General features: G+C 60.5%; 50 protein-coding genes and 1 pseudogene (1 of these 51 running past the window's edge). 32 read left to right on the forward strand and 19 right to left on the reverse strand.

What is annotated here, in order from left to right:
- Nucleotides 1-148: 148 nt before the first annotated feature.
- The 6 genes from recC to yfiB all read left to right on the forward strand — a co-directional run bounded on the left by recC (nt 149) and on the right by yfiB (nt 11852).
- Nucleotides 149-3601, forward strand: coding sequence for an exodeoxyribonuclease V subunit gamma (recC, locus tag QRN46_RS17130; protein ID WP_285356144.1), 3453 nt, complete (start codon nt 149-151; stop codon nt 3599-3601).
- Nucleotides 3598-7287, forward strand: a complete 3690-nt coding sequence (gene recB, locus QRN46_RS17135; protein ID WP_285356148.1) for an exodeoxyribonuclease V subunit beta — start codon at nt 3598-3600, stop codon at nt 7285-7287. The genes recC and recB overlap by 4 nt, the downstream gene beginning before the upstream one ends.
- Nucleotides 7284-9392, forward strand: a complete 2109-nt coding sequence (gene recD, locus QRN46_RS17140; protein WP_285356150.1) for an exodeoxyribonuclease V subunit alpha — start codon at nt 7284-7286, stop codon at nt 9390-9392. Before recB ends, recD begins: the two co-directional genes overlap by 4 nt.
- A 119-nt stretch (nt 9393-9511) precedes the next feature.
- Nucleotides 9512-10087: a regulatory sequestration protein YfiR gene (gene yfiR / locus QRN46_RS17145; RefSeq protein WP_285356153.1), complete on the forward strand. Its 576-nt coding sequence runs from the start codon at nt 9512-9514 to the stop codon at nt 10085-10087.
- Nucleotides 10084-11352: a diguanylate cyclase DgcN/YfiN gene (dgcN, locus tag QRN46_RS17150; protein WP_011332332.1), complete on the forward strand. Its 1269-nt coding sequence runs from the start codon at nt 10084-10086 to the stop codon at nt 11350-11352. Before yfiR ends, dgcN begins: the two co-directional genes overlap by 4 nt.
- Entirely contained in the window at nt 11352-11852 is a 501-nt protein-coding gene (gene yfiB / locus QRN46_RS17155) for an outer membrane lipoprotein YfiB (protein WP_011332333.1), read from the forward strand. Before dgcN ends, yfiB begins: the two co-directional genes overlap by 1 nt.
- On the opposite strand, the gene QRN46_RS17160 is transcribed toward yfiB, so the two are convergent.
- Entirely contained in the window at nt 11849-12796 is a 948-nt protein-coding gene (locus QRN46_RS17160) for a LysR family transcriptional regulator (RefSeq protein WP_201818891.1), read from the reverse strand. The genes yfiB and QRN46_RS17160 overlap by 4 nt on opposite strands.
- Before the next feature lie 149 nt (nt 12797-12945).
- Here QRN46_RS17160 and QRN46_RS17165 point away from each other — a divergent pair, with 149 nt between their 5' ends.
- Nucleotides 12946-14472 carry a CoA-acylating methylmalonate-semialdehyde dehydrogenase gene (locus QRN46_RS17165; protein ID WP_201818893.1) on the forward strand — a complete coding sequence of 509 codons (1527 nt, stop codon included), beginning with the start codon at nt 12946-12948 and terminating at the stop codon, nt 14470-14472.
- Nucleotides 14473-14481: 9 nt separating this feature from the next.
- Complete coding sequence (gene mmsB, locus QRN46_RS17170; protein WP_039772935.1) at nt 14482-15369, forward strand: 3-hydroxyisobutyrate dehydrogenase; 888 nt, start codon at nt 14482-14484, stop codon at nt 15367-15369.
- A gap of 94 nt (nt 15370-15463) precedes the next feature.
- Here the strand turns inward: mmsB and QRN46_RS17175 are convergent, their stop codons facing one another.
- Nucleotides 15464-15808: a cupin domain-containing protein gene (locus QRN46_RS17175; RefSeq protein WP_007953863.1), complete on the reverse strand. Its 345-nt coding sequence runs from the start codon at nt 15806-15808 to the stop codon at nt 15464-15466.
- A 708-nt stretch (nt 15809-16516) separates the two neighbouring features.
- Between QRN46_RS17175 and QRN46_RS17180 the strand changes: the two genes are divergently transcribed.
- From QRN46_RS17180 to rfbA, 5 genes are read left to right on the forward strand one after another with little or no spacing between them, the layout of a single operon-like run.
- Nucleotides 16517-17347, forward strand: a complete 831-nt coding sequence (locus tag QRN46_RS17180) for a DapH/DapD/GlmU-related protein (protein ID WP_285356160.1) — start codon at nt 16517-16519, stop codon at nt 17345-17347.
- Nucleotides 17344-18594: a glycosyltransferase family 28 protein gene (locus QRN46_RS17185; RefSeq protein WP_201818897.1), complete on the forward strand. Its 1251-nt coding sequence runs from the start codon at nt 17344-17346 to the stop codon at nt 18592-18594. The genes QRN46_RS17180 and QRN46_RS17185 overlap by 4 nt, the downstream gene beginning before the upstream one ends.
- Nucleotides 18595-18616: 22 nt before the next feature.
- Nucleotides 18617-20794, forward strand: coding sequence for a prenyltransferase/squalene oxidase repeat-containing protein (locus QRN46_RS17190; RefSeq protein WP_201818899.1), 2178 nt, complete (start codon nt 18617-18619; stop codon nt 20792-20794).
- Nucleotides 20795-20848: 54 nt separating this feature from the next.
- A complete protein-coding gene (gene rfbB / locus QRN46_RS17195) occupies nt 20849-21931 on the forward strand; it encodes a dTDP-glucose 4,6-dehydratase (RefSeq protein WP_201818901.1) in 1083 nt (360 codons plus the stop codon).
- A 42-nt stretch (nt 21932-21973) separates the two neighbouring features.
- Complete coding sequence (rfbA, locus tag QRN46_RS17200; RefSeq protein ID WP_011332341.1) at nt 21974-22897, forward strand: glucose-1-phosphate thymidylyltransferase RfbA; 924 nt, start codon at nt 21974-21976, stop codon at nt 22895-22897.
- Between the two features lie 36 nt (nt 22898-22933).
- Here the strand turns inward: rfbA and QRN46_RS17205 are convergent, their stop codons facing one another.
- Nucleotides 22934-24070, reverse strand: a complete 1137-nt coding sequence (locus QRN46_RS17205) for an LLM class flavin-dependent oxidoreductase (RefSeq protein ID WP_011332342.1) — start codon at nt 24068-24070, stop codon at nt 22934-22936.
- A gap of 125 nt (nt 24071-24195) precedes the next feature.
- Here QRN46_RS17205 and QRN46_RS17210 point away from each other — a divergent pair, with 125 nt between their 5' ends.
- The 7 genes from QRN46_RS17210 to QRN46_RS17240 all read left to right on the forward strand — a co-directional run bounded on the left by QRN46_RS17210 (nt 24196) and on the right by QRN46_RS17240 (nt 33388).
- On the forward strand, nt 24196-25101 hold the full coding sequence (locus QRN46_RS17210) for an NAD(P)-dependent oxidoreductase (protein ID WP_258399136.1): 906 nt from the start codon (nt 24196-24198) through the stop codon (nt 25099-25101).
- Between the two features lie 230 nt (nt 25102-25331).
- Complete coding sequence (locus QRN46_RS17215) at nt 25332-26489, forward strand: acyl-CoA dehydrogenase family protein (protein WP_285356169.1); 1158 nt, start codon at nt 25332-25334, stop codon at nt 26487-26489.
- Between the two features lie 135 nt (nt 26490-26624).
- Nucleotides 26625-27725 carry an efflux RND transporter periplasmic adaptor subunit gene (locus QRN46_RS17220; RefSeq protein WP_285356170.1) on the forward strand — a complete coding sequence of 367 codons (1101 nt, stop codon included), beginning with the start codon at nt 26625-26627 and terminating at the stop codon, nt 27723-27725.
- A complete protein-coding gene (locus QRN46_RS17225) occupies nt 27722-30799 on the forward strand; it encodes a MexW/MexI family multidrug efflux RND transporter permease subunit (protein WP_285356173.1) in 3078 nt (1025 codons plus the stop codon). Before QRN46_RS17220 ends, QRN46_RS17225 begins: the two co-directional genes overlap by 4 nt.
- A gap of 9 nt (nt 30800-30808) precedes the next feature.
- Nucleotides 30809-32260 carry an efflux transporter outer membrane subunit gene (locus QRN46_RS17230; RefSeq protein ID WP_221615004.1) on the forward strand — a complete coding sequence of 484 codons (1452 nt, stop codon included), beginning with the start codon at nt 30809-30811 and terminating at the stop codon, nt 32258-32260.
- 130 nt (nt 32261-32390) lie between these two features.
- Nucleotides 32391-32756, forward strand: coding sequence for an ArsR/SmtB family transcription factor (locus QRN46_RS17235; RefSeq protein ID WP_102687318.1), 366 nt, complete (start codon nt 32391-32393; stop codon nt 32754-32756).
- Between the two features lie 74 nt (nt 32757-32830).
- Entirely contained in the window at nt 32831-33388 is a 558-nt protein-coding gene (locus QRN46_RS17240; protein ID WP_285356179.1) for a chorismate--pyruvate lyase family protein, read from the forward strand.
- Between the two features lie 52 nt (nt 33389-33440).
- On the opposite strand, the gene QRN46_RS17245 is transcribed toward QRN46_RS17240, so the two are convergent.
- The 5 genes from QRN46_RS17245 to QRN46_RS17265 all read right to left on the reverse strand — a co-directional run bounded on the left by QRN46_RS17245 (nt 33441) and on the right by QRN46_RS17265 (nt 36363).
- The gene (locus QRN46_RS17245) at nt 33441-33716 is read right to left on the reverse strand and encodes a LysR family transcriptional regulator (protein ID WP_085713206.1); all 276 of its coding nucleotides are present in this window, start codon (nt 33714-33716) and stop codon (nt 33441-33443) included.
- Nucleotides 33717-33775: 59 nt separating this feature from the next.
- Nucleotides 33776-34285: a flavin reductase gene (locus tag QRN46_RS17250; RefSeq protein ID WP_201818910.1), complete on the reverse strand. Its 510-nt coding sequence runs from the start codon at nt 34283-34285 to the stop codon at nt 33776-33778.
- A gap of 146 nt (nt 34286-34431) precedes the next feature.
- Nucleotides 34432-34809: a MerR family transcriptional regulator gene (locus QRN46_RS17255; protein WP_201818912.1), complete on the reverse strand. Its 378-nt coding sequence runs from the start codon at nt 34807-34809 to the stop codon at nt 34432-34434.
- 51 nt (nt 34810-34860) lie between these two features.
- Entirely contained in the window at nt 34861-35436 is a 576-nt protein-coding gene (locus QRN46_RS17260; RefSeq protein ID WP_201818914.1) for an NAD(P)H-dependent oxidoreductase, read from the reverse strand.
- A 45-nt stretch (nt 35437-35481) separates the two neighbouring features.
- Nucleotides 35482-36363 carry a LysR substrate-binding domain-containing protein gene (locus tag QRN46_RS17265; protein ID WP_011332351.1) on the reverse strand — a complete coding sequence of 294 codons (882 nt, stop codon included), beginning with the start codon at nt 36361-36363 and terminating at the stop codon, nt 35482-35484.
- An 82-nt stretch (nt 36364-36445) separates the two neighbouring features.
- Here QRN46_RS17265 and QRN46_RS17270 point away from each other — a divergent pair, with 82 nt between their 5' ends.
- Nucleotides 36446-37210: a sulfite exporter TauE/SafE family protein gene (locus QRN46_RS17270; RefSeq protein ID WP_201818916.1), complete on the forward strand. Its 765-nt coding sequence runs from the start codon at nt 36446-36448 to the stop codon at nt 37208-37210.
- Here QRN46_RS17270 and QRN46_RS17275 read toward each other — a convergent pair.
- Nucleotides 37200-37514 (reverse strand): putative quinol monooxygenase, encoded by a 315-nt coding sequence (locus QRN46_RS17275; protein ID WP_201818918.1) that lies wholly within the window; start codon nt 37512-37514, stop codon nt 37200-37202. The two genes, QRN46_RS17270 and QRN46_RS17275, sit on opposite strands and share 11 nt — an antisense overlap.
- A gap of 201 nt (nt 37515-37715) precedes the next feature.
- On the opposite strand from QRN46_RS17275, the gene mdaB reads away from it, so the two are divergent.
- From mdaB to QRN46_RS17310, 7 genes are all read left to right on the forward strand, one after another.
- Nucleotides 37716-38306 (forward strand): NADPH:quinone oxidoreductase MdaB, encoded by a 591-nt coding sequence (gene mdaB, locus QRN46_RS17280; protein ID WP_201818919.1) that lies wholly within the window; start codon nt 37716-37718, stop codon nt 38304-38306.
- Nucleotides 38307-38366: 60 nt separating this feature from the next.
- Nucleotides 38367-39278, forward strand: a complete 912-nt coding sequence (locus QRN46_RS17285) for a LysR family transcriptional regulator (RefSeq protein ID WP_201818921.1) — start codon at nt 38367-38369, stop codon at nt 39276-39278.
- A 103-nt stretch (nt 39279-39381) separates the two neighbouring features.
- Entirely contained in the window at nt 39382-40275 is an 894-nt protein-coding gene (locus tag QRN46_RS17290; RefSeq protein WP_201818923.1) for an NAD-dependent epimerase/dehydratase family protein, read from the forward strand.
- Nucleotides 40276-40524: 249 nt separating this feature from the next.
- Complete coding sequence (locus QRN46_RS17295) at nt 40525-41874, forward strand: GntP family permease (RefSeq protein WP_201818925.1); 1350 nt, start codon at nt 40525-40527, stop codon at nt 41872-41874.
- 15 nt (nt 41875-41889) lie between these two features.
- Complete coding sequence (locus QRN46_RS17300; protein ID WP_011332358.1) at nt 41890-42750, forward strand: MurR/RpiR family transcriptional regulator; 861 nt, start codon at nt 41890-41892, stop codon at nt 42748-42750.
- Nucleotide 42751: 1 nt separating this feature from the next.
- Nucleotides 42752-44209 carry a D-aminoacylase gene (locus tag QRN46_RS17305; protein WP_285356182.1) on the forward strand — a complete coding sequence of 486 codons (1458 nt, stop codon included), beginning with the start codon at nt 42752-42754 and terminating at the stop codon, nt 44207-44209.
- A gap of 117 nt (nt 44210-44326) precedes the next feature.
- Nucleotides 44327-44695, forward strand: coding sequence for a glyoxalase superfamily protein (locus QRN46_RS17310; protein ID WP_011332360.1), 369 nt, complete (start codon nt 44327-44329; stop codon nt 44693-44695).
- Between the two features lie 206 nt (nt 44696-44901).
- Here QRN46_RS17310 and gliR read toward each other — a convergent pair whose 3' ends face one another.
- Nucleotides 44902-45933: an AraC family transcriptional regulator GliR gene (gene gliR, locus QRN46_RS17315; RefSeq protein ID WP_285356183.1), complete on the reverse strand. Its 1032-nt coding sequence runs from the start codon at nt 45931-45933 to the stop codon at nt 44902-44904.
- A 163-nt stretch (nt 45934-46096) separates the two neighbouring features.
- Here gliR and QRN46_RS17320 point away from each other — a divergent pair, with 163 nt between their 5' ends.
- Entirely contained in the window at nt 46097-46324 is a 228-nt protein-coding gene (locus QRN46_RS17320; protein WP_285356184.1) for a FitA-like ribbon-helix-helix domain-containing protein, read from the forward strand.
- Nucleotides 46325-46375: 51 nt separating this feature from the next.
- Here the strand turns inward: QRN46_RS17320 and QRN46_RS17325 are convergent, their stop codons facing one another.
- From QRN46_RS17325 to QRN46_RS29150, 3 genes and pseudogenes are all read right to left on the reverse strand, one after another.
- Nucleotides 46376-46759 carry a DUF6124 family protein gene (locus QRN46_RS17325; RefSeq protein WP_085654547.1) on the reverse strand — a complete coding sequence of 128 codons (384 nt, stop codon included), beginning with the start codon at nt 46757-46759 and terminating at the stop codon, nt 46376-46378.
- Between the two features lie 466 nt (nt 46760-47225).
- On the reverse strand, nt 47226-48089 hold the full coding sequence (locus QRN46_RS29145) for a methyl-accepting chemotaxis protein (RefSeq protein WP_420793312.1): 864 nt from the start codon (nt 48087-48089) through the stop codon (nt 47226-47228).
- 42 nt (nt 48090-48131) lie between these two features.
- Nucleotides 48132-49145: pseudogene (locus tag QRN46_RS29150) on the reverse strand (methyl-accepting chemotaxis protein); the annotation flags it as partial.
- Nucleotides 49146-49389: 244 nt separating this feature from the next.
- On the opposite strand from QRN46_RS29150, the gene pmrG reads away from it, so the two are divergent.
- Nucleotides 49390-50061 carry a lipopolysaccharide core heptose(II)-phosphate phosphatase PmrG gene (gene pmrG, locus QRN46_RS17335; protein WP_285356186.1) on the forward strand — a complete coding sequence of 224 codons (672 nt, stop codon included), beginning with the start codon at nt 49390-49392 and terminating at the stop codon, nt 50059-50061.
- Nucleotides 50058-50879, forward strand: a complete 822-nt coding sequence (locus QRN46_RS17340) for a phosphatase PAP2 family protein (RefSeq protein ID WP_201818935.1) — start codon at nt 50058-50060, stop codon at nt 50877-50879. The genes pmrG and QRN46_RS17340 overlap by 4 nt, the downstream gene beginning before the upstream one ends.
- 64 nt (nt 50880-50943) lie before the next feature.
- Here the strand turns inward: QRN46_RS17340 and QRN46_RS17345 are convergent, their stop codons facing one another.
- Complete coding sequence (locus QRN46_RS17345) at nt 50944-52377, reverse strand: ArnT family glycosyltransferase (RefSeq protein WP_201818937.1); 1434 nt, start codon at nt 52375-52377, stop codon at nt 50944-50946.
- 68 nt (nt 52378-52445) lie between these two features.
- Nucleotides 52446-53033: a ribosomal protein S5-alanine N-acetyltransferase gene (rimJ, locus tag QRN46_RS17350; protein ID WP_201818939.1), complete on the reverse strand. Its 588-nt coding sequence runs from the start codon at nt 53031-53033 to the stop codon at nt 52446-52448.
- 143 nt (nt 53034-53176) lie between these two features.
- Between rimJ and QRN46_RS17355 the strand changes: the two genes are divergently transcribed.
- A complete protein-coding gene (locus tag QRN46_RS17355) occupies nt 53177-53755 on the forward strand; it encodes a GNAT family N-acetyltransferase (RefSeq protein ID WP_064382604.1) in 579 nt (192 codons plus the stop codon).
- A gap of 94 nt (nt 53756-53849) precedes the next feature.
- Here the strand turns inward: QRN46_RS17355 and QRN46_RS17360 are convergent, their stop codons facing one another.
- From QRN46_RS17360 to QRN46_RS17375, 4 genes are all read right to left on the reverse strand, one after another.
- The gene (locus tag QRN46_RS17360; protein ID WP_221534435.1) at nt 53850-54218 is read right to left on the reverse strand and encodes a DUF6124 family protein; all 369 of its coding nucleotides are present in this window, start codon (nt 54216-54218) and stop codon (nt 53850-53852) included.
- Nucleotides 54219-54356: 138 nt separating this feature from the next.
- Nucleotides 54357-54839, reverse strand: coding sequence for an isochorismatase family protein (locus QRN46_RS17365; protein ID WP_285356188.1), 483 nt, complete (start codon nt 54837-54839; stop codon nt 54357-54359).
- 521 nt (nt 54840-55360) lie between these two features.
- On the reverse strand, nt 55361-56827 hold the full coding sequence (locus QRN46_RS17370) for a restriction endonuclease subunit S (RefSeq protein ID WP_285356190.1): 1467 nt from the start codon (nt 56825-56827) through the stop codon (nt 55361-55363).
- Nucleotides 56820-57671, reverse strand: the 3' portion of a protein-coding gene (locus QRN46_RS17375) for a class I SAM-dependent DNA methyltransferase (protein WP_285356192.1). The gene runs 699 nt beyond the window's last position; 852 of the gene's 1551 nt are visible here — the last part of the coding sequence; its start codon lies beyond the right edge, outside the window; its stop codon occupies nt 56820-56822. Before QRN46_RS17375 ends, QRN46_RS17370 begins: the two co-directional genes overlap by 8 nt.

Consider the following 57671-nt stretch of genomic DNA (forward strand, 5'->3'; position numbering starts at 1 on the left):
TCCGAAACCCCAATTGCGAAAGCAGTTGGGGTTTTGTTTTGCCCGCAGGAAAGTTCTTACAGCATTCTCAGCCGCCTTGCGGCTGTCCTCGCCGGCCGACAATGCTAAGGTTCAGCCCTAGCTTTTGTACTTTTCCAAGGAAGCCTTCATGCCGGACACCCAGTCCCTCAACGCTGCATTCATGGTCGTTCAGAGCAACAGCCTGGATGAACTGCGCAGCCTTGTGATCAGCATCATGCGGCGCTATCCACTGGCACCCCTGGAGAACGAAATTGCGCTCGTGCAGAGCAACGGCATCGCTCAATGGCTCAAGCTGGCACTGGCTGAAGACCCTGAAGCGGACGACTCTGGCGGCTGTGGTATCGCCGCCGCTATTGATGTGCAACTGCCGGGCAGTTTCATGTGGCAGCTTTACCGGATGGTTCTGGGGCGAGAGGAGATTCCGGCAACGTCGCTGCTCGATAAGGCACCATTGACCTGGCGCCTGATGCGCCTGTTGCCACAGGTCATCACCCGACCCCATTTCGAACCGCTACAACGCTTCCTCACCCATGACACCGATCTGCGCAAGCGTTACCAGTTGTCCGAACGTCTGGCAGACCTCTTTGACCAATATCAGGTTTACCGCGCTGATTGGCTTGAGGATTGGGCAGAGGGGCATCATCAACTACGCAATGTGAGGGGTGAAGCGAAGCCGCTTCCTCCGACCAGTTGCTGGCAGGCAGAGTTGTGGCGTGCCCTGCTGGACGATGTGGGCGAGCAAGGCATGGCTCAAAGTCGGGCGGGCGTGCACCAGCGGTTCATGGAGCGCATCAACAGTCTTGAACGCGCACCGACCGGACTTCCCCAGCGAGTGATCGTTTTCGGAATTTCCTCGTTGCCAGCCCAGGTACTGGAGGCATTGGCCGGGCTTTCCCGTTTCAGCCAGGTTTTGTTGTGCGTCCATAACCCCTGTCGTTATCACTGGGCCGATATCGTTGCCGACAAGGATCTCTTGCGCCATCAGTACAAGCGGCAAGCCCGAAAAAACGGTATGCCCGTAGTGCTGGATTCGGAAATGCTCCACCAGCATGCTCACCCGCTCCTCGCTGCGTGGGGCAAGCAAGGTCGCGATTACATCAACCTTCTCGACAGCTATGACGACCCCGATAGCTATCGCGCAGCATTTCGCAATGGACGTATCGATCTGTTCAGCGAAAACCAGCCGAAGAACATGCTCAATCAGTTACAGGACGACATTCTGGAACTGCGGCCGCTCGGCGAGACTCGAGCACTCTGGCCGGCAGTCGATCTGACTCAAGACGATTCGATCCGCTTTCATATTGCCCATAGCGCCCAGCGCGAAGTGGAGATTCTCCACGACCAGTTGCTGGCACGTTTCAGTGCCAACCCTCAATTACGCCCGCGCGACGTGATCGTGATGGTGCCCGACATCGATAGTTATGCGCCGCATATTCGCGCCGTATTTGGGCAGCTGGATCGTCATGATCCACGCTTCATTCCCTTCACGATGGCCGATCAGGGGCAGCGCGGACGGGATCCATTACTTATCGCTGTCGAGCATCTGCTCAAGCTGCCGGATAGTCGTTTCCCCGTCAGTGAAATCCTCGACTTGCTTGATGTTCCGGCGTTACGCGCCAGATTTGGTGTGCAGGAACGAGACTTGCCGACCCTGCATCGCTGGATCGAAGGTGCCGGCGTGCGTTGGGGGATCGATGCCGGGCAACGGGCCGAACTGGGATTGCCCGACGAACTGGAGCAAAACAGTTGGCGCTTCGGCCTGCGTCGGATGCTGCTCGGCTATGCCGTCGGCAGTTCCGGAGCCTGTGGGGATATCGAACCCTACGATGAAATCGGCGGTCTCGATGCCGCGTTGATTGGGCCATTGGTAGCGTTGCTGGATGCACTGGAGCTTTCGCATCAGCAACTGATGAAACCCGCCCAACCACAGGAATGGGGGCATCGGCTTCAGGCGTTGATGCAACTGTTTTTCAAGCCCGAAGATGAGCATGACGACTACCTGCTGGCTCAACTCGAGGAGTTGCGGGAAACCTGGATGGAAACCTGTGAGGCCGTCGGTCTGTTGGATGAGCTGCCACTGACCGTCGTCCGTGAGGCTTGGCTGGCGGGGCTGGATCAGGGGCGTCTGTCGCAGCGCTTCCTGGCGGGAGCTGTGAACTTTTGCACGCTGATGCCGATGCGCGCGATCCCGTTCAAGCTGGTTTGCCTGTTGGGCATGAACGATGGCGATTATCCACGAGCCCAACCGCCTCTGGACTTCGATCTCATGGGCAGCGACTACAGGCCAGGAGATCGCTCCCGACGGGAGGATGATCGCTATCTTCTGCTCGAAGCGCTCTTGTCCGCCCGTCACCAGCTCTACATCAGTTGGGTGGGCCGCAGCATTCGCGACAACAGTGAGCGGCCAGCCTCTGTGTTGATCGGCCAGTTGCGCGATCATCTCGCCAATGGATGGCGATCGACCGAGGACAACGAGGATCTCCTGATTGCCATGACTCAGGAGCATCCGTTGCAGCCATTCAGTTCGCGCTACTTCCATGAGGAAGACAAATTGTTCAGCTACGCCAGCGAATGGCAGGTGCTGCATCAACATCACGAACAGAATGACGTCGCAACAATGCTTGCCCCCCATGTCCAGGAGGAGCCGTTGAGTCTGGAACTGCTACAGGACTTCCTGCGCAATCCGGTCCGACACTTTTTCACTCAGCGACTCAAGGTTTACTTCGAAGCGGCGCAGATACCTCAGGCTGACGAGGAACCCTTTGTACTGGATGCGTTGCAGCGATATATGCTCAGTGACAGCTTGCTCGGAGCAGCCTTGAGACACCCGGATAATGTTGATCAGGCACTCGAGTCTCAAGCCCGACGCCTGCAGAACAGCGGCCTGTTGCCCATTGCCGGATTCGGTGAATGCCTTCAGCGAGAGCTGATCGAGCCTTTGCCAGACTTGTTGCAGCGATATCAACAGCTGCTGGCGTTATGGCCGACACCCCTGTCCAACGCGCTACCGATCAATTTTGAATGGCAGGAGCTGCGCCTTGAAGGGTGGCTGGGCGGCTTGCACCGGCGCGCCGATGGCGGCGTACTTTCGGTCACGACGATCCCGAACAGCATAGGCTCGATCAAGAGCCGCAAATGGCATCGCCTGACCAAGCCCTGGGTCAGCCACCTTGTCGCGTGTGCCAGTGGGCTCTCCCTGACGACCGCACTGGTGGCCAGTGATGACACGCTCCTTCTTGAACCTCTGGAACAGACTCGAGCGGGACGGGTTCTTGAGGATCTGCTGCTCGCCTGGCAGACGGGCATGCGTCAGCCACTTCCGGTCGCGGTAAAAACGGCTTTTGCATGGCTGGGGCAGACCGATCCAGTCAAGGCTGAAGCGGCTGCCCGCAAAGCCTATGAGGGTGATGGTCAGACCAGCGAAGGCGAACGTCGGGAAAGCCCGGCTCTGGCCCGACAGTTCCCCGACTACGATGCACTGCAGGCGGATGAAACCTTCTCCGGTTGGTGTGATGCGCTTTATCGCCCGTTGCTCGAGGCACCTTGGCGCTCATGGACCCACGAGGAGGCAGGCGCATGAGTAACCAGCCACCACTCGCCCTGGCATTCCCGTTAAAGGGCAGCCAACTGATCGAAGCCAGTGCGGGCACTGGCAAGACGTTTACCATTTCGGCGTTGTATCTGCGGTTGATACTTGGCCATGGAGGCGAGGCAAGTGGTTTCGGTCGAGAGCTGTTGCCCCCGCAGATTCTCGTGGTGACCTTCACCGATGCGGCGACCAAAGAGTTGCGCGAACGCATCCGTACGCGCCTGGCCGAGGCCGCCCGTTTCTTCCGTGACGAGACTTCGCCCCCTGATGCGCTGATCGATGAACTGCGTGCACAGTTCGATCCGCAACAATGGCCCGGTTGCGCCAACCGCCTGGACATTGCCGCGCAATGGATGGACGAAGCCGCAGTCTCGACGATTCACAGTTGGTGTCAGCGAATGCTGCGCGAGCATGCGTTCGATAGCGGCAGTCTGTTTACCCAGACACTGGAAACCGATCACAGCGACCTGCTCGGTGAAGTGCTGCGCGATTATTGGCGGCTGTTCTGCTATCCGATGCAGGGCGATGCCTTGAACTGGGTTCGCAGTCACTGGGGAGGTCCGGCGGCCCTGTTGCCGCGTGTGCGTGGGCTGTTTGGCACCGAGCGCGAAGGGGATTCAGACAAGGCGCCATCCGAACTGATCGAAGAATGCCTGCAGGAGCGCCGTGCAGCGTTGATGGAGTTGAAGGAACCATGGCGGCAGTGGGCCGATGAGTTGCTCGCCATCTGCCATCAGGGCGTCGCCAACAAAACGGTGGACGGGCGCAAGATGCAGGCCCGCTATTTCGAACCCTGGTTCGAAAAGCTCAAGGCCTGGGCCGAGGACGAGACGCTCGAGCATTTGGATATCGGCACCGGGTTCGCCCGGCTCACACCGGACGGCATGGCTGAAGCCTGGAAAGGTGAGCCGCCGAGTCACCCGGGCCTGGATGCCATGCCTGTGCTCAAGTCGAGCCTCGACAATTTGCCGACGCCCGATGCGGCCGTGCTGCAGCATGCAGCCAAATGGGTCGGTGCTCGCTTTGAGGACGAGAAACGCCGTCGGGCCGAAATGGGTTTCGACGACATGCTGTTGCGCCTGGATGCTGCCTTGCAGTCCGATGGTGGGGAACGCCTCGCCACGCTCATCCGCGAGCAGTTCCCGGTCGCCCTGATCGATGAGTTCCAAGACACGGATCCGGTGCAGTATCGGATCTTCGAAAGTATTTATCGCATTGAAGAGGATAACCCGGAGACCGGGCTGTTCCTGATTGGTGATCCCAAACAGGCGATCTATGCCTTCCGTGGCGCGGACATCTACACCTATCTGCGAGCCCGGCAGGCCACAACCGGGCGCCTGCATACCCTGGGCACCAACTTCCGTTCCAGTCACGGGATGGTCTGTGCGGTCAACCATGTGTTCGAGCGTGCAGAGTCCCGTGAGCAAGGACGCGGAGCGTTTCTGTTCCGAGAGAAAAACGGCGATAACCCCGTGCCGTTCCAGCCAGTGGACGCTCAGGGGCGCAAAGAACGTTTGCAGGTATCCGGGCTGGACGTGCCAGCGCTGAACATCTGGCATTTATCCACCGACAAACCACTGTCCGGGGCAGTGTATCGCCAGCAGTTGGCGGCGGCCTGCGCCAGTGAGATTACGACCCTGCTCAATGGCGGGCAAACCGGTCGTGCCGGGTTTGCGCAGGAGGGCAAGGATTGGCGTGGGCTGCGGCCAGCGGACATTGCGATTTTGGTGCGCGATGGTAAAGAGGCGCAGGCGGTACGCGGTGAGCTCGCAGCACGCGGAGTCCGCAGCGTTTATCTGTCGGACAAGGACTCCGTCTTTTCCGCTCAGGAAGCCCATGATCTGTTGTCGTGGCTCAAGGCGTGCGCCGAGCCGGATGTCGAACGCTCCCTCAAGGCGGCGCTGGCGTGCATCACGCTGAACCTGCCGCTGGCCGAGCTGGAGCGTCTGAATCAGGACGAACTGGTCTGGGAAACCCGGGTCATGCAGTTCCGTGGTTATCGTGAACTCTGGCGCAAGCAAGGGGTGCTGCCGATGTTGCGGCGCCTGCTGCACGACTTTCAACTGCCGCAGATGCTCATTGCCCGCAGTGATGGCGAGCGGGTGCTGACCAACCTGTTGCACCTGTCGGAGTTGTTGCAACAGGCCGCGTCGGAACTCGATGGCGAGCAGGCACTGATCCGCCATCTGGCCGAGCATCTGGCGCTGTCCGGGCAGGCAGGCGAAGAGCAGATCCTGCGTCTTGAAAGCGACGAACAACTGGTCAAGGTCGTGACCATTCACAAGTCCAAGGGACTTGAATACCCGTTGGTTTTCCTGCCTTTCATCTGCTCGGCCAAACCCGTGGATGGCAGTCGATTGCCGCTGCATTACCACGATGAGTCCGGCAAGGCTCGCATCAGTCTGAAGCCCGACGCGGAACTGATCGCTGTGGCGGACAACGAACGCCTGGCAGAGGATCTACGCTTGCTCTACGTCGCGCTGACCCGCGCACAACATGCGTGCTGGCTCGGGGTGACGGATCTCAAGCGCGGCAATCACAGTAGTTCGGTGCTGCATCTTTCTGCACTGGGCTATCTGTTGGGCGGCGGCGCAACGTTGAATGAATCCAGCGGATTGGCCCGCTGGCTGGACGATCTGCAACAGGATTGTTCGGCGCTGAGCGTTGTTGAAATGCCGGAGGCCACCAGCGAGGAGTACCAGCCTCCGCGTAATGAGGCCACGCTATGTGCCACCCTTTTACCGAGCCGCAGGGCCAGCGAGAACTGGTGGATCGCGTCGTACAGCGCCTTGCGCATCAGTGACGTGCTGAGCGTTGGCAATGACGAAGCTCCCGACAGTCCGCAAGCGCAAAAGCTGTTCGACGACGAACGCCTCGATCCTGAAGCTCCGCGCGAGATCATCGCCGGCGGAGCTGACATTCATCGCTTCCCTCGCGGACCGAATCCGGGAACGTTTCTTCACGGTTTACTGGAGTGGGCAGGGGAGGAAGGGTTCGCGGTCACCCGCGAATCGCTGGACGATGCGATTGCCCGGCGTTGCAATCGGCGGGGCTGGGAAGGCTGGATCACCACCCTCGGCGACTGGTTGCAACACTTGCTCAAACTGCCACTGCCCGCAGGGCTCGACCAACCGCCAGTGGTGCTTGAGCAATTGAAGCAGTATCGGGTCGAGATGGAGTTCTGGTTTGCCAGCCACAAAGTCGACGTCCTCAAGCTCGACGAACAGGTGCGTCAATTCACTCACAACGGTGTGGCCCGGGTCGGCGCCGAAGCGGTGCAGCTCAATGGCATGTTCAAAGGCTTTATCGACCTGACGTTTGAGCACGAGGGTCGTTACTACGTGGCCGATTACAAATCCAACTGGCTGGGCGTCGATGACGCTGCGTACACCGAGCGAGCTATGGAGCAGTCGATCCTCGACAACCGTTACGACCTGCAATACGTGCTGTACCTGTTGGCACTGCATCGTCAGCTCAAGGCGCGGCTCGCCGATTACGATTACGACCGGCATATCGGCGGCGCGCTGTATCTGTTCCTGCGCGGAACACGGGCCCCTGGCGGTGGCGTTTACTTCGCGCGACCACCAAGGGAGCTGATCGAGCGTCTGGACCTCATGTTCCAGGGCAAACCGCAACCCCAGGCCGAGCCCGCGTGGGAACAGGGAGTACTGCTATGAATCGGACATTCGCCGACCTGCTGCCAACGCCGCTGACCGCTGACAGCCTAGCGCTACTGACGCCCCTGACCCGTGCCGATGATCTTTTGCTGTTGCTGACCCAATGGGTCGAGCGTGGCTGGTTGCGGGCACTGGACAAGGCATTCGTGGCCTTTCTTCATGAGTTGGAATCCGATGTCGATCCGCTGGTGTTGCTCGCCGCCGCATTGACCAGTCACCAGCTCGGCCATGGTCATGTCTGCCTGGATCTGTTCGAAACCCTCAAGGCACCGGATTTTGCACTTTCCCTGCCGCCGGAGGGGGATGCGCAACCCGGCGTGTTGCTGCTGCCATCGCAATTGCTCGAAACCCTCGACGGAGCGCACTGGTGCAAGGTGCTGGCCGGCAGTTCGCTGGTGGCACTGGCCGCCGACGAGAGTGCGTCGGCTCAGGAGCGCCCACTGGTGTTGTCCGGCAAGCGTTTGTACTTGCGGCGCTATTGGGCCTACGAGCGGCGTATCGACAGCGCACTGCGTCAGCGACTCGCGGAGCAGGAAGCGACACCAGCCGATCTTGCACGGCGGCTGGACGAGCTGTTCGATCCGGCCCAGCGTGCGGATGTCATCGACTGGCAGAAACTCGCCTGCGCCCTGGCCACCCGAGGTGCCTTCAGCATCATCACGGGTGGCCCGGGTACCGGCAAGACGACGACGGTGGTCCGTTTGCTGGCGTTGCTCCAGGCACCTGCGGTCGAGGCGCATCAACCATTGCGCATAAGGCTCGCGGCGCCTACCGGTAAAGCGGCGGCGCGGCTGACCGAGTCCATCAGTCAGCAGGTGCAATCGCTGAAGGTCGCTGACAGCGTCCGGGAAAAAATCCCGACCGAGGTGACCACGGTGCACCGCCTGCTCGGTAGTCGTCCCGGCACGCGGCACTTTCGCCACCATGCCGGTAACCGTCTGCCCCTGGACGTTCTGGTGGTCGATGAAGCGTCCATGATCGACCTGGAAATGATGGCCAATCTGCTCGATGCCTTGCCGCCTCATGCCCGATTGGTGTTGCTGGGCGACAAGGATCAACTTGCCTCCGTGGAGGCGGGTGCGGTGCTGGGAGATTTGTGCCGTGATGCCGAAGCTGGTTGGTACAGTGCGCAGACCCGCCAGTGGCTGGAACAGGTGAGTGGCGAATCCCTGCAGGACAGCGGCTTGCACGAAGGCACTGACGGCTCGCATCCATTGGCCCAGCAAGTGGTGATGCTGCGACACTCGCGGCGTTTCGGCGAGGGCAGCGGCATCGGTCAACTGGCGCGACGAGTGAATCAGCAACTCCCGGTCGAGGCTCGCCAGTTGCTGGAAGCCAAGACTCATGGCGATGTGTTTTCTTTGCCACTCCACAATGAGCACGACCGTGAACTCGAGCACCTGGTGCTCGATGGGCACGCGAAAGGCCCTCACGGATATCGACACTATCTGAGCGTCTTGCGCGATCGACGTCCGGCGAGCGGAACGCCGCTCGAGAACCCGTGTTGGGTCGACTGGGCACGTGACGTCCTGCGGGCCTTCGATACCTTCCAGTTGTTGTGCGCAGTGCGCAAAGGGCCGTGGGGTGTGGAGGGGCTGAACCAGCGCATCACCGAAGCGTTGCTCAAGGCGCGGCTGATCGAGAGCGACCAGCAATGGTACGAAGGCCGGCCGGTGCTGATGACCCGAAACGACTACGGTCTGGGGCTGATGAACGGTGACATCGGTATCGCCCTGAAACTGCCCGAGCGCGATGGCCCTGATGCCGGTAAATCGGTATTGCGAGTGGCGTTCCCGCGTAACGACGGGCGCGGCGGGGTGCGTTTCGTGTTGCCGAGCCGGCTCAACGATGTCGAGACCGTCTATGCGATGACCGTGCACAAGTCTCAGGGCTCGGAGTTTGCCCATACCGCGCTGATCCTGCCGGACGCCCTGAATCCTGTGTTGACCAAGGAACTGATCTATACCGGAATTACCCGGGCCAAGGACTGGTTCACCTTGATCGAGCCTCGGAGCGGCGTGTTTGAAGAAGCGGTGCAGCGCAAGGTGAAGCGCCTGAGTGGACTGATGCTGGAACTGGAAGAAGGCGCGCCGCATAAAGGATGAAGGTGCCTTCGATTGCCGCCGATAATTGACCGACCGGTCAGAGGTCGCTGTATCGCTGGCTTTCCAACGCTGTGCTATCGTTGCGGCATCATTTCGTAACGATCCAAGAGAATCCCTGCATGAAGGTGGCTGTCTGGGCGACAGAGCGCGTAGTTGGCTGCAAGCAGGCGTTGCTTGCCGGTGTGCTCTGTTTGCTCACGGGTGTGGCCGCTGCCCAGACTCAAACCCCGGTGGGTATGGCCGAACAACGGGCCAAATCCGTCACCCAGGTTGTCCTCGGTATCCTCAGTTATGCGCGCTGGCCGGTAGAGCCGGCGCAATTGCGTTTGTGCATCGTCGGCCCGACCGAATACACCGACGACCTGGTCAAGGGCACGACCCAGGCCACGGGCCGTCCGGTCATCGTGCGTCGACTGTTGGCCGACAACCCGGCCATCGTCAGCGAGTGCGACGCGGTCTACATCGGCAAACTCACGGCTGAAGAACGCAGCCGGTTGTTCGCGTCCCTGATCGGGCATCCGGTGCTGAGCATCAGCGAAGGCGGTGATCAATGCACGGTCGGCAGCCTGTTCTGCCTGCGGGTCGGCGATGACCAGGTGTCGTTCGAGGTCAATCTCGACTCCGTCGCCCGTAGCGGTGTGCGCATTCATCCCAGCGTGCTGCAGTTGTCGCGCCGCAAACCGGCGGTGCCATGAGACGCGACAAATCCACAGGGCGCCCGACCCTCGGTTCGGTCATCGGCCGTGGCAACCTGATTGTGGCGCTGGTCGCCGTGGCAATGGCCAGTGTGTCGCTGACGCTGCTTGGGGTACTGGCGCTGCGGGTCTATGCCGATCACAACCTGCACTTGATCGCCCGCTCGATCAGTTACACGGTTGAAGCTGCCGTGGTGTTCAACGACAAGGCCGCTGCGACCGAAGCGCTGGCGCTGATCGCCTCGACCGAAGAAGTGGCCGATGCCCAGGTGCTGGACACTCAGGGCCAGTTGCTCGCGCGCTGGCAGCGTCCGGAGAACGGTCTGTTTTCCGAGCTGGAGATGCAAGTCGCGCGGGTCATACTGGAAAAACCCATCAACCTGCCGATCCTCCATCAGGATCGCGAGATCGGGCGTATCTTGCTGATCGGCCACGGTGGCAGCCTGATGCGCTTTCTGTTGAGCGGTCTGGCGGGGATCATTCTCTGCACGGCGATCAGTGCCTGGGTCGCGCTGTACCTGGCGCAGCGTCAGTTGCGCAGGATCATCGGCCCGTTGCACAGCCTGGCGGCGGTGGCGCATGCGGCCCGCAGCGAGCGGGCACTGGATCGACGGGTGCCACGGGCGAAGATTGCCGAACTGGACAACCTCGGCAATGACTTCAATGCCTTGCTCGATGAACTCGAAGACTGGCAAACCCACCTGCAAAGCGAGAACGAAACCCTCGCCCACCAGGCCAGCCACGACAGTCTCACCGGCTTGCCGAACCGGGCCTTTTTCGAAGGCCGCCTGATCCGTGCGCTACGCAGCGCCCACAAACTGAACGAGCGCGTGGCGGTGCTGTTTCTCGACAGCGACCGCTTCAAGGACATCAACGACAACTTCGGTCATGCCGCCGGTGACGCGGTGCTGGTGGCGGTGGCGAATCGAGTGCGGGCGCAGTTGCGTGAAGAGGATCTGGTGGCGCGTCTGGGCGGTGACGAGTTCGCCGTTCTGCTCACGCCCTTGCACAAGACCGAAGACGCCGAACGCATTGCCGACAAGATCCTCGCCAGCATGGACACCCCGATTGCGCTGCCGGGCGACAGCAGTGTCGTGACGTCGCTCAGTATCGGCATCGCGGTTTACCCCGATCATGGCGTCACGCCCGGCACCTTGCTTGATGCGGCCGATGCCGCGATGTATCAAGCCAAGCGTTTGTCGCGTGGCGCCCAATCCACGGCCGGGTCGGAGCACCCGGTCGATCCCGTTCAAACCAGGAGCTGATGCCCGTGTTCTCACTTTCCTTTCGACTGTTTTCCACCCTGTTGCTGACGGCCATGCTGGCCCTGACCGGTTGCCAGACCGCCCCGCAAAAAGGCCTGACGCCGGCCCAGGTCGCGGTCCTCAAGCAGCAAGGCTTCGAGCTGACCGATGACGGCTGGGAGTTCGGCCTGTCGGGCAAAGTGTTGTTTGGCAGCGATGTCGAAAGCCTGAATAAACAAAGTACCGAAATCGTCGAGCGTATCGGCAAAGCGTTGCTGGGTGTCGGCATCGAGCGGGTACGGGTGGATGGCCACACCGACGCCTCGGGCAAGGAAACCTACAACCAGCAGCTGTCCCTGCGCCGCGCGAAAAGCGTCAGCAACGTGCTGACCTCGGTCGGCATGAAACAAGAGAACATTCAGCTGCAGGGCCTCGGCAGTCGCGAACCGGTCGCCTCCAACGACACCGCCGCCGGCCGCACCGAAAACCGCCGAGTGTCGATTGTGGTCAGCGCCGATTAATCGGTGAACTGCATGTCACGGGTCTCACCCATCAACAGACCCTGATTGCGCTCGGTCACCTCACGGATGTAATCCCACAGCAGGGTGATCCGCTTCAACTTGCGCAGATCCTCCCGGCAGTACATCCAGAACTGCCGGGTGATATCGATTTCCTCCGGCAACACCGGCAACAGGCGCGGGTCCTGGGCCGCGAGGAAGCACGGCAGAATCGCCAATGAGCGCCCCTGCTGCGCCGCCACGAACTGTGCGATCACGCTGGTGCTGCGCAAATTGGCGCTGGCGCCGGGCAACACGTTCGCCAGATACAGCAGCTCTGAGCTGAACGCCAGGTCATCCACGTAACTGATGAATTGATGCTTGCCCAGGTCGGCGGGGCGGCGGATCGGCGGGTGCTTGTCCAGGTATTCCTGGGTCGCGTAGAGCTGCAAGCGGTAGTCGCAGAGTTTGCAGCACACGTACGGCCCGTGTTCCGGGCGTTCGAGGGCGATGACGATGTCGGCCTCGCGTTTGGACAGGCTGATGAAGTGTGGCAGCGGCAGGATGTCCACCGAGATCGCCGGGTAGGCGTCAACGAAGTGGCTCAGTTGCGGGGTGATGAAGAAGCTGCCGAAACCTTCAGTGCAGCCCATCCGCACATGCCCGGACAGCGCGACGCCGGAGCCGGACACCTGCTCGCAGGCCATGTGCAGCGTGCTTTCGATCGACTCGGCATAACTCAGCAGGCGCTGGCCTTCGGCAGTCAGCACGAAACCGCTGGTGCGGGACTTTTCGAACAGCAAGGTGCCGAGCGCCGCTTCCAGCGAACTGATCCGCCGCGACACGGTGGTGTAGTCGACCGCCAGGCGTTTGGCCGCGGTACTGGCCTTGCGGGTGCGGGCGACTTCGAGGAAAAACTTGAGGTCGTCCCAATTCAGCGAACCTAGAGAGGTGATGTTTTTTTGCATGATGGACGGGCTTATATGTGCGTTCTTATTAGAAGTTTGCACATCTATACTCCAAAAACAGTCCGACAACCAATTCGTGACACACGCCTCATCTCAAGGCGAACCTTTCGCCTTGGCTCCTACGATAAAAACAAGTTCTGGAGACCAGCATGAACGCATCGCTTACGCCCAACGAAACCACGATCCAGAAGGTCAAGCTGCTGATCGACGGCGAGTGGGTCGAGTCGCAGACCACCGAGTGGCACGACATCATCAACCCGGCGACCCAGCAGGTTCTGGCCAAGGTTCCGTTTGCCACCGCCGCTGAAGTCGACGCTGCCGTCAGCGCCGCCCAGCGCGCCTTCCAGACCTGGAAGCTGACTCCGATCGGCGCGCGCATGCGCATCATGCTCAAGCTGCAGGCGTTGATCCGTGAGCATTCCAAACGCATCGCCGTGGTGCTGAGCGCCGAACAGGGCAAGACCATTGCCGATGCCGAAGGCGACATTTTCCGTGGCCTGGAAGTGGTCGAGCACGCCTGCTCCATCGGCAGCCTGCAGATGGGCGAGTTCGCCGAGAACGTGGCCGGCGGCGTCGATACCTACACCCTGCGTCAGCCGATCGGCGTCTGCGCCGGCATCACCCCGTTCAACTTCCCGGCGATGATCCCGCTGTGGATGTTCCCGATGGCCATTGCCTGCGGCAACACCTTTGTACTCAAGCCGTCCGAACAGGATCCGCTGTCGACCATGCTGCTGGTGGAGCTGGCGATTGAAGCGGGCATTCCGGCCGGTGTGCTTAACGTCGTCCATGGTGGCAAGGACGTGGTTGACGGCTTGTGCACCCACAAGGACATCAAGGCCGTTTCGTTCGTCGGTTCGACTGCCGTCGGCACCCACGTTTATGACCTGGCCGGTAAACACGGCAAACGCGTGCAATCGATGATGGGCGCGAAGAACCATGCGGTGGTGCTGCCGGATGCCAATCGCGAGCAAGCGCTCAACGCCTTGGTCGGCGCCGGTTTCGGTGCGGCCGGTCAGCGTTGCATGGCCACCTCGGTGGTGGTGCTGGTGGGTGCGGCCAAGCAGTGGCTGCCGGATCTGAAAGCGCTGGCGCAGAAACTCAAGGTCAACGCCGGCAATGAGCCGGGCACCGATGTCGGCCCGGTCATTTCGAAAAAGGCCAAGGCGCGGATTCTCGACCTGATCGAAAGCGGCATCAAGGAAGGCGCAAAACTTGAGCTGGACGGTCGCGACATCAGCGTGCCGGGTTACGAGAAAGGCAACTTCGTCGGCCCGACCCTGTTTTCCGGGGTGACTACCGACATGCAGATCTACACCCAGGAAATCTTCGGCCCAGTGCTGGTGGTGCTGGAGGTCGATACCCTCGATCAGGCCATCGCGCTGGTCAACGCCAACCCGTTCGGCAACGGCACGGGCCTGTTCACCCAGAGTGGTGCCGCGGCGCGTAAATTCCAGACTGAAATCGACGTCGGCCAGGTCGGCATCAACATCCCGATTCCGGTGCCGGTGCCGTTCTTCAGCTTCACCGGTTCGCGCGGTTCGAAACTCGGCGACCTCGGCCCTTACGGCAAGCAAGTGGTGCAGTTCTACACCCAGACCAAAACGGTCACGGCGCGCTGGTTCGATGACGACAGCGTCAACGACGGCGTGAACACCACCATCAACCTGCGCTGAGGAATGGCCATGAAAATCGCATTTATCGGTCTGGGCAACATGGGCGCGCCGATGGCGCGCAACCTGATCAAGGCCGGGCATTCGCTGAATCTGGTGGACCTGAACAAAACCGTGCTCGCGGAGCTCGAGCAACTGGGTGGCACCATCCGCGCTTCGGCTCGCGAAGCGGCTGAAGATGCAGAACTGGTGATCACTATGCTGCCCGCCGCCGTGCATGTACGCAGCGTCTGGCTCGGTGAGGACGGTGTGCTGGCAGGGATCGGCAAAGGCGTGCCGGCAGTGGATTGCAGCACCATCGATCCGCAGACTGCGCGCGATGTGGCAGCGGCCGCTGCCAAACAAGGCGTGGCCATGGCCGATGCACCGGTGTCCGGCGGAACCGGCGGCGCCACTGCCGGGACGTTGACCTTCATGGTCGGCGCCACTCCTGAACTGTTCGCCACCCTGCAACCGGTGCTGGCGCAGATGGGCCGCAACATCGTGCATTGCGGTGAGGTCGGCACCGGCCAGATCGCCAAGATCTGCAACAACTTGTTGCTCGCCATTTCGATGGTCGGCGTCAGCGAGGCGATGGCCCTGGGCGATGCGCTGGGGATCGACACCACGGTGCTCGCCGGAATCATCAACAGTTCGACGGGTCGTTGCTGGAGTTCGGAAATGTACAACCCGTGGCCGGGCATCGTCGAAACGGCACCGGCCTCGCGCGGCTACACTGGTGGCTTCGGCGCCGAACTGATGCTCAAGGATCTGGGGCTGGCCACCGAGGCGGCGCGTCAGGCCCATCAGCCGGTGGTGCTGGGCGCGGTGGCGCAGCAGTTGTATCAGGCGATGAGTCAGCGCGGGGAAGGGGGCAAGGACTTCTCGGCGATCATCAACAGCTATCGCAAGCCGCAGTAATCGTCGTCAGGCCTGTGCTCGTCGCAGGTCTGCAATTCAGATGCAGTAGGTGTTGCCGGGAAATCACGTCGGGTGGTTTCCCGGCTTTTTTGTATCAGGCGAACACGAAATATTTGCGCACGGTCTCAACCACTTCCCAGGTGCCCTTCATGCCTGGCTCGACCACGAAGATGTCGCCGGCGCGCAGGTGGATCGGCTCCATGCCGTCCGGGGTAATCACGCAGTAGCCTTCCTGGAAATGGCAGTACTCCCATTTCACGTAGTCCACTCGCCACTTGCCCGGCGTGCAGATCCAGGTGCCCATGATCTTGCTGCCGTCTTCGCTGGTGTAGGCGTTGAGGTTGACGGTGTGCGGGTCGCCCTCGAGCTTTTCCCATTTGCAGGCGTCGAGTACGGGCAGGGGGTGGGTGTCGCGCAGAACGGTGATAGGTGCGGGCATGACGGCTCCAGGCCAGAGGGAAATAGAGCGTCACCGTAGCGTTCGTGGGGGCTGTCGAAGTGTCTGGGGTCGACCTCCAGATGCCTGTAAGCGCTGGGGCAAATCTGCACTCCTCCCTGATTTGCACCAGCGCTGTGCATATAAGAAGGTTTTGGCACAAGCGTGCACCATAAAAGTTCAATCAATTTTTAGACTAAAACGAGATAACCATTCTGACACCTATTGCAAAACAAAATCGTCTGTACTATAACATTCGTACTAAAGAACTATTCCTCAAAACGGAGCTTCATCTGAGTCACGGACAGACTTGAATCGGCTTTTTCTCATCTCGATAACTGACTTGGCCTTTGGCTCAAGTGTGAACTTCTATCCGTTGTTAATGAATAATGACAGTTGAATGAACCGGACAGTTAATAAGTGGCGCGGACGCAATGTCTCGCGTGCTTTGAGTTGAAGCTTTAAATGAACAGTTAATTAATTATTTGTGCACTGGCGGATTTATATCTGCGGGATACGCACGCCTCTCGGAATGTTATGTGCCCGGCATCAATGGAATGAGGCTTTATTGTGGACGACATAAACGTAATTGAAGTTTCGACGACTGTTGATAGTTCAAGTGAGCTTGGCCGGCACGTCTGGGTGCGTGCCGGCAGTCGCCTGACACATGTGCAAATCAGCGATGACTGTTTCATCGGTTTCAGATGCGATTTGCAGCACGCGTTTGTCGGCAAATCCAGCATGTTCGCCACCGGGGCCCGGTGCCTGGGGACGGCGCAGTCGCCGGTTCGAATTGCCGAAAACGTCTGGCTGGGCGCCAAGGCCACCGTGACTGCCGGTGTTACCGTCGGTGCCGGGGCCGTGGTGGCGGCTGGCGCGTTGGTGACAGCGGATGTGCCGCCGGACGCAATCGTCGTCGGCCGCCCGGCGCGGGTCATTGCCCGGCGCACCGTGGTCGAGGACGGCCGGCCGAGCCCGGAACCGGTGCTGGCCAAAGTCCGGGAGCGGGCGCGCCAGGGCTTGCCGTCGATGCTCGATCGGTCCACGCAGTCGGTCGCGCGGTTCAAGTCGCTGAACCCCGACACCCAGACCTGGGACATCAGTGACGACGCCCTGATCGATGCCGAATTGCGCGGCGGGGCGTCGGTGGAAATCGCCCGGGACTGCATCCTGATCGGGCGCAGCAACCGTCAGGGCGGCATGTCGCAACTGGGCGGCATCGAACTGGGCACCGGCGCGCGACTGGCGGCCGGTGTGGTTATCGAGGCGGCTGGCGGTGTATCCGTCGGTGCCTTCAGCGAGTTGTCCGAGGGGGGCACGATCGTTGCCTCCACTCATGATCATTCATTTCGCTCACTGCCTTGGGAGGAGGCACCGGTGCGCATTGGAAGTCGTTGCGTAATTGGCGAGGGCGCCATCTTGGTAGGTCCACTGAATATTGGTGACGGTGCCGTTATCAAACCGTACTCGGTGGTTATAAGGGATGTATTGGAAAACACTGTGGTTCATGGCGTTGTTCAACTAATGGAGATTCAAGAATGATTTTATTTGCCCCCAATCCAACCGGTTCCGGTCACAACATGCGCGCGCTGTCCATCGCTCAGGCGATCAAGAAACAGCGTCCGGACATGCCATTGACCGTGGCGCTGGCTTCCTTGCAGCCGACCTTCACGCCGATGTTCGAAAAATCTGGTGTTGAAGTTGTGGATATTGCCGGTCGTTTGGTCGATTACTCAAAAAAAAGCAACTTGTCGAAAGAACTCGACTGGAATAATTACATTGGCGGTTATATCGCCAATACTTTCTTGTCCGGCGAGCGGATTCTGTCTTACCTGGCGCTGATCGCCGAGTACAAACCGACGGCTCTGGTGTCGGACTACAACATGGCCGCCTGCCTGGCCGCGATTTTCAGCGGTACGCCGCTGGTGTTCGTCACCGAGCGCTACGACTTCACCCTGTGCCAGCTCGAAGATCATGATCTGGCTGACGGCGGTTTCGAAGTCAACGCGCTGGAAATGGCCCGGGCCCGCACCGCGCTGCACAGCCAGTTCAACTGGATGATCAATCAGAGCCAACTGGTGCTGACCGACAAACCCTATGTGGCCTCTCTCGATCAGGGCACACCAGTGGCCGAAGCACTGGTCAGCGGCAAGGCGCATTTTGTCGGCCCGATGATCCGCGACATCAATGTGCAGACCGGCTTGAACGTGCGCGAGCAACTGAACCTCGGCGACTCGCCATTCATTGTGGCTTCGATCAGCGGCACCACAATGTTTGCCCAGAACAAGGACGCGCTGCTCGCCGCCTATCTGGACAGCTTCAGGATCCTGCGCGAGCGCAATCCGGAACTGAAACTGGTGCTGCTGGGCCGTCAGGATATCCAGGCTCAGGACGGCGTCGTCTGCGTGCCGTACTACCCGGACTGGATGGGCCTGCTGCGCGAAGCCAGCCTGCTGATTTCGGCGCCGGGCTGGATCACCGTGACGGAAATCGCCGCACTGCAGATTCCAACGCTGTTCGTGCTGCCGTCCAAATCCGAGTACCACGAACTCGAGGCGCTGCGCCGTCTGGAGCTGCTGGGTTTCCCGACGCACCTGGGCCACGACCGCGATGCGATCGTCGAGCTGATCCAGGGCGAGCTGGAAAAAGACACCGATGCTTCGGCCTACTACGCGCCGCATCAGCAAGTCGCCGCGCCGGATGGCGAAGGTGCCGCCCGCGCCGCGACGCGCATCATTGAGTTGTGCCAGGGCAGCGTTGTGTCGCTGACCGAAAGCAAAGCCGCTTAACCTCAAGGAAGAGGGATTCACCATGTCACTGCATCCGCAGTTTCTATTTGATCAAGGCCTCAAGGACATCGAGCACGGCGGCTTTTTCGCCGTGACCGATGCCAGTGGCGAGGTTGCGATTTCCAGCGACAAGCAGTTGCAGGATCAGGTCGCGGCGACGCTCTACCAAGCCGAGCACGGCGACGATGTCGAACTGCGTTTTGCCCATGACGGGCTGATGCGTTTGCATGATGCTTCGAATGGCGGTTTCCACGAACTGGCCGACCGCTACTGGACGCCGCACGGCTCCGGACGTTGCCGCACGCTGGCGCTGCAACTGGACGCACTGGCGGCATTGATTGCCTATCAACGGAGGGTGCCGCAGGACGCAGCAAACAATGCCGCGATCCACGGCCTGCTGGAAAAGGTCGAAGCGCTCTACGCCCGTTCCACGCTCGCCGGTCTGTACAGCAGCGACTGGTCGACGCCGCTGGAGCTGGCGACCTCGATCGATCTCGACATCAGCGCCACGGCCTTGCTCGCGCGTATCGACAATCAGCCGTTGGGTCTCGGCTTGGTCGGGCACTTGCAGATTCATGCAGAAAACCTGATCGGCCGGGTGGCCGGCAGCGACAGCCAATCTTGTGTCGATGTGGCGCTGACCCGTTGCGGCGTGCGTGCTCAAGTCAGCCTGGTGCTGGCGCAACTGGCTGATACGCGGGACGACAATGCGCTGTCGAATCTGGCTCGTTCGTTCCTGCTGCAAACCCTGGCGCTGTTTCGCGATCCGGCGTACGGCGGGTATTGGGACCGGGTCGGGATCAACGGCAAAGTGCGTTGCGACTGGCACACCTCGTACAAAAATCACGAGTCGCCATTCCCGATCAAGACTGCCTACGACGTGGCGTTGCTGTTGCAGGCGATTCAGGCCTTGCCGTCCGGCGTGAGCGAAGCGGATCGGGCTTCGGTGACGGCGGCGTTGCTGGAATTCCATGACGCCCGCCATGGCGGTCTGTTCATGGGCAAGGGCTACTTTTGGTCGACCCCGGATGACCCGACCGTGCCGTTCATTCGGCAGTTCTGGGCGCCGCCGCGTCAGCCAGGAATCTTCAGCATTGGCAACCTGACGTACCTGCCGTTGCACCTGAAGAGTCTGAAAACCCAGCTCGCCGCGGCCCACGCCTTGCAGTCCATCGAACCGGTCGTTGCCGTCACTCATCATGACGATGCAGCGCTGGTAAACCGTGAGTTGCAAGTGATCGATGGCGGTGGCGATGTGCAGCGGATTCACCCGAATGGCGTGCCGACCATCAATGTTGATCTGCAGCGTTATCTGGCGTGGCTGGCCAAGGCCCGGGCGTCGAATGAAACGCCTTACGGGCTGACGGCCGAAACCGCGCCGCTGGGTTTCCGTGCCGACAAAACCTGGCAGGTGTTCTCCGGGTTGCACGTGATCTCAGACTTGCACGCGCTGGGTCTGCAAATCGAAAACAAGGCCAGCCTGATCGATTGCATCAGGGCCTCGCAAAACACCGACGGCGGATTTGCCGAGCAACCGGGGCATCTCAGCGATGTGTTCGCCACCTACTGCGCGGTGTTGTCGCTGCGAGTGCTGGGCGCATTGCCGAACGATATCGGCGGTTGCGTGCGTTACCTCCAAGCGTGTCAGAACCCGGACGGCGGGTTCGGCGATGTGCCGGGTTTCGGCTCGGACATCTGGCACACCAACCTGGCGGTGCTGTCGCTGCATGCGCTTGAAGCCAAGGCGCCGGACGAGCAGGGCGTGATGGCGTTTGCCTTGCGCTGCCGCTCGGCCGACGGCGGTTTCGCCAACAAGCCGGGTTATCCGCCGGACGCGTTTTCGGTGTACCGCGTGGTGTCGACGCTGTTCATTCTCAACCGACGCATCGTTGATGCCGAACAGACCGTCGCTTGGCTTCAGAGCCTGCAACTGGCCAACGGCTCGTTCCACTACCGGCCGGGTAAAGCGGTCAGCCTGGTAGGTACTTACATGGCTATCGCAGCAATGTATCTGCTCGACGCGCAGCCGACGTATCTGCAGGAATCGAAAGACTGGATCGCTGCCCATCAGAAGCAGGACGGTGGATTCGGCCCACTCAATGCGACCTCGGCAACCACCGACGAAAGCTTCGTCTGCATCCAGACGCTGCTGATTCTCGAACAAGGTCTGTCGCAATACTGGGTGGCGTTGTTGAACTGACCCGCACACAGCATCGAAGGACGTTCAATCATCATTTTGCCAGGGGAGGCGCTGATGAAAATTTTAGTGACAGGGGGCGCGGGCTTCATTGGCTCGGCCGTGGTGCGGTTTCTGATTGAAGAGACCGAATGTGAAGTGATCAACGTCGACAAACTGACCTACGCCGGCAATCTCGAATCTCTGGCTGAGGTGTCCCATTCACCGCGTTACCGGTTCTGTCAGGTCGACATCTGCGACAGGCCGGCGCTGGACGAACTGTTCGCACGGCTGCAACCGGATGCGGTGATGCATCTGGCCGCCGAGTCCCATGTGGACCGTTCGATCGATGGCCCGCAAGCCTTCATCGAAACCAACATCGTCGGCACCTACACGCTGCTCGAAGCGGCGCGTGGTTACTGGAACCGACTGGACGCGGCGCGTCAGGCGGCGTTCCGTTTCCATCATATTTCCACCGATGAAGTGTACGGCGACCTGGAACCCGAAGATCCGGCATTTACCGAGCGCACGCCGTATGCGCCAAGCTCGCCGTACTCGGCGACCAAGGCCGGCTCCGATCATCTGGTTCGCGCCTGGCATCGCACTTTCGGCCTGCCAGTGGTGGTGAGCAACTGCTCGAACAATTACGGGCCGTATCACTTCCCGGAAAAACTGATTCCTCACGTCATCCTCAATGCGCTGCAAGGCAAGCCGCTGCCGGTGTATGGCGATGGCGCGCAGATTCGCGACTGGCTGTTCGTCGAAGATCACGCCCGCGCACTGTATGCGGTGGTTACGCGCGGTGAGGTCGGGCAGACCTACAACATCGGCGGCCACAACGAGAAGACCAACCTGGAAGTGGTGCACACCCTGTGCGATCTGCTCGAAGCACGCGGTGCGGAAAAACCGGCGGGCGTCGCGCACTTCCGCGACCTGATCACCTTCGTCAAGGATCGTCCGGGCCACGACAAACGCTACGCCGTCGATGCCGGAAAAATTCACGCGACGCTGGGCTGGACGCCGCAGGAAACCTTCGAAAGCGGCATGCAGAAAACCGTCGACTGGTATCTGGATAACCGCGCCTGGTGGGTGCGGGTGATGTCCGGTGCCTACGCGCTGGAGCGCCTCGGCGAGCAAAGCGACAAAGCCCTTGTGGCCTGAACGTTCAGTCATTCAAATCTCACTGCTTGAAAGGAAAAAAGCATGGCCAAGTACAAAGGAATTCTGCTGGCGGGCGGCGCCGGTTCGCGTCTGCACCCGATCACCCTGGGCGTCTCGAAACAGTCGCTGCCGGTGTATGACAAACCGATGATCTATTACCCGCTGTCGGTGCTGATGCTGGCGGAAATCCGCGAGATCCTGATCATCTCCACCCCGGAAGATCTGCCGGGCTTTCAGCGCATGCTCGGCGACGGCAGTCAGTTGGGCCTGAGCTTGAGTTACGCGGTGCAACCGAGTCCGGACGGCCTCGCTCAGGCGTTCATCATCGGTCGTGAATTCGTCGGTGAAGACAACGTCTGCCTAGTGCTCGGTGACAACATTTTCTACGGCGCCGGCTTCGGTGAAACCCTGCTGCAAGCGGCGGCGCGTGATGAAGGCGCGACAGTGTTCGGCTATTACGTGGCCGATCCCGAGCGCTTTGGCGTGGTGGAATTCGATGCTGCCGGCAAGGCCTTGAGCATCTGCGAAAAACCGAGCGATCCAAAGTCCAACTACGCCGTCACCGGCCTGTATTTCTACGACAACGAAGTGCTGCAGATTGCCGCCGACATCAAGCCGTCGCCGCGCGGCGAGCTGGAGATCACCGACGTCAACAACGTCTACCTGCAACGCGGCAAATTGAATGTGTCGGTGATGGGCCGTGGCATGGCCTGGCTCGACACCGGCACTCACGACGCGTTGATGGAAGCGGGCAATTTCGTCCAGGCCATCGAGAAACGCCAGGGCCTGAAAATCGCCTGCCTCGAAGAGATCGCCTACCACAAGGGCTGGATCGACGACGCGCAATTGCTGGTGCATGCGGGCAGCATGAGCAAGACCGGTTACGGTCAGTACCTGGCGCGTTTGATCCACGATGATGTGGTGGTGGCGATGGATGCGCAGCGCCCGTTGAAAGGCGCTGCCTGATCAAGTGTGGGAGCGAGCCTGCTCGCTCCCACAGGGTCAGTGGCCGGTCACGCTGTCGAGTTCGGCAGCTTTGACCGTAGCGCGTGGATCGGCCGACGGAATTTGCAAACGGGCCAGGCGATTGGCGTGGGTCGGCGCTTCGGCCGCCAGCGGCGAGCGGCGTTTGCGGGTTTCTTCACGCAGCACCGGCAAGACTTCCTTGCCGAACATGTCGAGTTGTTCCAGCACGGTTTTCAGCGGAATGCCGCCATGGTCGAACAGGAACAGCTGGCGCTGATAGTCGCCGAAGTACTCGCGGAAGGTCAGGGTTTTGTCGATGATTTCCTGAGGGCTGCCGACGGCCAGCGGGGTCATTTCCATGAACTCTTCCAGGGACGGGCCATGGCCGTACACCGGGGCGTTGTCGAAATAGGGACGGAACTCCCGGCGCGCATCCTGCGAGTTGCGGCGCATGAAAATGTGCCCGCCGAGACCGACGATCGCCTGCTCCGGCGTGCCGTGACCGTAATGGGCAAACCGCGCGCGGTAGAACTCGACCAGCGCCATGAAATGCTCACGGGGCCAGAGGATGTGGCTGGCGAAAAAACCGTCGCCGTAATACGCCGCCTGCTCGGCGATTTCCGGGGTGCGGATCGAGCCGTGCCAGACGAAGGGCGGCAGGTCATCGAGGGGCCGCGGGATCGAGGTGAAGTTTTTCAGCGGGGTGCGAAAGCGTCCGCTCCAGTTGAGGTCTTCTTCGCGCCAGAGCCGGTGCAGCAGGCGATAGTTTTCCATCGCCAGTGGCAGACCGTCGGCGATGCTCTTGCCGAACCAGGGATAGACCGGCGCGGTGTTGCCGCGGCCGAGCATCAGGTCCATGCGCCCGCCGCAGAGGTTCTGCAACAGCGAATATTCTTCGGCCAGGCGTACCGGGTCGTTGGTGCTGATCAGGGTGGTGGACGTCGAAAGAATGATGCGTTGGGTCTTGGCGGCGATGTAGGCCAGCAGTGTGGTGGGAGAGGAGGTGATGAACGGGGGATTGTGGTGCTCGCCGGTGGCGAACACGTCCAGTCCGATGTCTTCGGCCTTCTGCGCAATTTGCAGGGTGGCCTGGATGCGCTCGGATTCGCTGGGGGTACGGGCGTTGGTAGGGTCTTGTGTGACGTCGCCAACGGTGTAGATCCCGAATTGCATAAAGCCTCCTTGCCTTGGGTAAAGGTGTGTTTGAAACCCTTGCCGCGAAGAATGAATCGTCGCGGCACTTGAAATGTACGCCTGTACACGTACAATCGCAATTCTGCATCATCGTCTAATCGGCTTTGAACACCTCATCGAGAGAGGAACGCGACATGCAACTGGGATTTATCGGTCTGGGCACGATGGGCGCACCGATGGTGCTGAACCTGCTGAAAGCCGGGCATCGGGTCCGCGTGTGGAATCGTTCGTCGGCACCGCTGGAAGCACTGGCCAAGGCCGGCGCCGAAGCTGTCCAGACACCGGCACTGGCAGCCCAGGCCGAGGTGCTGATTTCGATGCTCGGCGATGACACGGCGATCCGCTCGGTGTTCTTCGATGCCAAGGCGCTGCACGGTCTGCGGGCCGGCAGCGTTCACGTCAACATGTCCACGGTGTCCGTGGCGCTGGCCAGGGAGCTGGCGACCGTGCATGAAGCACGCGGCGTTGGTTACGTGTCGGCACCGGTGCTGGGGCGAGTCGATGTGGCGGCTGCCGGCAATCTGAACATTCTCGCCTCCGGGCCCGCCGAAGCACTGGTCCGGGTTCAGCCGCTGTTCGACGTGCTCGGGCGCAAGACCTGGACGCTGGGCGACACGGCTGAAGTGGCCTGCGCTGCCAAACTGTCGGCCAATCTGATGATCGCCTCGGCAATCGAATCCATGGCCGAAGCCTCGACCCTGGCCGGCGGCTATGGCATCAGTCGCGGGGCGTTCATCGAGATGATCACCTCGACCCTGTTCGCCGTGCCGGTCTATCAGGGCTACGGCAAGCTGATGGTCGATGAGAAATTCGAGCCGGCGGGTTTCAAGTTGTCGCTGGGTCTCAAGGATGTACGCCTGGCGCTGGAAGCCGGTGAAGCGGCGCAGGTGCCGCTGCCGTTTGCCAGCGTGTTGAAGGACAACCTGCTGGACGGCATGGCCCATGGTCAGGCCGATCAGGACTGGGCCTCACTGTCGAAAGTCAGTGACCGGCGTGCCGGCGTGAAGTAATCCAAAAGTTTCAGGCAACGTAACTTGTGCGCAAGTTGCGTCGGCCTCTTGCGTCTTGCGTTATTGTCGGACAGTGATTGCTCTTTTATTGGGAAATGAAAGAAGTCTGATAATAGTGCTTGTCAAATGTACGACTGTAGACGTACATTTTTATCGGGGTTTGACAACAATAAAAGTTCTGTCTGTTTTTTCGTCTGCTGATCGTAAATAAATAATAGCTAGGAGCCGTTATGAAAAATCTAATGCAATGGAACAGCCTTCCCTCCGAATCCAATGAATGGCTCGAGAAGGTGCGTGCACTGAATCCGCTGATTATTCAGCACTGCGATTACAGCGAGCAGACCAACGCGACGCACAAGGATGTGATGTCCCGATTCTTCAAGGAAGGTTTTGGCCGCACCTCGGTGTCCAAGGCGTTCGGCGGGTCCCAGGTCGATATCCAGACCACCTCGGCCCTGCTGCTGGAATTCGCCCGCTATGACGCCTCGCTGTCCTGGCAGCTGGCGGTGCAAGTGGCGATGGGGCGCCTGTCGGATTACCTGCCGGAAGCCACTTCCGAAGCGATCTATAACCACTGCGACGGTTTCGTGATCGGCGCCATCCACTCCGGCGGCGAAGCGCTGCCGATGGGCGACGAGTACCTGCTGAGCGGCAAATGGGCGTTCGCCAGCGGCTCGGCCCACGCCGACTGGCTGGTCTGCACCGCCACCGTCAAAGGCACCGAAAACAACACCACCCCTGAAGTGCGGATGTTTTTCGTCCCCGCCAGCCAATGCACCATCCTGCCGACCTGGGACACCCTGGGCATGCGCGGCACCGGCAGCCATCACTTCCAGTGCTCCAACGTGATCGTCCACAAGTCTTTCTCGCTGGATGTCGAAACCCTCAAGCAATCCCCCGAAGCGCGCAGTTCCCGGGCCTATGCCACCGGTTACTACGAGTTCGGCACCCTGGCGGCGATGTCCACCGTGCTCGGCGTGGCCCGGGCTGCGGTCGATCACTTCCGCAATGACCGCGCCGTGAACACCGACCCGGGCCTGGAAGGGGTGATCTTCGAGAAGACCGGTCGCGCCATCTCCTCGGTGCACACCGCACAACTGCTGCTGGAAGATGCGATCCATCAGGTCATCAACCGGGGTGAAACCATCGGCGAACCGGTCAGCGCCCGCGTCGGCCTGGCAGCCTCGGTGCTGACCGAGAACTCGGTCAATGCGGTCAACCAGATCTACTCGATGGCCGGTTCCAAAGCCGTCTACAAGTCGCACTTCCTGGAGCGTTGCTTCCGCGATATCCACACCGGTTCGAAGCACTTCACGTTGTCGCCTTTGAACTTGCACGGTATCGGCAAGTATTACCTGGATAAAACCAACGTACTGGCCGCGGCGTAACAGCGGATAAATAAAGCGGGCGCGTTTACAAGTGAAAGTTCACAGGGATCGATAACGCGCCCGTCTTTAGTTGCATCTTTATTTTCTTAAAACTCAAACTTTTGTGCTCGCAGCAAAGAGTCAAGGGAGTGCCACATGCTTGCTCGAAACATTATCAAGTCGCTGATCTTTATTGTTCTTGTGGTGGTGTTATCCGCTGCACTGGGCTGGCGTTTCTGGTCGCCGCCACCGGCGGCGGCCGAGCAACGGATCCCCAGCACCCGGGTCGGTCTGGCCGTGGTCAAAAAGCAGCCTTACACCTACTACCTCGAGGCCATCGGCAAACTCGAAGCCCAGCGTCAGGTGCTGGTGTCGGCTGAAGTCAGCGGCAAAGTGGTGGACATCGATTTCGAGTCCGGCGATGAAGTGAAGGCGGGGCAAGTGCTGCTCAAGCTCAACGACGCGCCGGAGCAAGGCGAACTGGTGCGCCTCAAAGGCGAGTACGAATCGGCCAAGGCCCAGTTCGCCCGGGTCCGGGAGCTGGCCAAGACCGGCGCCGAAAGTCGTCGCGCCTTCGACAGTGCCCGCGCTCAATACGACGCGGCCAAAGGCGACATGGAGCGCATGCAGGCGCAGATCGCTCAACGGCATATCCGCGCGCCGTTCGCTGGCACCCTCGGCATTCGCCAGGCGCACCTGGGCCAATACCTGCAGGCCGGCAGCGCGGTGGCAACCCTGACCGATCCGGGCGTGCTGCGCGTCAACTTCACCCTCGCCGAGCGCGATGGCTCGCAAGTGCAACTGGGCCAGACCGTGCAGGCCAAGGTCGATGCCTGGGGTGATGTGACCTTCGCCGGCAAGATCGTCGCGGTCGATCCGCAGATCAACCAGTCCCACACCATCAACGTGCAAGCGGTCATCACCGACACGCAAAAACGCCTGCGTCCCGGCATGTATGCACGGGTCTCGGTGACCCTGCCGCAGACCGCCGAGTTGCTGATTCCGGAAACCGCGATCACCTACAACGCCTACGGCGAGAGCGTGTTCTCGGTCTACACCGACGAAGCCGGCGTGCAGAAGGTCAAGCGTGAGAGCATCAAGGTCGGCGAGCGCCGCGATGGCTGGGCGGTGGTCGACAAGGGTCTGACCGAAGGCGTGCAAGTGGTGACGTCCGGCCAGCTCAAGCTCCACGACGGCGTGGCGGTGGAAGGTGTCCCGGACACGATTGCTCTTAAACTCAGTGGGCTGGAAAAATGAATTTCACCGACCTCTTTCTTCGCCGCCCGGTGCTGGCCGTGGTGGTCAGCACGTTGATCCTGCTGTTCGGGGTGCGCGCGCTGATGAACCTGCCGATCCGCCAGTACCCGATGCTGGAAACGTCGACCATCACGGTCACGACCCAGTATCCCGGCGCCTCTTCGGAACTGATGCAAGGCTTCGTCACGCAGCCGATCAGCCAGGCCGTGGCCTCGGTCGAGGGCATCGACTATCTGTCGTCGGCCTCGACCCAAGGGCGTAGCCAGGTGACGATCCGCATGGCGCTCAACAGTGACTCCATCGCGGCGCTGACCGAGGTCATGGCCAAGGTCAACCAGATCAAATACCGCTTGCCGAAGGACGCCTACGACCCGGTGGTGGAGCGCACTTCCGGCGGCTTCACCAGCGTGGCCTACGTTGCGTTCGCCAGTTCCAACCTGACCATTCCGGAGATGTCGGATTACATCTCCCGCGTCGTCGAACCGATGTTCGCCGGCATCGAAGGGGTGGCCAAGATCAACATCATGGGCGAGCAGAAACTGTCCATGCGCCTGTGGCTCGATCCGCAGCGACTGGCCGGCTATGGCATGACCGGGCAGGACGTTTCGGCCGCCATCGAGGGCAACAATTTCCAGGCCGCGCCGGGTCAGGTCAAAGGCCTGTACGTGGTCAGCAACCTGCGGGTCAACACCGACCTGAACAGCGTCGAAGATTTCCGCGACATGGTGCTGCGCAACGACAACGGCCACATCATCCGTGTGCGTGACGTCGGCACTGTGGAACTGAACGCCGCCTCAACCGACACCAGCGGCGCGATGAGCGATGTGCCGGCGCTGTTCCTCGGTCTGGATGCGGCGCCGACAGGCAACCCGCTGGTCATCGTCAAACGGGTGCGTGAATTGCTGCCGCAGATCCAGGAAACCCTGCCACCGGGCGTGACCGTGCAGATCCCGTTCGAAGTGGCGCACTTCATTCAGTCGTCGATCGACGAGGTGAGCTACACCCTGCTCGAAGCGCTGGTGATCGTGGTGCTGGTGATCTACCTGTGCCTCGGTACGTTCCGCACTGTGCTGATTCCGCTGGTGACGATTCCGCTGTCGATGCTCGGCGCGGCGATGCTGATGCAGATGTTCGGCTTCAGCCTCAACCTGCTGACCCTGCTCGCCATGGTGCTCGCCATCGGGCTGGTGGTGGACGACGCCATCGTCGTGGTGGAAAACGTCCACCGTCACATCGAAGAGGGCAAGAGCCCGTTCGAAGCGGCGCTGATCGGCGCCCGTGAAGTGGCGGGGCCGGTGGTGGCGATGACCTTCACCCTGGCGGCGGTGTATGCGCCGATCGGTTTGATGGGCGGCCTCACCGGCACGCTGTTCAAGGAATTCGCACTGACCCTGGCCGGTGCCGTGGTGATTTCCGGCATCGTCGCCCTGACCCTGTCGCCGATCATGAGTACCCGCTTGCTGGACGCGAAAACCAGCGAAGGCTTCATGGCGGTCAAGGCGGATCGCTTCTTCCAGTACCTGTCCCGTCGTTATGGCGCGCTGCTCGGCGGTTCGCTGGCGCGGCGCTGGATCAGCCTGAGCGTGGCGCTGGTGATCTTCTTCAGCCTGCCGTTCCTCTATCGCTCGGCGCAGACCGAACTGGCGCCGCTGGAAGACCAGAACATCCTGCTGACCGCGATCAAGGCGCCGCAGCACGCCAACCTGAATTACCTCGAGGCCTACGCCCACGAGCTGTACAAGACCTTCAACGAAATCCCCGAGGGTTACAGTAACTGGGTGGCGAACGGTTCCGACGGTCTGTCCAACAGCGTCGGCGGGATCAACCTGGTGGACTGGGAAAAGCGCGGCCGCGATGCCAACACCATCCAGCCTGACTTGCAGGCGCGGGTGAACCAGATCGAAGGCACGAGCATTTTCGTGTTCCAGATGCCGCCGCTGCCGGGCTCTACCGGTGGTCTGCCGGTGCAGATGGTGATCCGCAGCGATCAGGAATACCTGGCGCTGTACAACGTGATGGATCAGCTCAAGCAGGCGGCGCAAGCCAGCGGTCTGTTCGCGGTGGTCGACAGTGATCTGGACTTCAACAACCCGGTGGTGGAAATCCAGGTCGACCGGGCCAAGGCCAACGCCTTGGGCATCCGCATGCAGGACATCGGCGAAACGCTGAACAGCCTGATCGGCGAGAAGTACGTCAACCGGTTCTCGTTCCACGGCCGTTCCTATGACGTGATCCCGCAGTCGGTGTCGGCGGATCGCCTGACTCCGGAAACCTTGAAGCTGTATTACGTGAAGGACCAGAAGGGTAATCCGGTGCCGCTGTCGACACTGGCCACTCTCAGCGTCAAGGTCGAGCCGAATCGCCTGACCCAGTTCAACCAGCAGAACTCCGCTACGTTCCAGGCCATCCCGGCGCCGGGCGTGACCCTGGGTGATGCAGTGGGCTTCCTGCAAAAACAATCGGAAGGTTTCCCCGCCGGCTTCAGTTTCGACTGGCAGTCCGACGCACGCCAATACGTGCAGGAAGGCAACAGCCTGGCGTTCACCTTCGGCCTGGCCCTGGTGATCATCTATCTGGTGCTGAGCGTGCAATACGAGAGCTTCCGCGACCCGTTCATCATCCTTATCAGCGTGCCGTTGTCGATCTGCGGGGCCCTGGTGCCGCTGGCGCTGCGCATGACGTCGATGAACATCTACACCCAGATCGGCCTGATCACGCTGATCGGTCTGATCAGTAAGCACGGGATCCTGATGGTCGCGTTCGCCAACGAGTTGCAGCGCCAGCAAGGCATGGACCGCGTGCAAGCGATCCAGCACGCCGCGCAGGTGCGTCTGCGGCCGATTCTGATGACCACCGCTGCCATGGTGGTCGGCCTCGCGCCGCTGTTGTTCGCCAGCGGGGCCGGCGCCAACAGCCGCTTCGGCCTGGGGCTGGTGATTGTGGTGGGGATGCTGATCGGCACCTTGTTCACCCTGTTCATTCTGCCGTCGGTGTACACGCTGCTCAGTTCGATCAAGCAACCGAGCCATGCACCCGAAGCCGAGCCGGCCGGTGTGCCGCAACCCATCCTGTGAGGACGTGACATGCATTCGATTACACGTTTGATGCTGGCGCCGCTGGCGGCGTCCATCCTGTTGGCGGCCGGTTGTGTGAACTACGCCGGGATCGATCATCAGGGCAAATTGCTGGCGGTCGGCGATGCACCGTCCGACAGCCTGAAAGACAAGTTGCCGCCGGCCCAATGGCCGCGTGCGGACTGGTGGACATCGCTGGGTGATCCACGTCTGGGTGCTCTGATCGAAGAGGCTTATGCCAGCAACCCGGACTTGCAGGAAGTCGCTGCCCGGGTCGCGAAAGCCAACGCATTTCTCGACCTGCGCGACGCCGAGCGTTATCCGGAAATGGACGCGTCGGCGGGTGTCACTCGCGGTCGGCTGTCGCGCTTTGAGGACTACAGCGGCGAGGGCCACCAGTACTTCACTGCGCGTAATCTGGCGGTCAATTTCAGCTATACCTTCGACCTCTGGGGCGGCCAGCGTGCCGCCTGGGAATCGGCGCTCAACAGCGCACGAGCGGCGGAAGTCGATCTGCAATCGTCGCGGCTGATTCTCGCGGTCAACGTGGTCAAGGCTTACAACCAGTTGGCCTATGCGTGGCAGGTCTCGGAGCTCAATCAACGGGATCTTGAACGCCTGAGCAAATTGGTGGAGCTGACGGATTCACGTTACGGCTCGGGCCTCGACAACCTGTCGCAACTCAAGCAGGTGCAGAGCCTCAAGGCGCGTTCGGAATCGACACTGATCGGCGCTAACGAAGATATCGAAATTGCTCGTCTTCAACTGTCGGCGCTGATCGGCAAGGGCGTTGATCGTGCGCACACCCTGGAGCGGCCATCGAATCTGCAAGCCAGTGTGGTGGCCTTGCCGGCGCAGTTGCCGGCCCAATTGTTGGGCCGTCGTCCGGACATCGTCGCCGCACGTTGGCGCGTGGAGGCCGAGACTAAAAACGTCGAGGCGGTGAAGACCACGTTCTACCCGAACATCAATCTGGTGGCAGCGGCGGGTTCCCATGCTTTGACCGGCGATGCGCTGTTCGCCGGGGTCAGCAAGTTCTGGAATGTGGCGCCGACGGTGTCGCTGCCGATCTTCGATGCCGGGCGCCTGCGCTCAGATCTCAAGGCCGGCAATGCCGAACTCGACAGCGCCATCGCGCAGTACAACCGGGTGTTGAATTCGGCGCTGCATGAGGTGGCGATTTCGGTCACGCAGCTGCGTTCGTTCGAGCAGCAGATCGTCGTGCAGCGCGATGCCTGTGCGATTGCCCAGTCGTCCTACGATCTGTCGCAGTCGCGCTACAAGGCCGGGGAGGACACGTTTCTCGATGCGCTTAACATCGAGCAACAATTGATTCAGGACGAAATGCGTCTGGCTTTCCTCAACAGCAAGCACATCGACAGTTCGGTTTCGTTGATGGCAGCGCTGGGCGGCGGGTTCCAGGCGCCTTCGCTGGAGACCGCGCAGAGCAGCGATTTGTAGTTGTTTTGCGGGACGCCGCCTCCGGGGCGGCTGTCGCGGGGAAAAAGCATCTTGTGTATAGTCTTACTGTTCTCGTATAGACGAATACAAGCCGGATTTTTCCCGCCTATATCATCAAGGGTACCTACCTATGAACGTCCCGAATCATCCCAATCAGGATCAGATCCTTCTGGAAAATGTGCTGAACGCATTGGGAAGCCCGCTGCGCCTGACCGTGTTGAAAGTGTTGTCCGATGGCCAGGAACATCCATGCGGCCGGATCCTCAAGGGCGCATCGAAGTCGACCATGACCCACCACTGGCGGGTTCTGCGTGACAGCGGTCTGATTTGGCAGCGCCCCTACGGTCGGGAAAACCTGCTGTCCCTGCGTCGCGAAGACATGGATGTGCGTTTCCCGGGATTGCTCGACTCGCTGCTGGCGGCGGTCAAGACCGATGAACAGACCATCAGCGTCATCAGCAAACACGAAGTGACCGAAGAAAACGGAGCCGAGTGACAGACACCGCCGGTGAAGGGTTGGCCTTCCACGGCAACCAACAATTCACCATCACCAGGAAGGTGTGAGCGGGTATGGATACAAGTCATTACTGGTCATCGCGACCGCTGTCGGAATTGACCGGCTCCGAGCATCACTGGCTGTTTTTGCCCGGGGCACTGACCCCACGTCTGAAAGCCATGGGCGATTATTCAATCGAAGTCGTCGAGCAGTCCCATGGCCCGCTCAATCCTGAAGAAGCGCAAGCGCTGAACGTGTCGCCAAACACCATTGGTTGGGTGCGCGAAGTGGTGATGAAGCTCGACGGCGAGGCCTGCGTCACCGCGCGCAGCCTGACCAGCGTGCCGGCGCTGAATGGCGACTGGGCGGAGCTGAACGGCTACGGCCGTCGACCGCTGGCGGAGATTCTCTACACCTCGGAGCAGACCCTGCGCGAACCCTTCCAGTGTGCCTTGCTGCCGCCCGGTGCGCCGTTGGCGGCGCTGTCCTATCGCTTCGCGCCACAGGCCAAACGTCTGCTGGCCCGGCGTTCGCGTTTCACCCGCAATGGCTCGGCGCTGCTGGTCAGCGAGTGCTTTCTACCAGCGTTCTGGGCCCGGGTCGAGTATGCTCAGGCGCTCAAGTCGGCCTGACAAAATGAAACCTGCAGGAGTGAAGTCCCGCAGGTTTTTTTTCGCCGGTTTTTCAGAGCCGGATCACTGCTTCGATCTGCTTGATGGCCGGTGTCAGTGCCTGCGCCAGTTCCTCGGCCTTCGAGGTCGGGCGCATGGTTCGCGACGAGCGCAGAAACAACGGATCATCGAACCGCTTGCGCAGCCGTGCCAGCGATCCGCTGATGGCGGGTTGTTTGACGTGCAGGCGCTCGGCCGTGCGGGACACGCTGCGTTCGCGGAACAGCACCAGGAAAATGATGATCAGGTTCAGGTCGATATCCGCGAAGTTGTCTTCATTGAATAGCATGGTTACATCCCTGTCATGACCCGCCGGCAGGCTTCAGCCGAAGCCGGCGGGTGTCTGGATCACTGCTCGGGTGCCAGGCGCAGTTCGTCATTCAGGCGGTAGTAACTGCGGTTGAAATAGACCAGGCCTTCCGTGGCCTCGCTGTGTTGCTGCAGTTCGAGAATTTCACAGTAGAAGATGCTGTGAGTGCCGATCTCGTCGACCTTGCTGACCCGGCAATCGAGGCTGACCAGCGCCTCTTCGATCACCGGCGAACCGGTCTTGAGGGTCTGGCAATTCACGCTGGAAAAACGCTCCTGCATGCTCAACTGCCGATTGGCAAACGCGCCGGAGGTCGACTGGTGGTCGCCGGTCAGGACGTTCACGCACAGCACGCCATTGGTCTTGAAATGCTCGTGATTGGACGACGAGCGATTGACGCACACCAGCAGCGTGGGCGGTGAATCCGTCACGCTGCACACCGCGGATGCGGTAAAGCCGAAACGCCCCGCAGGGCCATCGGTCGTGACGATGGTGACGGCACTCCCCAGCATCGCCATTGCATTACGAAACTCCGTTGAATCAACCATCGCGTCACCTCATTCCATGTAGGTTTAATGGAGCCGATCCGTTCTTCCTTGTCCGTTGTCGTTGTGCGAAAACGGGTATCGGGCAACACGTTCGCTCTGGCGATATAGTACGTATGTATACGTACCTTGCAAGCTATTCCTTGTGCTTATTTTGTGGTCGATACGCTCGACAGGCATTGCTGTTGTGCGTGTTCAAGGCTGGCCTCCAGCGCGCTCAGTTCCTCTTGCTGGCGGGTGAGTTTCAAGAGCTGCGCCGCAATCTCCTGTTGCTTGTCGGCAATCGCGCGGCGGGCCTTTTCATAGGGCGTCAATTCAGGCTGGCCGGCAAAGATCGCCTGCAATTCTCTGAGGCGAAAACCCAGTGCCTGTGCGCATTTGATAAAGCTCAGCAGTTCGACCGTCTGCGGGTCGTAAACCCGGTATTTTCCCTGGCGCGGAGCCTCGGGCAGCAGGCCGATCGACTCGTAGTGGCGGATGGTCTTGATCGTGGTTCCCGAACGCTGTGCGGCCTGGCCGATGTACATGTGCAAATCCCTTTTCTCCGTCAGCGGGCTCACGCACCAATAGCGGAAAACTCAATGCCGGGCAATCGATCCGGCCTGCTTCAGCCAGGTTTCGCGCTGATGGTCGCTGGCGCCGAGCACCGGCCCGAAGGTCAGCGTCCGGCGTGGTTCGATACCGCAGAACGCCAGCGTGTTCCTTCGTACTTCGTGCAGGCCGGGCATGCGATAGATCCAGCGGTAATACCAGGGCGGGGTGTCCATGGTGACCAGCAAATGGGCGCTGCGACCGTGCAGGAGCTTGTCGGGAAACGCTTTGCCCGCGCGGTATTTGAACGCGAAACCGGGGAGCAGGACCCGGTCGAAAAAACCTTTGAGCAGTGCCGGAATTCCACCCCACCAGATCGGGTACACCAGCGTCAGATGTTCGGCCCACAGCAGGTCGGCCTGAGCCTGGAGCAGATCCGGTTCAAGGGTTTGAACCTGACGGTAGCCTTCGCGCAGGATCGGGTCGAAATCGAGTTGGCCGAGTACGATTTCCCGTACTTCGTGCCCGGCCGCTCGGGCCGATAGAGCGTAGCGTCCGGCCAGTGCCGCGCAAAAACTTTCATTGGATGGATGGCCGAGAATCAGCAGAATCCGCTTGCCCATAATCACTGTCCTTGAAGAAGAAACCCCAAGGGTAAAGTCTGCCCCTCAGGGCAGAGTCAAGGCGTCGAGCAAGGCGCGGGCATAAGCGGGGAGGGCGGCGAAGTCCCGGGCGCACAGCAACAGTTTGCGCCTGGCCCAGCCTTCATTCATCGGCAGGGTCTTGAAGGCTTGCGGCGCAGCGCGCTGAACCGCCGCCAGCGGTACGATGCCCAGGCCGGCACCTCGAGCCACCATGCGCATCACGCCGTTGAAACCATCGGCGCGGATGCGGATCTGCATCCGCGAGCCGCTGTGCAGGGCCTGTTCTTCCAGGTAGACCGCCAGCGCGCTGTCTGCGTCGAGGCCGACGAAGTCATGACGCAATGCGTCGCTGAAACTGACTTCGGTCGCGTCAGACAGCGGATGATCCAAGGGCAGAATCAGCATCAGCGGATCATCGCGAAAGGCTCGGGTCTGCAAGTCAGTGGTGTCGATCGCATCGGACACAATGCCCAGATCCGCCGCGCCCTGACGCAAGGCATGGGTGATGCGGGTGCTAGGCAGTTCCTGCAGATCGATGTCGAGGTTGGGATGCTCACGCAGGAAATCCGCCAGCACCTCCGGCAGGTATTCGCTGAGCGCCGTGGTGTTGCACAGCAGGCGCACCTGGCCTTTGACGCCGCGCGCGTATTCGGCCAGATCCTGTTGCAGGCGTTCGGCCTGTTGCAGCAACACCCGGGCATGTTGCGCCAGTGCCTTGCCGGCCGGCGTCGGAGTGACCCCACGGCGCCCGCGCTCAAGAAACTCGGTGCCCAGCGACGCTTCCATCGTCCGGATCCGCGCACTGGCCGCCGCCAGCGAAAGATGACTGCGTGCAGCACCGGCGGTGATGTTGCCGCTGTCGAGGATGTGCAGGTACAGGCGCAGGTCGGTGAGGTCGAAGTGCATGATGCGTGGCTCTTGCTGAAAGAGAGGCTGCCTCAGTGTATGACAGATTTTCAGTTCACCCGCGCAGGCGCAAAGTGTGGCCATGAACGCACTCGCAGATTTCTATCAAAACCTCGGTCTGGCCCTGTCATTGCTGGTGATCGTGACCTTCGTCGTCGCAGGCATGATCAAGGGCGTGATCGGCCTTGGCCTGCCCACCGTCGCCATGGGGCTGCTCGGTCTGGCTATGGCACCGTCGCAGGCTGCGGCGTTGCTGATCATCCCTGCGACCCTCACCAACGTCTGGCAACTGGCGTTCGGCGGGCATTTGCAGGGGCTGGTGAAACGCTTGTGGCCGATGCTGCTGGCGATCTTTTTCGGCACGGCTGTTGGCACCTTGTGGATCGGCATGGCCGGCGGGTATTGGGTGGTGCGCGGGCTCGGCGCGGCGCTGTTGCTCTATGCGTTGAGCGGATTGTTCCTGCCGGCGCTGAGTGTCAGTCGTCGCCATGAGCCGTGGCTGGGCCCGCTGTGTGGCGTGATCACCGGCGTCATCACTTCGGCGACGGGGGTGTTCGTGATTCCCGCCGTCCCGTACATGCAGGCCCTGGGCTTGAGCCGTGATGAACTGGTGCAGGCGCTGGGGCTGTCCTTCACCGTATCGACCCTGGCGCTGGCCGGCGGATTGCTCTGGCGCGGGTCGCTCGGCGGCGCGGAACTGAGTGCTTCGCTGCTGGCCCTGATCCCCGCTGTCCTCGGCATGTTGCTCGGCCAATGGCTGCGCCAGCGCATCAGTGCCGTGCTGTTCAGGCGGGTGTTTTTCATCGGTCTGGGCGCGCTCGGCGCCCATCTGCTGATCAGCGGTTAGCGGACGACGCGCTGAGCATTTCAATCGGGCGGATATCGAAATCCCGCTCCAGGTATTCCATGCGCTGGGCCAGGAACTGCTGCATGTGCGGCAGGTTCGAGTGCACGTCCAGATGCGTCTGGCTTTCCCAGATCTCGTAGAAGATGAACAGGGTCGGGTCTTCCTTGTCGCGCAGCATGTGGTACTCGATGCAGCCGGGTTCGGCGCGGCTCGGCTCGACGTAGGCGCGGAAAAACGCTTCGAAAGCCTCGGCTTTTTCCGGGCGGGTCTTGGCGTGCAGGATGAAGCCCTGGCGTTCGCTCATCGCAAAAAACTCCTCAGATTCAGATGGCGGCCAATCCTACGGCAACAATCGGCAATCGATTCGTGCGTTTTACTCAAATGAATTTTGCGTACCCGGTGCTTATTCCGCGCGAGGCGGATCGCTAATCTGCCGCCATTCAATTTTTCCCCTTCTCCATCCAGCGCTCTGCGCTGCGCATCGGAATCCGATCGAGGCTCTCCCATGAAAAAAGTGCTGTTGCTCAATGGCGGTAAAAAATTCGCCCACTCCGACGGTCGCTACAACACCACCTTGCACGAAGCCGCGCTGAGCGTGCTGGATCGTGGCGGTCTCGACGTCAAAACCACCTTCATCGACGAGGGTTACGACATCGCCGAAGAAGTCGCCAAATTCCTCTGGGCCGACGTGATCATTTATCAGATGCCGGGCTGGTGGATGGGCGCGCCGTGGACCGTGAAAAAGTACATCGACGAAGTCTTTACCGAAGGCCACGGCAGCCTCTACGCCAGCGATGGCCGTACCCGTTCCGATTCCTCGCAGAAGTACGGCAGCGGCGGTCTGATCCAGGGCAAGCAGTACATGCTGTCGTTGACCTGGAACGCGCCGCAGCAGGCGTTCGATGATCCGACCGACTTCTTCGAAGCCAAAGGCGTCGACGCCGTGTACTTCCCGTTCCACAAGGCCAACCAGTTCCTCGGCATGACCGGCCTGCCAACGTTCCTTTGTGTGGACGTGATGAAACGCCCGAACATCGAAGCGGATGTGGCGCGTTACGAGCAGCATCTGACCGAGGTGTTTGGCCTCAAGGCCTGACGCTCGGCTACTATCGAAGGCCTGAGCTTGCGCAGCAGGCCTTTCGATTCGAGGACACCCGTGAAAGCCAGATCCGATGAGTTGCAGATTTTCGTCTGCGTGATCGAATGCGGTTCGATCTCCGCCGCCGCCGAGCAGGTCGGACAGACGCCGTCGGCGGTCAGCCGCACGCTGTCGCGACTGGAAGCCAAGCTCGACACCACGCTGATCAACCGCACCACACGGCGCATGGACCTGACCGAAGAGGGCAAGTATTTCTTCGAACAGGCCAAGCTGATCCTCGACCAGATGGACCAGCTCGAAGAGCGCCTCTCTTCCCGTCAGCAGACGCCATCAGGACGGCTGCGGATCAACGCCGCGTCGCCGTTCATGCTCCACGCCATCGTGCCGTACATCGACGAATTCCGTCGGCTGTACCCGGACATCCAGCTCGAACTCAACAGCAACGACCTGATCATTGACCTGCTGGAGCAAAGCACCGACGTCGCCATCCGCATCGGCACCCTCGCCGATTCGACATTGCATGCCCGCTCGCTGGGTTGCAGTCCGCTGCTGATCGTCGCCAGTCCCGCGTATGTGGAAAAACACGGTGCGCCGCTGGAAGTGGCCGATCTCAGTGAACACACCTTGCTCGGCTTCACCCAGAACGAAGGCCTCAACCAGTGGCCGTTGCGTTACGTGCACGGCGACCGCTGGCCGATCACTCCGGCGATCAGCGCCTCCAGCGGCGAGACGGTTCGCCATCTCGCGCTGGAAGGCCAGGGCATTGCCTGCCTCTCGCACTTCATGACCATCGACGACATTCGCGCCGGGCGCCTCAAGGTGTTGCTGGCGGAATTCAACAGCGGTTATCGCCAGCCGATCAACGCGGTGTACTACCGCAACTCGCAGCTGGCGCTGCGCATCCAGTGCTTCCTGGACTTCATCCAGAGCAAACTGGCGGCTTACGCCAGCGCCGATTTCAAAGGCTGATTCGTGACCCCTGCGCAACAGTGATTTGGTTGTGGGCGGGTTTTTCCACCGGGCTCGGCGGTCGATACTCGTTGCATCACTTACTCACGCAGGGAGTTTCTCCATGAACGTATTCGTCACCGGCGCTGCCGGTTTTATCGGCGGCTCCATCGCCACCGGCCTGGTCCAGGCCGGCCACACCGTCACCGGTCTGGTGCGCAGCGCGGAACAGGCCAATGAGCTGAAAGCACTGGGCATCACCCCGGTGATCGGCACCCTCGACGACCAAACGCTGCTGGCCGAACAGGCCCGCGCCGCCGACGCCGTGATCAACGCCGCCAGCAGCGATCATCGCGGCGCGGTCGAAGCCTTGCTCGATGCCCTGCGCGGCTCGAACAAAGTGTTCCTGCACACCAGCGGTTCGAGCATCGTCGGCGACGCCTCGGGCGGCAAATCCAGCGACGTCATCTACTTCGAAGACAATCTGCCGGAGCCGACCGTCGACAAGGCCGCACGCGTGGCCATCGACAACCTGATCCTCGCCGCAGCGAAGGACGGCGTGAACTCGGCCGTCATCTGCAACACCCTGATCTACGGCCACAGCCTGGGCGTCAATCGCGACAGCGTGCAACTGCCGCGCCTGCTGAAACAGGCACGCAAAAGCGGCGTGGTGCGTCACGTCGGCACCGGCCAGAACATCTGGTCCAACGTACACATCGAAGACGTGGTGGCGCTGTACCTGCTGGCCCTGACCCAAAACGTTCCGGGCAGCTTCTACTTCGTCGAAAGCGGCGAAGCGTCGTTCATCGACATGACCACCGCCATGGCCGAAGCCCTGAACCTCGGCGAGCCACAAGACTGGCCACTGAAAGACGCCGAAGCCGAGTGGGGTTACGAAATGGCCAACTACGGCCTCGGTTCCAACAGCCGCGTACGCGGCAAACATGCCCGCGAGCTGCTGGGCTGGGCGCCGAAGCGTACGTCGGTGGTTGAATGGATTCGTAACGAAATGGTGTGAGTTCACGCTGAAAAGGCGACGTTCCCGAGACCGGTGGAAGCAAGCTTGCTTGTTTTCACCGGTTTTTTTGTGCCCGAGGATTATGAAAATCCCACCCCGCGATTTTCATTATTCGCGACAAGACATATCCAAAAACGACAACCCTTATCCCTCCACGAAAATTACTTTCACTGGGTTTGAAAACTCGATCTCGAAATGATTTATGAGTTTCACAACCCATTCGAACGTGACCCTTTCGAGGAGTACCGCATGACACCGTCCTTCGGCTATTGGCTGCTGGTGTACGCCGCCGTTGCCATCATCGCCCTGATCGTTCTGATCGCCCGTTACCGGCTCAATCCGTTCATTGTCATCACCCTGATTTCCATTGGCCTGGCGCTGGTGGCGGGGATGCCGCCGTCCGGCGTGGTGGGGGCGTATGAGGCCGGGGTAGGCAAGACGCTGGGGCACATTGCGCTGGTGGTGGCGCTGGGGACGATGCTCGGCAAGATGATGGCCGAGTCCGGTGGCGCCGAGCAGATGGCACGCACGCTGATCGAGCGCTTCGGCGAGAAGAACGCGCACTGGGCGATGGTGTGCATTGCGTTTCTGGTGGGGCTGCCGCTGTTTTTCGAAGTCGGTTTCGTGTTGCTGGTGCCGATTGCCTTTACCGTGGCGCGGCGGGTTGGCGTGTCGATCCTGATGGTCGGTTTGCCGATGGTCGCGGGTCTGTCGGTGGTGCATGCGCTGGTGCCGCCTCATCCGGCGGCGATGCTGGCGGTGCAGGCTTATCAGGCGTCGGTCGGGCAGACCTTGCTGTATGCGATTGCCATCGGCATTCCGACGGCGATCATTGCCGGCCCCCTGTACGCCAAATTCATCGTGCCGCGCATTCAGTTGCCGGCGGATAACCCGCTGGAAAAACAATTTCTCGAACGCGAACCCCGCGACAGCCTGCCGGGTTTCGGCATCACCATGGCGACCATTCTGTTGCCGGTGGTGCTGATGTTGATCGGCGGCTGGGCCAACCTGATTGCCACGCCGGGCAGCGCTTTCAATCAGTTCCTGTTGTTCATCGGCAACTCGGTGATCGCGCTGTTGCTGGCGACGCTGTTGAGTTTCTGGACCCTCGGCATTGCCCAGGGTTTCAACCGCGAATCGATCCTCAAATTCACCAACGAATGCCTGGCACCGACCGCCAGCATCACCTTGCTGGTGGGCGCCGGTGGCGGTCTGAACCGGATTCTGGTGGACGCCGGCGTCACCGATCAGATCGTCGGCCTCGCTCACGAATTTCATTTGTCGCCGCTGATCATGGGCTGGCTGTTCGCCGCGTTGATGCGCATCGCCACCGGTTCGGCCACGGTCGCGATGACCACGGCTTCCGGCGTGGTCGCGCCAGTGGCCATCGGTCTGGGTTATCCCCACCCGGAACTGCTGGTGCTGGCGACCGGCGCGGGCTCGGTTATCTTTTCCCACGTCAACGACGGCGGCTTCTGGTTGATCAAGGAATACTTCAACATGACGGTGGCCCAGACGTTCAAGACCTGGACGGTGCTGGAAACCCTGATCTCGGTTGTCGCTTTCGCCCTGACCGTCGGTCTTTCTTACCTGCTGTAGTCGGAGTTATCCGCCATGGACATCCTTTATCAGATCCGCGCCCGTCAGGATTCCTTCAGCGCCGGTGAAGGACGCATCGCCCGTCTGATGCTCGACGACGTAGGATTTGCCGCCTCCGCCAGCCTCGAAGAGCTGGCGCAGCGGGCCGAAGTCAGCACCGCCACGCTGTCGCGCTTTGCCCGCACCGTCGGTTGCCGCGACTTGCGCGATCTGCGCCTGCAACTGGCCCAGGCCAGCGGCGTCGGCAGCCGTTTCCTCGACCCGGCGGGCACGCCCGAACAGTCGGCGTTTTACGGGCAGATCGTCGGCGATATCGAAACCACCCTGCGCCAGCATCTGTCGGCGTTCGACGAATCGCGCTTCGCCGATGCGGTGAAACTGCTGGGCCAGGCGCGGATGATCCACGCCTTCGGCATCGGCGGTTGCTCGACCCTGTGCAGCGATGAGTTGCAGGTGCGACTGGTACGCCTCGGCTACCCGATTGCGGTGTGCCACGACGCGGTGATGATGCGCGTCACCGCCGCCAGCCTCAGCGCCGAGCAGGTGGTGATCGTCTGTTCGCTGACCGGCATCACCCCGGAGTTGCTGGAGACCGTAGCGCTGGCGCGCAACTACGGCGCACGGATTCTCGCCATCACCCGCGCCGACTCGCCGCTGGCGGAACTGGCCGACATCGTCCTGCCGCTGCAAGGCGCCGAGACCTCGTTCATCTACAAACCGACGGCGGCGCGCTACGGCATGCTGCTCGCCATCGACGTGCTGGCCACCGAGCTGGCGCTGGCCAATCCTGAAGACAATCAAGAACGTCTGCGGCGGATCAAACTCGCCCTCGACGAATACCGTGGCGGCGACGATCACCTGCCGCTGGGAGACTGACATGCTGTACGACACCCTGATTCGCAACGCACTGGTCATCGACGGCAGCAACAGCCCCGGTTACGCCGCCGACGTGGCGATCCTCGACGGCCGCATCGCGCAGGTCGGCGACTTGCATGACGCCAGCGCCAGCGACGAAATCGACGCCGCCGGCCGTGTGCTGGCGCCGGGTTTCATCGACGTGCACACCCACGACGACACCGTGGTGATCCGTCAGCCGCAGATGCTGCCCAAGCTCAGTCAGGGCGTGACCACTGTGATTGTCGGCAACTGCGGGATCAGTGCGGCGCCGGTCAGCTTGCGCGGCGATCCGCCGGATCCGATGAACCTGCTCGGCTCGGCGGCGGCGTTCGTTTATCCACGTTTCAGCGATTACCGCGCAGCGGTGGAAGCGGCCAACACCACGTTGAACGTGGCGGCGCTGGTCGGGCACACGGCGCTGCGCAGCAATCACCTCGATGATCTGTTTCGCACCGCGACTGACGATGAAATCGCCGCGATGCGCGAGCAGTTGCGTGAAAGCCTGGAGGCGGGCGCCCTCGGTTTATCCACAGGTCTGGCGTATGCGAGTGCGTTTTCGGCATCCACCGATGAAGTCATGCAGCTGACCGAAGAATTGAATGCGTTCGGCGCGGTGTACACCACCCACCTGCGCAGTGAGTTCGAACCGGTGCTGGAGGCGATGGACGAGGCCTTCCGCATCGGCCGCCATGCTCAATCACCGGTGATCATTTCCCACCTCAAATGTGCCGGCGCCGGTAACTGGGGCCGCAGTCCGCAGTTGCTTGCCTCGCTGGAAGCCGCGGCGAAAACTCACCCGGTCGGTTGCGATTGCTATCCGTATGCGGCGAGTTCTTCGACCCTGGATTTGAAGCAGGTCACCGACGCCCACCGCATCACCATCACCTGGTCGACGCCGCATCCGGAAATGGGCGGTCGCGACCTGATGGACATCGCCGCCGAATGGAACCTGTCGTTGCTCGACGCCGCCAAACGCCTGCAACCGGCGGGCGCGGTGTATTACGGGATGGACGAGAACGATGTGCGCCGGATCCTCGCCCATCCGCTGTCGATGGTCGGTTCCGATGGCCTGCCGGAAGACCCGTTCCCGCACCCGCGTCTGTGGGGCGCTTTCCCACGGGTGCTCGGACATTTCAGTCGTGATGTCGGCCTGTTTCCGCTGCACACCGCCGTGCACAAGATGACCGGTCTGTCGGCCGCGCGTTTTGGCTTGAAGGAAAGGGGCGAGATTCGTGAAGGACACTGGGCGGATCTGGTGTTGTTCGACCCGGCGACCGTGCGCGACGTTGCGGATTTCAACGACCCGCAACGTGCCGCCCAAGGCATTGATGGCGTGTGGGTCAATGGCGTGTTGAGTTACCGCGACGGTCAGGCCAATGGCCAAAGACCAGGGCGTTTCCTGGCGCGCCAGGGCGATCTGCGCGACGGCTTTCGTTGAATTTTGCTGACTGCGTCACGGTGATGGCACATTGCAATTAAAGAAAGCCATCACCAAGCCGAATTGCTGACATCCACCCCGGCTACACTCTGGGGCCAATCAGTCAGGGAGCAACCCATGAGCTTCGGCAAAACCACCCCGATCCTGCGGATTTTCGATGAAGCCAAAGCCGTGGAGTTCTACGTCGACTTCCTCGGCTTCAAGATCGACTGGCAGCATCGTTTCGAACCCGGTTTCCCGTTGTACCTGCAAGTGTCGCGCGGCGAGTGTGTGCTGCATCTGTCCGAACACCACGGCGATGCGACACCGGGTTCGGCCCTGCGGATCGAGACCGATGAGCTGGAGGCGTTTCAGCAGCAGTTGCTGGCCAAGGAATACAAGTTTTCGCATCCACAGATTCAGGCCATGCCGTGGGGCAGCCAGGACATGACCATCGCCGACCCGTTCGGCAATCGTCTGGTGTTCACCAACGCGATCAGCCTCTGAGCTCAAAGCCCCCTCACCCTAACCCTCTCCCGGAGGGAGAGGGGACTGACCGAGGTGTCTGTAGCCATACATCGACCTGAAAGATCGTGGCGATTATGGATTCACAGAAGCTTTTTCAGGTCGGCGTAGATCATGAGCATATTGCGGTCGGCTCCCTCTCCCTCCGGGAGAGGGCTGGGGTGAGGGGACTGCTGTGAGCCGTACTCTTACTCGCCACCACCACTAACCCGGTGAGTCTGCCGAAACTCACCGGGCGGCATCCCGCGTCGGCTCTTGAAGGCGCGGTGAAAGGAGCGTGATTCGCTGAAGCCCAGATACTGGGCGATGTCCTGAATCGGCAAGGTGCTGTTGAGCAGGTAATGCTCGGCCAGTTCCTGGCGCAGTTCATCGAGAATCTGCTGATACGAGGTGCCGGCCTGATGCAACTGACGTTGCAGCGTGCGTACCGACACGGCGAGATGTTCGGCCACTTGTTCCTTGCGCGGCAGGCCTTCCTTGAGCAACTGGCGCAGGATGCTTTTGACCCGCTGCTCCAGCGACGCATCCTCCAGTGTCGCCATCAAACTCTGCGCGTGTTCTTCCAGGGTGCGCAGCAAATGTGCATCGGCCTGGCGCAACGGCAACTGCAAATACGGCAACGGCACGACCAGCGCAGAATACGGCTGATCGAACAGCACCGGGCATTCGAAAAACTGTTCGTACTGCGCCAGCGTCGTGTCCGCCGGGATCGAGTGCTCCAGCCACACCGCGGCCGGCGACAGTCGGGTATCGGCGATCCAGCGCGCGTATTGCAGCCAGGAGCCAAGCACGTTTTCTACCAGATGCCGGCGAATCCGCGGGCGCTCAAAGCGGCAGCTCCAGATCAGGTATACGTGACTGTCGTGCACCTCGGCGCGGCTGACGCCCATGTCGCCCACCAGTTTTTCGAACGGCATGATGCGGTTCATGGCATCGCCCAATGTCGCGCAATTCATGGTGATGTAGCCCAGCACGCTCCACGAGTTGGGCAGCACGAAATTCGCCGCGTTGAGGCCGAACAGCGGATCGCCCGAGTGTTCGCAGAAATAATCCAGCAACCGTTCATGGGTTTCACCCGGCAGGCGCAGGCTGTTGTCGCTCAACTGCTGCGCCTGCAACCCGGCCGCCGCCAAAGCAGGCTCGATGGCCATGCCCAGATGTTCGGCATGGCGCAGGTACTTGAGCAGCGGTGGGACGGAGGTGAAGCCGAGCGATTGCATGACCGAATCCTCTTGATCGAGGCCGCCGGGGGCGGATGAGCGCTCTGAAAGGTAATTTGAATCCGCGAATAAAGTAAATGGCTGGCCTTGGGACCATACAGAGATCTTCGAACTGGTTTGTTAGTCTGCGATCACTCATTTCAAAGATTGCGGGGGAAGCCTTATGGCCAGCATCACTATTCGACTCGATGAGCAGGTGACAGAGCAACTGCGTATCGCTGCCGCCCAAAACGGCCATTCCATGGAAGACGAAGCGCGGCAGATTCTGGAGAACGCGTTGGCTAAGGTTGATCGAGCCGGCGGATTAGGTACTCGGATACGCAATCGATTCGGCGCCATGGGTGGCGTCGAACTTGATCTGCCATCACGTTCAGAAAACCTCAGCGGTTGATAAACACCGCTCAAAAAAATGGCGAGTGCACCGCACTCGCCATCTCTCGCATCAATCCGTCGGCACGACCTTGTCCAGCGCACGGTTAACGGCCAGTTCGGCGATCATCACGATTTGGGCGATGCCTTGCAGGGTCTTGCGGTGGCTGCCCTCTACCATTGCCACATGATTGTTGAGCATGACGGTGGCGGAGCCGAGGGATTCGCTGGCGTCCACCAGCAGGGATTCGGTGTCGGCTTCGGGGTGAGCCTGATAGAGGGTGTTGGGTTTGTAGGGCGCGGCCATGATGTGGGCGCTGAGTGGGCCCAGGTGATAATCGAGGGCGCGTTCGGCGGCTTCATTGAAACGTTTCGAGCCGGGACATTCGTAGGGGGATGTTGGATCCGGGAGGGTTGTGGGTTCGGTGAGTGGCGGGTTTGGCGTTACCTTGAACATAGATGCTTACCTCTGATGAGGCTGCGCCCATTTCGCCGCTGAGCAAAAGGGAGGCAGCTGTGCGCAAGTTAGCGGCCCGGTAAGCATCACAACCCGGCGCATCCGAAGATGCCATGCGCACAGCCACCATCAAGTGCAGGCGAATGCCTGACTGGATCGGACGTGTACAACCGTGAACGCATGCCGAACCGCTAAGTTCGATCACTGGAAATCAGTGACGCAATCAAATTACGCAGCCAGCCCAAGGCGCACAAGCCGGCGGATTCTGGCGTAGCCGTAGGCAACGGCGCAAGGTTTTGTGGGCTTCGGGACGTATCACGGCGTGTCCTTAAACACCCATCGCCAACCGTGTGTAATTGCGTTCAGAACGCGTCATCCACTTCCTGAAGTTGGCAATTTTCCGGGCAAAAAAGAAGGGCAGCTTTTCAGCTGCCCTTCTTTGTACTTCGGTTTTCGTGTGCGGGGTTTACACGCGGAAATGACTCACCATCTGCTGCAACTGCCCACCCAACCGCGCCAGTTCAACGCTGGACTTGGCCGTCTCATCACTCGCCGCAGCGGTCTGTTCCGACACGTCGCGGACGTTGATGATGCTGCGGCTGATTTCTTCGGCCACGGCGCTTTGCTGTTCGGCGGCTGCGGCGATCTGCTGGTTCATCGACTGGATGTTCGACACCGTACGGGTGATGTTTTCCAGGGACGAGCCGGCCTTGCGGGTCAGGGCGACGCTGCTGTCGGTCAGGGCGCGGCTGTTGTTCATCACGGCCGAGACTTGCTGAGTGCCGTTCTGCAGACCGGCCACCAGGCCTTCGATTTCCTCGGTGGATTTCTGCGTGCGCTGGGCCAGGCCACGGACTTCATCGGCGACCACGGCAAAACCGCGACCGGCCTCACCGGCACGGGCCGCTTCGATGGCAGCGTTGAGGGCCAGCAGGTTGGTCTGTTCGGCCACGGCCTTGATCACGTCCATGACGCTGCCGATCTTGTCGCTTTCCTGTTGCAGCACGCTCATGGCTTCGGTGGAACGCACCACTTCGCTGGCCAGACGCTCGATCTGGGCGATGGCTTCGTTCACCACTTTGTCGCCTTCGCGGGCTTCGCCGTCAGCGGCGGCTGCGGCTTGCGAGGCTTCTTCGGCGTTGCGCGCGACTTCCTGCACAGTGGCAGTCATCTCGTGCATGGCGGTGGCGACCTGATCGGTCTCGACCTTCTGGCTGTTCACGCCGGCGCTGGTCTGTTCGGTCACGGCTGACAGCTCTTCGGCGGCGCTGGCGATCTGGGTCACGCCGTCGCGGATGCCGCTGATCAGGTCGCGCAGGGTCACGCCCATGCGCGCGATGCCTTGTTGCAACACGCCGAGTTCGTCGCGGCGGGTGACGATCACGTTCTGGCTCAGGTCGCCGCTGGCGATGCGGTCGACCACAGCCATGGTTTCCTGCAGCGGACGGGTGATCTGACGGGTGATGATGAAGGCAGCGATGATGCCGACCAGCAACGCCAGCAGGGTGCTGATCAGTTGCAGGGTGCGGGCCTGGGTGCTTTCTGCATCACGGCGATCGAGCTGGATCTGATACAGCTGCTCGCTCAGCGATACGATCAGGTTGCCCTGATCGGTCATTTCCTTGCGCGCCTGCACCGCATCGGTGTTGGCGTTCTTGAAGGCCTGCAAGGCGCTGCGGTAGTTGGTCAATGCGGTTTCCAGCTGACGCAGGGCGTCCTGCTGCGAACTGGCGAAATGCACGTTCAGTGGCTTGAGGCTGGCAATGGCCACGTCCAGTTGGCCGACGGCTTTCTGCTCGGTCTCGGCGTTGGCGGTGGCGGTGTAGCCGCGCACTTCGTAGCGCGCCAGGATGAACGCTTCCTTGGCGGCGGTGACGGCCTGGAACTGCTCGAAACGCTCATCGCTCAGCGGCATTTGCTGGACGCGGTTGCTCAGCGCTTCGATCAGACCGTAAGCCGTCGCGGCACTGGTGGCCATCGAGTCGCGCGCCGTGTTGCCGGTGCGGTAGGCGTTACGCATTTTGTTCAGGGACGTCTGGTACTCGGCGATGGTCGCCGCCTGCTGCTTGAGCAGCTTGACGTTTTCCGGGCTCTTGAAGCTGCTGATCAGCTTCTGCTGTTGGGCGGCGAACCCGTCGAGGGTGGTCTGCACGTTCTGCGCGGCGGTTTCATCGCCGTTGGTCAGCATGTATTGCAGGCGCACCACGCGCAGTTTGGTCAGGCCAGCGTTGAGCTGGGTGATGTCGCTCATCCAGTTGCTGCGGTCAATCAGGCCGCCCAGGCTGGTCCAGCCGGTGAGCGCCAGAATGCAGGTCAGGGCCAGGACGAGGCCGAAACCCAGCCCCAGTTTCAGGTTAACGCTGATGTTGCCGAACCAGCTATTCATCAAAAATCCTCCAGAAAAACGTTGTGCGTCTTGATCGTCGGTCAGGCTGGAAGATTGTTGTTTTTTTGCGCCAGCAAGGGTGTAAGCAGGACTGTATCGGCCGCAAATCCGAGAGCTGAAAGGTTTTTGTCCTACGGAATTTGTAACAGGCACTCACAAGACTTTTTTCACATGGGTTTCACTGCCTACCCACGCCGTGCTCTCTAACCTCGCCGCATCGAATGACAAGTGATGGCGGCTTTTTGTGGAATTGCGACTGAGTCTGTTCGGCGTCAAGCGCTCGATTGATCTGAGCGGTCTGGCCCGTTTTCGAAACACCTGGGTGGTATTGGGGGCCTCGGTGCTGGTCATTCCGCTGACCCTCTGGCTGCTCGCCCCGGCGGCGGTGCCGGACCTTGCCCACGGCAATGTGGCCGGGGCGCAGGCGCTGAAGGAGGGCTGGAACAAGGGCGAAATCATCGTGCTGGTGCGCCACGTCGAGCGCTGCGACCACTCGAAAGCGGCGTGCCTGAGCGGCCACGATGGCATCACCGATCGTTCGCGCAGTGTCGCGGTGAGCGTCGGCGCGCAGTTCGAGCAGTTGGGTCTGGACAAGGCCGACGTCTACAACAGCCCGATGATGCGCACCGTGCAGACCGCCGGCTACATGTTCAACAAGGCGGCGACTGGCGAAGACTGGCTGATCAGTTGCAAGGGCCGGATGCTGCAGGACGCGCTCGCGCACAAGGTCCCGGGACGCAACCTGATTCTGGTGACCCACAGCGAATGCATGGCGCAGCTGGAAAAAGACCTCAAGGTGCCGGCCTCGACCCTCGGTTACGGCGCATCGCTGTTTGTTTCCGCCGCCAGCCCGGCGGCCCCACAGATGCTTGGCTTCATTGAAGCCTCCGACTGGCGCACGGTGACCACCCGATGAAATCCCGCTTTTACGCTTATAACTTCGGCATCCCGCTGCTCTGCGCAGCCGTGGTTTTTCTGATGTTCGACATGACCAACATCGACATCGCGTTCAGCAATCTGCTGTTCGATCCACTGACCCACACCTTTCCGCTCGACAAGATTCACTTTTTTGAAAAACTGACCCACAAGTGGGCGCGGATCATTCCGAACTGGACGGCGGAAATTGCCTTGATCGGCGCCATGCTGTCGTTGGTCTGGCCGCTGGTGAAACCGCAAAAGCATCCGCGTCTGGGCGGGTTTATCGAGCGCTGCAAAGTCGCGCCGGTGCTGCGCTTTGCCGCCGAGCACCGTAGGGATTTTCTGTTCGTGGTGGTGGCTTTCGCGGTCTGCACCGGGGTGATCCATTTCCTCAAGGCGCACACCAGCGTCTACTGCCCGATCGAAACCACGCTGTACGGCGGGAAGATGCCGCACATCGAGTGGTACAACAATTTCCAGCTGTTCCACGAAGCGGGCGAAGGTCGTTGCTGGCCGGGCGGCCATGCCTCCGGTGGTTTCACCATGCTGGCGTTGTATTTCGTGGCGCGTCGTTACCAGTGGCGTTTCTCCAGCGCGTTGTTGTGGGGCTCGCTGCTGCTCGGTTTTGTCTACGGCACTACGCGAGTCCTACAGGGCTGGCACTACATGTCCCACACATTCTGGGCCGGGATCTTCGTGTGGCTGGCGTGTTTGCTGACGGCGCTGGCGTTTTACGGGCGGGCTCGTCTGGAATTGCCGATGTTGAGCAAGCGTGAGCGGAAGGTGTTCGGCGCACAGCCTGAGGTTTCTCTCTGAGGCCTCGCCGCTGAATGAAAAACCCGCCATCACCGGCGGGTTTTTCGTTTGTGCTGTTGTGGTTTCAATAGCCTACGAAGTAATACGCCTGGCGCCCGACCATCATGGTCTTGTGGACTTTCAGCGGGGCGGCGGGTTCGCTGTCTCCCGACATCACGGCGATGTGCGAGGGCGATGCGCTGAGAAATTCCCGTAGCTGCGCGTCGGTGTCCAGGCCCTTGAGGACGCTCCGGGTATAGAACACGCTGGCGCCGCCGACCCGTTCGTTGGCTTGAAACAGTGCGACCTGATTGCCGCTCGCCTGCAGGGCCTGAATGTGTTCGGTCAGCGGCAGGAACGACAGGTGTTTATCGGCGTTCGGCAGTGCCCATTGCGCGGCGCCAAGGTAGCTGGCGATGACCACCGCCAGTATCCCCGCCGCCACTGTCTGACGATGGCGGGCGATGCGTCCGACAAAACCATTCTTGTGATCCTTCAACCTGTCGAACAGCACGCCCGCATATTCCGCTGCGATCACTGCCGCTGCGGGTGTCATCGACATCAGGTACACCGTGCGTTTGCTCGAGGCCAGGGTCAGCAGGATGAACTGCGCGATGATCCACAGGCTGAAAAACAGCAGGTAACGGTTGGCCTTCAGCTCCTTGCGAAAATGCCAAAGGCCCAGATACACCAGAATGTTCCAGGGCAGGAACGCCTGCGGCAGCTTGGCGAGGTAGTAGTAAAACGGCTCGTAGTGCCCGGCTTCGACGAACGATCCGCTGAAACGTCCCACGCTGTTGGTCAGCAGCACTTCGCTGACCGCCTGGACGCCGCCGCGCTGATAGAGCACGGCAAGCCAGATCATCAGCGGGATCAGACCGACAAGGGTCAGCAAGCCCGGACGCAGCCAGTCCGTCAGCTTGAAGCGCTTGTCCATCAGATTGTCGGCCAGCAGAAAAGCGAAAATCACCACCCCCGGCATCGCCAGACCGAGCACGCCTTTGCTCAGCGTAGCGATGGCGATCCCGGCTACAAATAGCAACGAATTGCCTGGAGTCGATGCTCGCTGCGCCTGGAAGAACGCCAACAGTGCCATGGTCACGCCGAGGGCGAGCAACGCATCCTCGCCGACCCCGCGCACGTTGCTCCAGTAACTGGCCATGGTCGCCAGCAGAACCCCCGCCGTCCAGGCGATGGCCTTCGGGCGTTCGAAGCGCCGCAACATGGCGTACAGCAGCATCACGCTGAGCAACCCGGCCACCGCCGACGCCAGTCGCACCGCCCAGGGCGAGACACCGAAAACCCGCAGGGCGCCGGCATCCAGCCACAGACTCAGGGGCGGTTTTTCCAGAAAGGGCTCGCCGAACAGGCGCGGCGTCACCCAGTCGTTGTCCAGGTGCATCTCCATCGCAATGCCCGCCACCCGGGCCTCGGTGGAGCCTTGCAGTTGATGGCTGCCGAGGGCGAAAAAGAACAGCAGGGCTGCAAGCAGAAGCAGGGAAGAGGTGGCACGCGACATGGGTTCAGGCAACCGGAAGTGAGCGGAAACCCGAGCTTACGCGGCCATTCCTTAATAATTTGTGAACGTCAGGACAGCGGTCGTGACCAGCGCTGCTCCGGCGTTTCGAAACGCGGATTTACCCGCGCCGTCAGTACATGATCCTGCCAGCGCCCGGCAATGTTCAGATACGCCTTGGCATAGCCTTCACGCTCGAACCCGAGGCGCTCCAGCAACCGGGCGCTGCGCTCATTGCCGGGAATGTAGTTGGCCATGATCCGGTGCAGGTTCTGGGTGTCGAACATGTAGGCGATGGCCGCCTCCAGCGCTTCCTGCATCAACCCCTTGCCCTGATGCGCCTCGTCGATGTGATAACCCAGATAACACGCCTGAAACGCACCGCGAATGATCCCGCTGAAATTGCAGGCCCCGATCATCTGCTCGCCATCCGGGGTCAGCAACGCCATATGCACCGCCAGCCCGGCTTCGAAGGCGCTGGCCTGTATTTCAAGGCGTCGGCGGATCTGTTCCGTGGAGAAATAGTCGGTGGTGCGGATCGGTGACCACGGCGCGAGGTGACGTTGATTGCGCTGGTAGAACGCGCTTTCCAGAGACGCCTGATCCGGGTCGAGCACCGCGAGCGTCAAGCGTTGACAGGGCAGGGTCAGCAGCGGCATCGGGTGCTCCGGAAGCATGAAGTGATAGACAGAATTGTCCGGCCGGACGGAAAACACAACTGGATCGCCGAACGCGGAGCACTATAAATTTTCCTGATTCACTTCACATCCGGTTATGAGATGCGTCGTTCAAGGAGGACATGATGGAATGGGCATTCAAGGCGGGGGAGCAGTCGCTGCGACTGATACCGGCGGATCCGGCGTTTTATTCGTTGTTTCAGCAGGCGCTGAACGCCAGCTACCTCGATCATTCGGAATTTCTGCCCTGGCCGCGTGAGTACACCAACGCGGAGCAGGCGCTCGAGTTCCTGCTGAAGGCCCGAAAAGAGTTCAACAGTGAAACCGGCGAGCGACGATGGCTGATCGTGACCGAGGACGGGCAAGCGCTGATCGGTTGCATCGGGCTGAAACCCCGCTCGCGCAACCGCTACGTCGTGGGTTATTGGGCCAACACCGAGCAATCGGGCAAGGGCTACATGCGCGCCGCCCTCACGCACCTGCTCAACAACCTTCCTGAATTCACCTTTTACCTGACGGCGTCCTCTGCCAATGCGCGAAGCCGGCGTCTGGCCGAGGCTGTCGGGTTTGTGTTGATCAGGATCCACCCAGGGGCCCGGCAATCGGAACGGCACGGCGAGCAAGACACCTGCGTCTACCGCCTGCCAGGCAAAACGCAGGCGAAAAAAAGCCCGCAGGAGCGCGGGCGAACCGTAGTTTCTTGAATGAGCGAGGCCAATGTACACGGCCATCACCGCCGCCGGGGTGAAGAAAAGTTCATGTCGATGAACGACTTGCGTCATCGACGAGCGGTCATTGTCAGTGCACGACAGGCGCCGTCGTACGAGGCACCAGATTCACCGGATCCAGGTTCTCCACGGCGCGATTGACCAGCATTTCGGTCATGATCGACAGCTGCCGGATCGCCAGTAACCGGCTGCGTTGAGAACCCGTGAAATCATCGGCAATGTTGGCCGTCACCATGTTCAGCGCCGCCAGGGTTTCGCAGGCATGGGTCAGCAGAGTGGCCGTGTCCACGTCGGTGCGCACGGAGAAAATCTCGTTGAACGGCAGGGTTCGACGCGGCTTTCTCACGTACTCCTGAGGCTGGTTGAGCACAGCCGGTTCTTTCGATTCGGTTTCGTGAGACGGTGTTTGATCAGGCAGGCTTCGGGTGTCTTTTTTCATGACAAGGCTCCATGGTTTCAGGCTCCCGGCGAATCCCTTTGGTAAACCATCTGCCGGGTTGCAGCGGAGCGCGAAGACTAGCGCTTGGAAGCATCTTGAACCAGTTCATGGAATTCGACGCGGGTTGCGGGAAATTTCCTAGGACGCCTGCAGGCAGGAGCGGAGTTCACTCGACGTCAGCGTGTGCTTGGAGTGATGTTCCCATATCCGCACACCCAGAACACCTGAACGATCCAGCGACGAGCCCACCGTTAGATCCGTGAGCAACGTCGGCTGCAAACCGGCATCGAACAGCGCAAACCCGGCAGCCAGGCAGCAGGTTTCGGTTTGCAGACCACAGACCAGCACGCGATCCAGATTCAGGCTTTTCAGGTATTCGAGGGTGTCCGGGGAGGGCGCGTAGCCGTATTTGATGAAGATACGGTCTGCGGCGATAAGGCTGTCATCGTCCGCCGCCGGGTGCCAGCCGAGCTGACGCTGGAATGGTGTGCGGGTTTCATCATGGTGCTCGACTGTGGCGACGCTTGGCAGTTTGCCGATGAGCGATTGAATGCCGTCGATCAGCCATTGTGGCGGGGAGAAACAGGGTTGGACGTCGATGATCAGCAGTGCCTGGCGCATGAGGTCTCCCGGGATGAATCTCTAGATGCGACAAGGCCCGCACTGGGCGGGCCTTGTCGTTGAGAGTTAGTGGGCCGGGTTGATTTGAAACAAGTCTGTAGGCATCTGTTTTTATTTACTAATCACTGATCAGCTTATTTGTTTGGAATACTACTTGGAATGCTAAGTGATCTAGCCTCCCATGGACGATGCATACTGAGCTTAGCCCCCATTAGGATTCGAGATTGAAGTGTAGTGGTCGGCTTTTGATAGCCACTTTCATCCCTGATTTTAAGGTATGCAGGAGCGACACCCAGTTGCGAAGGTATTGGAGGCTGAAGGGTAGTAGAGGCAGCCGACCGACTCGTCAAAGTAATCGCGGCCGAGCATGGGCAGATTGTAAAGCTGCGAGCTGATGCCCACCTCGTGGTCGAGCATCAGGTTAACAGGCATTTACCGCCGACCACCATACGGTTTGGTCGCGAGAAAACGCAATATGGGCCCGATGAATTGGTCGTAGGTCGGGATGGACATGGTTCAATCTATTCTAGGTGTGAGGCTAAGCCCGCCGTTGCTGATCGGCGACCGCGTTTGGCTTTGGGTGCGGCGGCGCGTTGAGCCTTGATGCGCTCCAGCAGCACGCTGGCCGATTCGTCGTTTGGGTCTTGAGATACCAGTTCACCACAGAAGGCCTTGGCGAGGACGCTTTGGGTTAGATTGTCGATGCGCGCCTGGATAGACTTGACTCGGGTTTCGAGTTGGTCGGCGAAAGCAAAGAGTTGTTCAACTTGGCGGACGATTTCGGTTTGTTCCTCCGATGGAGGAAGAACAATTTCAATGTTGCCCAGCATTGTCAGGCTAAGAAATGGTTGTGCTCCACCTTGGGTCTGTTCATTGAATATTGTTTTTTTACGTGCATCAAAAAATATTTTTAAATATTGCGGGTTTATGATTTTTGGTCGTTTGATAATTGCAATGTTCTTGAAGCTAAACTCAAAGTCAACAGTCACTGTGGCGCTGTTTCCTGTTCCGGCTCCAATGTTTACAATTAAAAGATCACCTATTGCTGGTGCGCATTTTTTGTAAAGCTCTCGGTGCTCTTTTTCAGCGATGAATTTTCTATCGGTGAAATCTAAAACTCCGCCAGTTAGATTTTTCGCAGTTATATACGGAAAGCCTTGTTCTAGGGTTTTTGGCGTATTGTGGGCACCATCGGTGATTTTCAATGCAGTTTCTGAGAGTTTAAGCCAGACCCAACTGCTTGGCGCCTCGGTACGGTTAGCATTTCGCGACTCACTTACTTTTATAGGCTTAAATCCAAGCGCCGCACGTTCCGCCTCGACACTCGCCTTGACGGTCTTGTCTATCCAGTTATAGCGGATCAGGTTTTCTTTCCGCCACTCTTCCGTCAACCTACCAGAAACGGCGGCGGCGAGTACGGATTGGCGGAAACGTTTGAGCAACGCGGGAATGCCGTCGACGCGGGCTTTCAGGTTATCGACCTGAGCCAGCAGTTCGTCGAGTTTGACGGCGATGCGGGTTTGTTCGGCGAGCGGTGGAAGACCGATTTCATGTGCTTTTATGACCGCTTGCGAAATATTCGGCTGAGCTCCACCTTTACCTTTCTCAATGAAAGCCGCCTTTTCATTTTGAAGAAGCCTATACAGGTATTCCTTTCCAATAAGACCTTCGACTGGCACGCCAACGGCACAAGCTTGGTTGGTAGACGCATCGACGCCGAGGATGGCCGTTTTACCGATAGTTGCCCCATACATGGCGATGGCCACGGAACCTGCGGGGAAAATCTTCGCACTTGAGGATTTGATAGCTTCTTCTGTAATGCTTTCCTCAGTCGTCTTTATGTAACGGCTATTGAGTTCTCCGCTTTTTATCCACGGAATTTTTCCGCCGTAAAAGTTTGGCTGGCTGCGAGACGGAGTTCCTCCTGCTCCCCAATCGGCAACGGTTCCTAAAGTTGTGCGTGCCCATCCACTTGGCAGCTTACTCATTGCCATTCTCCTCAAATACAGCCAAACCCATTACCTCAGCCATCAGCTGCTTCTGTGCCACCACTTCATCCCCCGCCCCCAGCGCCTTCATCAGCTCTTCCAGCTCACGCAGCGCCTCGGTCAATTCAGCCATCGCCTCACCGGCCAGTACTTCTGGAGCGGGCAGGTCGGCGGCACCCAGGCTGCTGTCGTCCTTTAGCCAACTGATATCCAGCGAGTCACTACGCTCGTTGCGGATGTAATCGCGGGTAAAGCTGCGGAAGCGGCTGGCTTCACCAATACCCTCGACGTTCTCCGCGCGAAGGCTTCCGCCGTTGAGATCATCGCCATAGGCCTCCTCAAACCGCTTTAGGTGGGCAGGGCCGAAGGGTGTACGCTTGCCAAAACTGGGCATATTGCTGCGCAGGTCATAGATCCACACGCGCTTGGTGCAACCTTCCTCCTGGCGTGGGTTTTCCATGGTGCCCTTCTGAAAGAACAGTACGTTGGTCTTCACGCCCTGGGCGTAGAAGATGCCGGTTGGCAGACGCAGGATGGTGTGCAGGTTGCACTTGTCCATCAGGTCGCGACGCACGTCGGTGCCAACGCCGGCCTCGAACAGCACGTTATCCGGGAGCACCACGGCGGCGCGGCCGCCCGGCTTGAGGCCACGGTAGATGTGTTGGAGAAAGGCCAACTGCTTGTTACTGGTGCGGTACGTAAGGTCATCACGAGTCGGGCCACCGCCACCCTTGGCAGTGCCGAACGGTGGGTTGGAGAGAATGACGTCGACCTTGGGTAAGTTGGCCCCGGTCTGACCTAGGGCGTTGCCCAGGTGCACTACGCCTTCTTCGTCGCCCTCCAT

The sequence above is a fragment of the Pseudomonas sp. lyk4-R2A-10 genome (assembly GCF_030209075.1).
Classification (GTDB): domain Bacteria; phylum Pseudomonadota; class Gammaproteobacteria; order Pseudomonadales; family Pseudomonadaceae; genus Aquipseudomonas; species Aquipseudomonas glycinae.

Bases quoted from the DNA above. Each gene is read 5' to 3' on its own strand.
- recC (WP_285356144.1), top strand. From the start codon at position 149: ATGCCGGACACCCAGTCCCTCAACGCTGCATTCATGGTCGTTCAGAGC.
- recB (WP_285356148.1), top strand. From the start codon at position 3,598: ATGAGTAACCAGCCACCACTCGCCCTGGCATTCCCGTTAAAGGGCAGC.
- recD (WP_285356150.1), top strand. From the start codon at position 7,284: ATGAATCGGACATTCGCCGACCTGCTGCCAACGCCGCTGACCGCTGAC.
- yfiR (WP_285356153.1), top strand. From the start codon at position 9,512: ATGAAGGTGGCTGTCTGGGCGACAGAGCGCGTAGTTGGCTGCAAGCAG.
- dgcN (WP_011332332.1), top strand. From the start codon at position 10,084: ATGAGACGCGACAAATCCACAGGGCGCCCGACCCTCGGTTCGGTCATC.
- yfiB (WP_011332333.1), top strand. From the start codon at position 11,352: ATGCCCGTGTTCTCACTTTCCTTTCGACTGTTTTCCACCCTGTTGCTG.
- QRN46_RS17160 (WP_201818891.1), bottom strand. From the start codon at position 12,796: ATGCAAAAAAACATCACCTCTCTAGGTTCGCTGAATTGGGACGACCTC.
- QRN46_RS17165 (WP_201818893.1), top strand. From the start codon at position 12,946: ATGAACGCATCGCTTACGCCCAACGAAACCACGATCCAGAAGGTCAAG.
- mmsB (WP_039772935.1), top strand. From the start codon at position 14,482: ATGAAAATCGCATTTATCGGTCTGGGCAACATGGGCGCGCCGATGGCG.
- QRN46_RS17175 (WP_007953863.1), bottom strand. From the start codon at position 15,808: ATGCCCGCACCTATCACCGTTCTGCGCGACACCCACCCCCTGCCCGTA.
- QRN46_RS17185 (WP_201818897.1), top strand. From the start codon at position 17,344: ATGATTTTATTTGCCCCCAATCCAACCGGTTCCGGTCACAACATGCGC.
- QRN46_RS17190 (WP_201818899.1), top strand. From the start codon at position 18,617: ATGTCACTGCATCCGCAGTTTCTATTTGATCAAGGCCTCAAGGACATC.
- rfbB (WP_201818901.1), top strand. From the start codon at position 20,849: ATGAAAATTTTAGTGACAGGGGGCGCGGGCTTCATTGGCTCGGCCGTG.
- rfbA (WP_011332341.1), top strand. From the start codon at position 21,974: ATGGCCAAGTACAAAGGAATTCTGCTGGCGGGCGGCGCCGGTTCGCGT.
- QRN46_RS17205 (WP_011332342.1), bottom strand. From the start codon at position 24,070: ATGCAATTCGGGATCTACACCGTTGGCGACGTCACACAAGACCCTACC.
- QRN46_RS17215 (WP_285356169.1), top strand. From the start codon at position 25,332: ATGAAAAATCTAATGCAATGGAACAGCCTTCCCTCCGAATCCAATGAA.
- QRN46_RS17220 (WP_285356170.1), top strand. From the start codon at position 26,625: ATGCTTGCTCGAAACATTATCAAGTCGCTGATCTTTATTGTTCTTGTG.
- QRN46_RS17225 (WP_285356173.1), top strand. From the start codon at position 27,722: ATGAATTTCACCGACCTCTTTCTTCGCCGCCCGGTGCTGGCCGTGGTG.
- QRN46_RS17230 (WP_221615004.1), top strand. From the start codon at position 30,809: ATGCATTCGATTACACGTTTGATGCTGGCGCCGCTGGCGGCGTCCATC.
- QRN46_RS17235 (WP_102687318.1), top strand. From the start codon at position 32,391: ATGAACGTCCCGAATCATCCCAATCAGGATCAGATCCTTCTGGAAAAT.
- QRN46_RS17240 (WP_285356179.1), top strand. From the start codon at position 32,831: ATGGATACAAGTCATTACTGGTCATCGCGACCGCTGTCGGAATTGACC.
- QRN46_RS17245 (WP_085713206.1), bottom strand. From the start codon at position 33,716: ATGCTATTCAATGAAGACAACTTCGCGGATATCGACCTGAACCTGATC.
- QRN46_RS17250 (WP_201818910.1), bottom strand. From the start codon at position 34,285: ATGGTTGATTCAACGGAGTTTCGTAATGCAATGGCGATGCTGGGGAGT.
- QRN46_RS17255 (WP_201818912.1), bottom strand. From the start codon at position 34,809: ATGTACATCGGCCAGGCCGCACAGCGTTCGGGAACCACGATCAAGACC.
- QRN46_RS17260 (WP_201818914.1), bottom strand. From the start codon at position 35,436: ATGGGCAAGCGGATTCTGCTGATTCTCGGCCATCCATCCAATGAAAGT.
- QRN46_RS17265 (WP_011332351.1), bottom strand. From the start codon at position 36,363: ATGCACTTCGACCTCACCGACCTGCGCCTGTACCTGCACATCCTCGAC.
- QRN46_RS17270 (WP_201818916.1), top strand. From the start codon at position 36,446: ATGAACGCACTCGCAGATTTCTATCAAAACCTCGGTCTGGCCCTGTCA.
- QRN46_RS17275 (WP_201818918.1), bottom strand. From the start codon at position 37,514: ATGAGCGAACGCCAGGGCTTCATCCTGCACGCCAAGACCCGCCCGGAA.
- mdaB (WP_201818919.1), top strand. From the start codon at position 37,716: ATGAAAAAAGTGCTGTTGCTCAATGGCGGTAAAAAATTCGCCCACTCC.
- QRN46_RS17290 (WP_201818923.1), top strand. From the start codon at position 39,382: ATGAACGTATTCGTCACCGGCGCTGCCGGTTTTATCGGCGGCTCCATC.
- QRN46_RS17295 (WP_201818925.1), top strand. From the start codon at position 40,525: ATGACACCGTCCTTCGGCTATTGGCTGCTGGTGTACGCCGCCGTTGCC.
- QRN46_RS17300 (WP_011332358.1), top strand. From the start codon at position 41,890: ATGGACATCCTTTATCAGATCCGCGCCCGTCAGGATTCCTTCAGCGCC.
- QRN46_RS17305 (WP_285356182.1), top strand. From the start codon at position 42,752: ATGCTGTACGACACCCTGATTCGCAACGCACTGGTCATCGACGGCAGC.
- QRN46_RS17310 (WP_011332360.1), top strand. From the start codon at position 44,327: ATGAGCTTCGGCAAAACCACCCCGATCCTGCGGATTTTCGATGAAGCC.
- gliR (WP_285356183.1), bottom strand. From the start codon at position 45,933: ATGCAATCGCTCGGCTTCACCTCCGTCCCACCGCTGCTCAAGTACCTG.
- QRN46_RS17320 (WP_285356184.1), top strand. From the start codon at position 46,097: ATGGCCAGCATCACTATTCGACTCGATGAGCAGGTGACAGAGCAACTG.
- QRN46_RS17325 (WP_085654547.1), bottom strand. From the start codon at position 46,759: ATGTTCAAGGTAACGCCAAACCCGCCACTCACCGAACCCACAACCCTC.
- QRN46_RS29145 (WP_420793312.1), bottom strand. From the start codon at position 48,089: ATGGGCGTGACCCTGCGCGACCTGATCAGCGGCATCCGCGACGGCGTG.
- QRN46_RS17340 (WP_201818935.1), top strand. From the start codon at position 50,058: ATGAAATCCCGCTTTTACGCTTATAACTTCGGCATCCCGCTGCTCTGC.
- QRN46_RS17345 (WP_201818937.1), bottom strand. From the start codon at position 52,377: ATGTCGCGTGCCACCTCTTCCCTGCTTCTGCTTGCAGCCCTGCTGTTC.
- rimJ (WP_201818939.1), bottom strand. From the start codon at position 53,033: ATGCCGCTGCTGACCCTGCCCTGTCAACGCTTGACGCTCGCGGTGCTC.
- QRN46_RS17355 (WP_064382604.1), top strand. From the start codon at position 53,177: ATGGAATGGGCATTCAAGGCGGGGGAGCAGTCGCTGCGACTGATACCG.
- QRN46_RS17360 (WP_221534435.1), bottom strand. From the start codon at position 54,218: ATGAAAAAAGACACCCGAAGCCTGCCTGATCAAACACCGTCTCACGAA.
- QRN46_RS17365 (WP_285356188.1), bottom strand. From the start codon at position 54,839: ATGCGCCAGGCACTGCTGATCATCGACGTCCAACCCTGTTTCTCCCCG.
- QRN46_RS17370 (WP_285356190.1), bottom strand. From the start codon at position 56,827: ATGAGTAAGCTGCCAAGTGGATGGGCACGCACAACTTTAGGAACCGTT.